This is a genomic window from uncultured Polaribacter sp., from assembly GCF_947495205.1.
In the GTDB taxonomy this organism is placed as follows: domain Bacteria; phylum Bacteroidota; class Bacteroidia; order Flavobacteriales; family Flavobacteriaceae; genus Polaribacter.
This window is the reverse complement of sequence record NZ_CANLXV010000001.1, coordinates 346,029-403,699: the sequence shown is the minus strand read 5'-3', so window position 1 is coordinate 403,699 and position 57,671 is coordinate 346,029. Positions and strand designations below refer to the sequence as shown.

The 57,671-nt window shown below is 30.0% G+C and carries 56 protein-coding genes (2 of these 56 cut by a window edge); 24 read left to right on the top strand and 32 right to left on the bottom strand.

Annotation, left to right across the window (positions count from 1 at the left end):
• From Q0762_RS01895 to Q0762_RS01870, 6 genes are all read left to right on the top strand, one after another.
• Positions 1-1,597: the 3' portion of an NADP-dependent malic enzyme gene (locus Q0762_RS01895; protein ID WP_298763079.1), read on the top strand. The gene continues 686 nt to the left of window position 1, outside the view; 1,597 of the gene's 2,283 nt are visible here — the last part of the coding sequence; its start codon lies off the left edge, out of view; the stop codon is at positions 1,595-1,597.
• Between the two features lie 102 nt (positions 1,598-1,699).
• The gene (gene ruvA, locus Q0762_RS01890; protein WP_298763077.1) at positions 1,700-2,281 is read left to right on the top strand and encodes a Holliday junction branch migration protein RuvA; all 582 of its coding nucleotides are present in this window, start codon (positions 1,700-1,702) and stop codon (positions 2,279-2,281) included.
• A gap of 4 nt (positions 2,282-2,285) precedes the next feature.
• A complete protein-coding gene (sprA, locus tag Q0762_RS01885) occupies positions 2,286-9,404 on the top strand; it encodes a cell surface protein SprA (protein ID WP_298763076.1) in 7,119 nt (2,372 codons plus the stop codon).
• A 27-nt stretch (positions 9,405-9,431) separates the two neighbouring features.
• Positions 9,432-9,812 carry a glycine cleavage system protein GcvH gene (gcvH, locus tag Q0762_RS01880; RefSeq protein ID WP_298763075.1) on the top strand — a complete coding sequence of 127 codons (381 nt, stop codon included), beginning with the start codon at positions 9,432-9,434 and terminating at the stop codon, positions 9,810-9,812.
• Entirely contained in the window at positions 9,778-10,161 is a 384-nt protein-coding gene (locus Q0762_RS01875) for a VanZ family protein (RefSeq protein WP_298763073.1), read from the top strand. The genes gcvH and Q0762_RS01875 overlap by 35 nt, the downstream gene beginning before the upstream one ends.
• Before the next feature lie 63 nt (positions 10,162-10,224).
• Positions 10,225-10,944, top strand: coding sequence for an energy transducer TonB (locus tag Q0762_RS01870; protein WP_298763072.1), 720 nt, complete (start codon positions 10,225-10,227; stop codon positions 10,942-10,944).
• 420 nt (positions 10,945-11,364) lie between these two features.
• Here the strand turns inward: Q0762_RS01870 and Q0762_RS01865 are convergent, their stop codons facing one another.
• Positions 11,365-11,715, bottom strand: coding sequence for a nicotinic acid mononucleotide adenyltransferase (locus Q0762_RS01865; protein ID WP_298763070.1), 351 nt, complete (start codon positions 11,713-11,715; stop codon positions 11,365-11,367).
• A gap of 162 nt (positions 11,716-11,877) precedes the next feature.
• On the opposite strand from Q0762_RS01865, the gene Q0762_RS01860 reads away from it, so the two are divergent.
• From Q0762_RS01860 to Q0762_RS01850, 3 genes are all read left to right on the top strand, one after another.
• Positions 11,878-12,078 (top strand): dodecin family protein, encoded by a 201-nt coding sequence (locus Q0762_RS01860; protein ID WP_298763068.1) that lies wholly within the window; start codon positions 11,878-11,880, stop codon positions 12,076-12,078.
• A 189-nt stretch (positions 12,079-12,267) separates the two neighbouring features.
• On the top strand, positions 12,268-13,068 hold the full coding sequence (locus tag Q0762_RS01855; protein WP_298763066.1) for a mechanosensitive ion channel domain-containing protein: 801 nt from the start codon (positions 12,268-12,270) through the stop codon (positions 13,066-13,068).
• 123 nt (positions 13,069-13,191) lie between these two features.
• The gene (locus Q0762_RS01850) at positions 13,192-13,875 is read left to right on the top strand and encodes a hypothetical protein (RefSeq protein WP_298763064.1); all 684 of its coding nucleotides are present in this window, start codon (positions 13,192-13,194) and stop codon (positions 13,873-13,875) included.
• On the opposite strand, the gene tsaB is transcribed toward Q0762_RS01850, so the two are convergent.
• The 17 genes from tsaB to Q0762_RS01765 all read right to left on the bottom strand — a co-directional run bounded on the left by tsaB (position 13,872) and on the right by Q0762_RS01765 (position 29,954).
• A complete protein-coding gene (gene tsaB, locus Q0762_RS01845; RefSeq protein ID WP_298763062.1) occupies positions 13,872-14,558 on the bottom strand; it encodes a tRNA (adenosine(37)-N6)-threonylcarbamoyltransferase complex dimerization subunit type 1 TsaB in 687 nt (228 codons plus the stop codon). The genes Q0762_RS01850 and tsaB overlap by 4 nt on opposite strands.
• 106 nt (positions 14,559-14,664) lie before the next feature.
• On the bottom strand, positions 14,665-15,996 hold the full coding sequence (locus Q0762_RS01840; RefSeq protein WP_298763061.1) for a TolC family protein: 1,332 nt from the start codon (positions 15,994-15,996) through the stop codon (positions 14,665-14,667).
• A 117-nt stretch (positions 15,997-16,113) separates the two neighbouring features.
• Complete coding sequence (locus Q0762_RS01835) at positions 16,114-16,335, bottom strand: hypothetical protein (RefSeq protein ID WP_298763059.1); 222 nt, start codon at positions 16,333-16,335, stop codon at positions 16,114-16,116.
• Positions 16,328-16,870, bottom strand: coding sequence for a DUF420 domain-containing protein (locus tag Q0762_RS01830; protein WP_298763058.1), 543 nt, complete (start codon positions 16,868-16,870; stop codon positions 16,328-16,330). Before Q0762_RS01830 ends, Q0762_RS01835 begins: the two co-directional genes overlap by 8 nt.
• A complete protein-coding gene (locus Q0762_RS01825; protein WP_298763056.1) occupies positions 16,863-17,513 on the bottom strand; it encodes an SCO family protein in 651 nt (216 codons plus the stop codon). The genes Q0762_RS01830 and Q0762_RS01825 overlap by 8 nt, the downstream gene beginning before the upstream one ends.
• Positions 17,514-17,536: 23 nt before the next feature.
• On the bottom strand, positions 17,537-18,190 hold the full coding sequence (locus Q0762_RS01820; RefSeq protein ID WP_298763054.1) for a hypothetical protein: 654 nt from the start codon (positions 18,188-18,190) through the stop codon (positions 17,537-17,539).
• A gap of 85 nt (positions 18,191-18,275) precedes the next feature.
• Positions 18,276-18,614, bottom strand: a complete 339-nt coding sequence (locus tag Q0762_RS01815; RefSeq protein ID WP_298763053.1) for a cytochrome C oxidase subunit IV family protein — start codon at positions 18,612-18,614, stop codon at positions 18,276-18,278.
• A gap of 41 nt (positions 18,615-18,655) precedes the next feature.
• The gene (locus Q0762_RS01810) at positions 18,656-19,639 is read right to left on the bottom strand and encodes a cytochrome c oxidase subunit 3 (RefSeq protein WP_298763052.1); all 984 of its coding nucleotides are present in this window, start codon (positions 19,637-19,639) and stop codon (positions 18,656-18,658) included.
• A 58-nt stretch (positions 19,640-19,697) separates the two neighbouring features.
• Positions 19,698-20,282 carry a cytochrome c oxidase subunit 3 gene (locus Q0762_RS01805; RefSeq protein WP_298763051.1) on the bottom strand — a complete coding sequence of 195 codons (585 nt, stop codon included), beginning with the start codon at positions 20,280-20,282 and terminating at the stop codon, positions 19,698-19,700.
• A gap of 11 nt (positions 20,283-20,293) precedes the next feature.
• Entirely contained in the window at positions 20,294-21,196 is a 903-nt protein-coding gene (cyoE, locus tag Q0762_RS01800) for a heme o synthase (RefSeq protein WP_298763050.1), read from the bottom strand.
• 241 nt (positions 21,197-21,437) lie between these two features.
• The gene (locus tag Q0762_RS01795) at positions 21,438-23,516 is read right to left on the bottom strand and encodes a gliding motility protein RemB (RefSeq protein ID WP_298763048.1); all 2,079 of its coding nucleotides are present in this window, start codon (positions 23,514-23,516) and stop codon (positions 21,438-21,440) included.
• Position 23,517: 1 nt separating this feature from the next.
• Positions 23,518-24,090 carry an acyltransferase gene (locus Q0762_RS01790; RefSeq protein WP_298763047.1) on the bottom strand — a complete coding sequence of 191 codons (573 nt, stop codon included), beginning with the start codon at positions 24,088-24,090 and terminating at the stop codon, positions 23,518-23,520.
• A 2-nt stretch (positions 24,091-24,092) separates the two neighbouring features.
• Positions 24,093-24,839: a deoxyribose-phosphate aldolase gene (gene deoC, locus Q0762_RS01785; protein ID WP_298763046.1), complete on the bottom strand. Its 747-nt coding sequence runs from the start codon at positions 24,837-24,839 to the stop codon at positions 24,093-24,095.
• Positions 24,840-24,919: 80 nt separating this feature from the next.
• Positions 24,920-25,666: an energy transducer TonB gene (locus Q0762_RS01780; RefSeq protein ID WP_298763045.1), complete on the bottom strand. Its 747-nt coding sequence runs from the start codon at positions 25,664-25,666 to the stop codon at positions 24,920-24,922.
• 154 nt (positions 25,667-25,820) lie between these two features.
• Positions 25,821-26,546 (bottom strand): hypothetical protein, encoded by a 726-nt coding sequence (locus tag Q0762_RS01775; RefSeq protein ID WP_298763044.1) that lies wholly within the window; start codon positions 26,544-26,546, stop codon positions 25,821-25,823.
• A gap of 116 nt (positions 26,547-26,662) precedes the next feature.
• Positions 26,663-29,122 carry a leucine-rich repeat domain-containing protein gene (locus Q0762_RS01770; protein WP_298763042.1) on the bottom strand — a complete coding sequence of 820 codons (2,460 nt, stop codon included), beginning with the start codon at positions 29,120-29,122 and terminating at the stop codon, positions 26,663-26,665.
• Positions 29,123-29,132: 10 nt separating this feature from the next.
• The gene (locus Q0762_RS01765) at positions 29,133-29,954 is read right to left on the bottom strand and encodes a DUF4412 domain-containing protein (protein ID WP_298763040.1); all 822 of its coding nucleotides are present in this window, start codon (positions 29,952-29,954) and stop codon (positions 29,133-29,135) included.
• A gap of 228 nt (positions 29,955-30,182) precedes the next feature.
• Between Q0762_RS01765 and Q0762_RS01760 the strand changes: the two genes are divergently transcribed.
• Both Q0762_RS01760 and Q0762_RS01755 read left to right on the top strand, forming a co-directional pair.
• Complete coding sequence (locus tag Q0762_RS01760; RefSeq protein ID WP_298763038.1) at positions 30,183-30,917, top strand: LytTR family DNA-binding domain-containing protein; 735 nt, start codon at positions 30,183-30,185, stop codon at positions 30,915-30,917.
• Positions 30,918-30,927: 10 nt separating this feature from the next.
• The gene (locus Q0762_RS01755) at positions 30,928-32,844 is read left to right on the top strand and encodes a tetratricopeptide repeat protein (protein WP_298763037.1); all 1,917 of its coding nucleotides are present in this window, start codon (positions 30,928-30,930) and stop codon (positions 32,842-32,844) included.
• Between the two features lie 138 nt (positions 32,845-32,982).
• Here Q0762_RS01755 and Q0762_RS01750 read toward each other — a convergent pair whose 3' ends face one another.
• Positions 32,983-33,552, bottom strand: a complete 570-nt coding sequence (locus tag Q0762_RS01750) for a DUF3109 family protein (RefSeq protein WP_298763036.1) — start codon at positions 33,550-33,552, stop codon at positions 32,983-32,985.
• A gap of 86 nt (positions 33,553-33,638) precedes the next feature.
• Between Q0762_RS01750 and Q0762_RS01745 the strand changes: the two genes are divergently transcribed.
• The 3 genes from Q0762_RS01745 (at position 33,639) to Q0762_RS01735 (ending at position 35,686) form a co-directional block, all read left to right on the top strand.
• The gene (locus Q0762_RS01745; protein WP_298763166.1) at positions 33,639-34,223 is read left to right on the top strand and encodes a MarC family protein; all 585 of its coding nucleotides are present in this window, start codon (positions 33,639-33,641) and stop codon (positions 34,221-34,223) included.
• Positions 34,223-34,828, top strand: a complete 606-nt coding sequence (locus Q0762_RS01740; protein WP_298763034.1) for an FAD-dependent oxidoreductase — start codon at positions 34,223-34,225, stop codon at positions 34,826-34,828. Before Q0762_RS01745 ends, Q0762_RS01740 begins: the two co-directional genes overlap by 1 nt.
• Positions 34,829-34,954: 126 nt before the next feature.
• Positions 34,955-35,686 (top strand): energy transducer TonB, encoded by a 732-nt coding sequence (locus tag Q0762_RS01735; protein ID WP_298763033.1) that lies wholly within the window; start codon positions 34,955-34,957, stop codon positions 35,684-35,686.
• A 79-nt stretch (positions 35,687-35,765) separates the two neighbouring features.
• Here Q0762_RS01735 and glmS read toward each other — a convergent pair whose 3' ends face one another.
• The 3 genes from glmS to Q0762_RS01720 are packed head-to-tail and all read right to left on the bottom strand — an operon-like array spanning position 35,766 to position 40,077.
• Complete coding sequence (gene glmS / locus Q0762_RS01730; protein WP_298763030.1) at positions 35,766-37,622, bottom strand: glutamine--fructose-6-phosphate transaminase (isomerizing); 1,857 nt, start codon at positions 37,620-37,622, stop codon at positions 35,766-35,768.
• Positions 37,623-37,648: 26 nt separating this feature from the next.
• A complete protein-coding gene (locus Q0762_RS01725) occupies positions 37,649-39,256 on the bottom strand; it encodes a DUF4270 family protein (RefSeq protein ID WP_298763029.1) in 1,608 nt (535 codons plus the stop codon).
• Between the two features lie 11 nt (positions 39,257-39,267).
• Entirely contained in the window at positions 39,268-40,077 is an 810-nt protein-coding gene (locus Q0762_RS01720) for a glycogen/starch synthase (protein ID WP_298763028.1), read from the bottom strand.
• A 98-nt stretch (positions 40,078-40,175) separates the two neighbouring features.
• Here Q0762_RS01720 and panC point away from each other — a divergent pair, with 98 nt between their 5' ends.
• The 4 genes from panC (at position 40,176) to radA (ending at position 44,001) form a co-directional block, all read left to right on the top strand.
• Complete coding sequence (gene panC / locus Q0762_RS01715) at positions 40,176-41,021, top strand: pantoate--beta-alanine ligase (RefSeq protein ID WP_298763026.1); 846 nt, start codon at positions 40,176-40,178, stop codon at positions 41,019-41,021.
• Between the two features lie 102 nt (positions 41,022-41,123).
• Positions 41,124-41,474, top strand: a complete 351-nt coding sequence (gene panD / locus Q0762_RS01710) for an aspartate 1-decarboxylase (protein WP_298763024.1) — start codon at positions 41,124-41,126, stop codon at positions 41,472-41,474.
• Positions 41,475-41,476: 2 nt separating this feature from the next.
• Positions 41,477-42,421, top strand: a complete 945-nt coding sequence (locus Q0762_RS01705; RefSeq protein ID WP_298763022.1) for a lysylphosphatidylglycerol synthase transmembrane domain-containing protein — start codon at positions 41,477-41,479, stop codon at positions 42,419-42,421.
• Between the two features lie 218 nt (positions 42,422-42,639).
• Complete coding sequence (gene radA / locus Q0762_RS01700; RefSeq protein ID WP_298763020.1) at positions 42,640-44,001, top strand: DNA repair protein RadA; 1,362 nt, start codon at positions 42,640-42,642, stop codon at positions 43,999-44,001.
• A 6-nt stretch (positions 44,002-44,007) separates the two neighbouring features.
• On the opposite strand, the gene Q0762_RS01695 is transcribed toward radA, so the two are convergent.
• From Q0762_RS01695 to Q0762_RS01685, 3 genes are all read right to left on the bottom strand, one after another.
• Positions 44,008-44,607 carry a DUF6624 domain-containing protein gene (locus Q0762_RS01695; RefSeq protein WP_298763018.1) on the bottom strand — a complete coding sequence of 200 codons (600 nt, stop codon included), beginning with the start codon at positions 44,605-44,607 and terminating at the stop codon, positions 44,008-44,010.
• Between the two features lie 117 nt (positions 44,608-44,724).
• Positions 44,725-45,471: a uroporphyrinogen-III synthase gene (locus Q0762_RS01690; protein ID WP_298763016.1), complete on the bottom strand. Its 747-nt coding sequence runs from the start codon at positions 45,469-45,471 to the stop codon at positions 44,725-44,727.
• Between the two features lie 18 nt (positions 45,472-45,489).
• Positions 45,490-46,131, bottom strand: a complete 642-nt coding sequence (locus Q0762_RS01685; protein WP_298763014.1) for a DUF4271 domain-containing protein — start codon at positions 46,129-46,131, stop codon at positions 45,490-45,492.
• 80 nt (positions 46,132-46,211) lie between these two features.
• Here Q0762_RS01685 and Q0762_RS01680 point away from each other — a divergent pair, with 80 nt between their 5' ends.
• The 3 genes from Q0762_RS01680 (at position 46,212) to Q0762_RS01670 (ending at position 48,880) form a co-directional block, all read left to right on the top strand.
• Entirely contained in the window at positions 46,212-46,937 is a 726-nt protein-coding gene (locus Q0762_RS01680) for a polyprenol monophosphomannose synthase (RefSeq protein ID WP_298763012.1), read from the top strand.
• Positions 46,938-47,070: 133 nt separating this feature from the next.
• Complete coding sequence (locus Q0762_RS01675) at positions 47,071-48,411, top strand: dihydroorotase (protein ID WP_298763011.1); 1,341 nt, start codon at positions 47,071-47,073, stop codon at positions 48,409-48,411.
• Positions 48,371-48,880, top strand: coding sequence for a DUF4296 domain-containing protein (locus tag Q0762_RS01670; protein ID WP_298763010.1), 510 nt, complete (start codon positions 48,371-48,373; stop codon positions 48,878-48,880). The genes Q0762_RS01675 and Q0762_RS01670 overlap by 41 nt, the downstream gene beginning before the upstream one ends.
• Before the next feature lie 2 nt (positions 48,881-48,882).
• Here Q0762_RS01670 and Q0762_RS01665 read toward each other — a convergent pair whose 3' ends face one another.
• Positions 48,883-49,881 carry an NAD-dependent epimerase/dehydratase family protein gene (locus tag Q0762_RS01665; protein WP_298763009.1) on the bottom strand — a complete coding sequence of 333 codons (999 nt, stop codon included), beginning with the start codon at positions 49,879-49,881 and terminating at the stop codon, positions 48,883-48,885.
• Positions 49,882-50,061: 180 nt separating this feature from the next.
• Between Q0762_RS01665 and tyrS the strand changes: the two genes are divergently transcribed.
• Positions 50,062-51,354 (top strand): tyrosine--tRNA ligase, encoded by a 1,293-nt coding sequence (gene tyrS / locus Q0762_RS01660; RefSeq protein ID WP_298763008.1) that lies wholly within the window; start codon positions 50,062-50,064, stop codon positions 51,352-51,354.
• Positions 51,355-51,429: 75 nt separating this feature from the next.
• Here the strand turns inward: tyrS and Q0762_RS01655 are convergent, their stop codons facing one another.
• Together Q0762_RS01655 and Q0762_RS01650 are read right to left on the bottom strand one after the other, a co-directional pair.
• On the bottom strand, positions 51,430-51,873 hold the full coding sequence (locus tag Q0762_RS01655) for a YHS domain-containing (seleno)protein (protein ID WP_298763006.1): 444 nt from the start codon (positions 51,871-51,873) through the stop codon (positions 51,430-51,432).
• A gap of 99 nt (positions 51,874-51,972) precedes the next feature.
• Positions 51,973-52,947 (bottom strand): acyl transferase, encoded by a 975-nt coding sequence (locus Q0762_RS01650; protein WP_298763005.1) that lies wholly within the window; start codon positions 52,945-52,947, stop codon positions 51,973-51,975.
• Between the two features lie 148 nt (positions 52,948-53,095).
• On the opposite strand from Q0762_RS01650, the gene Q0762_RS01645 reads away from it, so the two are divergent.
• Entirely contained in the window at positions 53,096-53,440 is a 345-nt protein-coding gene (locus tag Q0762_RS01645; RefSeq protein WP_298763004.1) for a hypothetical protein, read from the top strand.
• Here the strand turns inward: Q0762_RS01645 and Q0762_RS01640 are convergent.
• Positions 53,428-54,489, bottom strand: a complete 1,062-nt coding sequence (locus Q0762_RS01640) for an isoaspartyl peptidase/L-asparaginase family protein (protein WP_298763003.1) — start codon at positions 54,487-54,489, stop codon at positions 53,428-53,430. The two genes, Q0762_RS01645 and Q0762_RS01640, sit on opposite strands and share 13 nt — an antisense overlap.
• A 69-nt stretch (positions 54,490-54,558) precedes the next feature.
• Between Q0762_RS01640 and Q0762_RS01635 the strand changes: the two genes are divergently transcribed.
• Positions 54,559-56,100 (top strand): aldehyde dehydrogenase family protein, encoded by a 1,542-nt coding sequence (locus Q0762_RS01635; protein WP_298763002.1) that lies wholly within the window; start codon positions 54,559-54,561, stop codon positions 56,098-56,100.
• Positions 56,101-56,267: 167 nt separating this feature from the next.
• Here Q0762_RS01635 and Q0762_RS01630 read toward each other — a convergent pair whose 3' ends face one another.
• The 3 genes from Q0762_RS01630 to atpG form a co-directional block, all read right to left on the bottom strand.
• Positions 56,268-56,411, bottom strand: a complete 144-nt coding sequence (locus tag Q0762_RS01630) for a hypothetical protein (protein ID WP_298763000.1) — start codon at positions 56,409-56,411, stop codon at positions 56,268-56,270.
• 162 nt (positions 56,412-56,573) lie between these two features.
• Entirely contained in the window at positions 56,574-56,795 is a 222-nt protein-coding gene (locus tag Q0762_RS01625) for an RNA polymerase sigma factor (RefSeq protein WP_298762999.1), read from the bottom strand.
• 280 nt (positions 56,796-57,075) lie between these two features.
• On the bottom strand, positions 57,076-57,671 hold the 3' portion of the coding sequence (gene atpG, locus Q0762_RS01620) for an ATP synthase F1 subunit gamma (RefSeq protein ID WP_298762997.1). 271 nt of this gene lie beyond the right edge of the window; only the last 596 of its 867 coding nucleotides appear in the window; its start codon lies off the right edge, out of view; it ends in the stop codon at positions 57,076-57,078.

Below are 57,671 nucleotides of genomic sequence, written 5' to 3'. Positions count from 1 at the left end.
TAGAGGTAATTTATCTTCGCAAAAAGCAGAGTTTGCAACAGACAGAGATTTAGACACCTTAGAAAGCGCAATGAAAAATGCCGATGTTTTTATTGGTTTATCTATGCCTGGTTTAGTAACTCCAGCAATGTTGTTATCTATGGCAAAAAACCCAATTGTTTTTGCTATGGCAAACCCAGTACCAGAAATAGATTACGATTTAGCAATTGCAACAAGAGAAGATATTATTATGGCCACAGGAAGGTCAGACAACCCAAACCAAGTAAATAATGTACTTGGTTTCCCGTTTATTTTTAGAGGCGCTTTAGATGTAAGAGCCACTAAAATTAACGAAGAAATGAAAATGGCTGCCGTACACGCCTTGGCAGATTTGGCAAAAAAATCTGTACCAGAGCAGGTAAATATTGTGTATGATGAAGTAAGTTTAACTTATGGCAAAGAATACATTATACCAAAACCATTTGACCCAAGATTAATCTATGAAATACCGCCAGCAATTGCAAAAGCAGCAATGGATTCTGGTGTAGCTTTAGAACCCATAGAAGATTGGAACCAGTATAGAGAAGAATTAATGGAGCGTTCTGGCTCTGGCAGTAAAGAAGTAAGATTATTGCACAACAGAGCAAAAAGCAATCCTAAAAAAATAGTATTTGCAGAAGCAGATCAATTAGATGTTTTAAAAGCAGCACAAAGGGTTTACGAAGAAAAAATTGGTTTGCCAATATTGTTGGGTAGAAAAGAACTTATTTTAGATTTAAAAGAAGAAATTGGTTTTACTGGTGATGTACCTATTCTAGATCCAAAAACAGACGAAGAAAATGAAAGAAGAGAGCGTTTTGGTGAAGTTTACTGGCAAAAAAGGCAACGAAAAGGACGTACTTTTTCTGAAGCAAAAAAATTAATGCGAGAACGCAATTATTTTGCAGCAATGATGGTAAATGAAGGTGAAGCAGATGCCTTAATTACTGGGTATTCTAGACCTTATCGTTCTGTAATAAAACCTATTTTAGAGTTGGTAGAAAAAGACAAAGGCGTTTCTAAAATTGCAGCTTGTAACTTAATGTTAACAAAACAAGGACCTTTATTTTTAGCAGATACTACCATTAATGAAAATCCGTCTGCAAAAGAATTGGCCAAAATTGCACAAATGACAGGTAATTTTGCAAGCATGTTTGGTATGAAACCAAATATTGCCATGTTATCTTTTTCTAACTTTGGTTCTTCTAAATCAGAAACCTCTAAAAAAATTAGAGAAGCCGTTTCTTTTATCCATCGTCATTTTCCTGATGTAGTAATTGATGGGGAAATTCAAGCAGATTTTGCTTTAAATCCAGAATTATTGGCAAAAGAATTTCCGTTTTCTAAATTAAATGGTAAAAAAGTTAACGTTTTAATTTTCCCGAATTTAGAATCGGCAAACATTACTTATAAATTATTAAAACAAGTTAACCAAGCAGAATCTATAGGACCTGTAATTTTAGGATTAGACAAACCTGTGCATATTTTACAATTGGGCGCAAGTGTAGATGAAATGGTAAACATGGCAGCTTTAGCTGTAGTAGACGCACAACAAAAAGAAAAAAGAGGTAATAATTAAGAAGTTGAAAAACTTTTATATTTTTAACTCTTTTAAAGACAAAAGTTGAACAAATTTTATTAAAAAATAAAAAGCGTTACTTTAGTCGCATTAAAAAAAGTTATGATTACACAAGTTAGAGGAAGATTGGTTGAAAAAAACCCAACAGAAGTTGTAGTAGATTGCAATGGTGTTGGTTATTTATTACACATTTCTTTAAATACATTTTCTGCCTTACCTACAGATGAAAACGTAGTTTTATACACCCATTTGTCTATTAGAGAAGATGCGCACACACTTTTTGGTTTTATCAACAAAACAGAAAGAGAAGTTTTTAAGTTATTAATTTCTGTTTCTGGTGTTGGGCCTAGCATTGCAAGAACCATGTGTTCTTCTATGACATCAGAAGAAATACAAAATGCAATAGCATCAGAAAACGTAAGTTTAATACAATCTGTAAAAGGTATTGGTGCCAAAACTGCACAAAGAGTAATTGTAGATTTAAAAGATAAAATACTAAAAACGTTTAATGTAGATGAAGTTTCTGCCATTACAAACAATACAAACAAAGATGAAGCGTTATCTGCTTTAGAAGTTTTAGGTTTTAATAGAAAACAGTCTGACAAGATAATCTCAGGCATCTTAAAAGAAAACGCAGAAGCTTCTGTAGAACAAATTATAAAATTAGCTTTAAAAAGCCTTTAATACTTTGAATACCTTTTTTAAAAAAACTTTCCTTTTTTTACTAGTTACTTTCTCGGTAAAATTAGCTACTTACGCTCAAAAGAATACAGCCCAAGATTCTACAAGAGTACGTAAAGACTCTGTAAATTTGCGTTATAATTTTAAAAACACGCAAAAAGGTGGTTTATTTTTAAATGATTTGGCCAAAAAAGAAATCATTTTTGATAAAACCTTAAACCGTTATGTAATTCTAGAAAAAATAGGAAATTATTGGACCAGAACACCAATTTTCTTAACACCTAGAGAATATAAAGAATACAGATTAAAAAGAGATATGTTGCAATACTTTAAAGATAAAGTTAGTGCAGCAGACGGAAAGAAAAAAGGAGCCAAAGACGCTCAAAAAGATTTATTGCCCACATATTACGTAGATTCTAAATTTTTTGAAACCATTTTTGGCGGTACAGCAATTAAAGTAACACCAACAGGTAACTTAAATTTAAAATTAGGTTTTATTTATCAAAACACAGAAAACCCACAAATTTCTGAAGAAAATAGAAGTAACCTAAATTTTGATTTCGATCAACAAATTAATGCCAGTATAAGAGCAAAAGTAGGAGAACGTTTAGAGTTTACTGCAAACTATGATACACAGGCCTCTTTCGATTTTCAAAATTTGGTAAAAATTGGTTTTACACCAACAGAAGATGATATAATACAAGGTTTAGAAGCGGGTAATGTTGCTATGCCTATTAAAAACTCTTTAATTAATGGTGCACAAAGTCTTTTTGGTGTAAAAGCAGATTTAAAGTTTGGTAACACCAATATTACCACAGTTTTTTCTCAACAAAATTCAGAAAGTAAAACCGTGGTTGCAGAAGGTGGTGCCTCTATACAACCGTTTGAATTGAGAACTACAGATTATGATAATGACAGACACTTTTTTTTATCGCAATATTTTGTAGACAATTATGCAAATGCATTAAAAAATTATCCGCTAATTAGCAGTCCAATAAATATTACTAGGGTAGAAGTTTGGATTACCAATAGAAATTCAAGTACAGAAGATTTTAGAAGTATTGTTGCCTTAGCAGATATTGGAGAAACCAATTTGCCAGTAATGGTAAACCAAACAGGTAATGTAAATGCTACAAACCCACCAATGCTGTCTGGTGTTAATTTACCAACCAATGAATCTAATAATTTAGCCACATTATTAACAGAAAATAGTGGTATTAGAGATGTTTCTACAATAGACGGCACATTATCATCATTTATGATGCAAAATGGTACAGATTATTCCATTTTAGAAAATGCTAGAAAATTACAAGAAAACGAATATCGATTAAACCCACAACTTGGTTTTATTTCTTTAAATAGAAGGTTAAATGATGGAGACGTTTTAGCAGTTGCTTATGAATATACTGTAGCTGGAAACGTAACAGGTAGCAGTAAAAATTCTTTTAAAGTTGGTGAATTTTCTAATGATGGTATACAAGCACCAAGTAATTTGGCTGTAAAATTACTGCGTAGTGAAGTTTTACAAACCTTTAGACCAAACCCAACTACAGGAGAAAGTGAATCTTTTCCTACATGGCGTTTAATGATGAAAAATGTATATGCATTGGGTGCATTTCCATTATCTCAAGACGGTTTTAGATTCGAAATACAATATAGAGATGACCAAACTGGTATACCATCTAACGTGCTACAAAATGCACAAACACCAGGTATTACCAATCAACCTTTATTACAAGTTTTAAATTTAGACCAATTAGACCAAAGTCAGGCAAGAGAACCCGATGGTTTTTTCGATTATGTAGAAGGCATTACCGTAAATTCACAAAACGGATTCATCTTTTTCCCTACTCCAGAACCGTTTGGTAACGATCTAGAAAATGAACTTACAAATCCTGCAGATGCTTCCTTTTTATTCAAAGAATTATATTTAAATACAAAAATAAACATCAAAAATAATTTTCAGAATAAAGATAAATATTTTCTAAAAGGATATTTTAAATCAGAAAGTTCTGGAGGTATACCTATTGGGGCGTTTAACGTACCAAGAGGTTCTGTTAGAGTTTCTGCTGGTGGAAGACAATTGGTAGAAGGTATAGATTATGTAGTAGATTATCAATTGGGTAGAGTACAAATTATAGATCCTGGTTTACAAGCTTCTGGAGTACCTATTAGCGTTTCTACAGAAAATAATGCCGTATTTAATCAACAAAGAAAAACCTTTATGGGTATAGATGTTGAGCATAAATTTTCTGATGATTTTATAATTGGAGGTACCATATTAAATGTTGAAGAAAGACCTTTAACGCCAAAGGTTAATTTTGGTTCAGACCCCATAAATAATACCATGTTAGGGTTTAATTTTAACTACGCTACAGAAGTTCCGTTTTTTACAAAATTAGCCAACAAGTTACCATTTGTAGATACAGATGCGCCCTCTAATTTATCCGTTAAAGGAGATATGGCATATCTTATACCAGGTACACCAAGTGGTATAGATGTTGCAGGAGCAGCAACTTCGTATATAGATGATTTTGAAGCTTCTCAAATACCTATAAGTTTACTATCTCCTTTAGATTGGTACGAAGCCAGTACACCAAGATTTTTCCCGAATTTAAATGGACAAAGTGAAGGATTGGAATACAATTACAAAAGAGCAAAATTAGCTTGGTATGCTATAGATCAAATTTTTTACGGAATTGGTGAAACACCAGCAAGTATAGATGCAGATGAACTTTCTAGAGCAGAAACTAGACAAATTAATTTTGGAGAATTGTTTCCAAATTTACAATTAGATATTACCCAAAATTCTTTGGTAAGAACGTTAGATTTAGCCTATTTCCCGCAAGAAAGAGGTTCTTATAATTATGATCCTTCTGCAAATATTATAGAAGGTAAAGTAAGCCTACCAAATCCAGAAACAAGGTGGGCAGGTATTACCAGACCTTTAAGTACCAATAACTTTGACCAAGCCAATGTAGAGTATATGCAGTTTTGGATTATGGATCCTTATGAAAATTATTCTTTAACAGAAGCAGAAGGATTACCAAGTGGCATTAATCCTGAAAACCCTGTAAATCAAGTAGGAGATTTATACATTAACTTGGGTAATATCTCTGAAGACATTCTAAAAGATAACCGTAAAATGTACGAAAACGGTTTACCAGAAGATGGTTTAAAAATAGCAGGTAATAATGTAAATAGGACCACTTGGGGAGATGTACCTAGAAACCCATCTATTATTTATGCTTTTAATGAAGACAATAGCGCAAGAACCAATCAAGATATTGGTTTTGATGGTTTAAATGATGAGGAAGAAAGAAACCTTCCAGGAATTGGCAGATTTGCTTCTTTAGAAGACCCAGCTGCAGATAATTTTCAATTTTTTAGAGGCAGTAATTTAGATGCAATAGACGCGTCTTTAATTACCAGATATAAAGACTTTAATAATACCCAAGGAAACTCGCCAACACTAAGTCAAGGTGGCGAAGCTTTTCCAACTTCCTCCACAACGTTTCCTGATGTAGAAGACATCAATAGAGACCAAACCATGAATACGGTAGAGAGTTATTATGAATATAAAATATCTTTAAACAAAGCGGCTTTAAGAAAAGGTGTTGGTTTTATTGTTGATGAAAAAACAACTACAGTTACTTTAGAAAATGGTACCACGCAAGAAAGTAAATGGTATCAATTTAGAGTACCCGTTAGAACAGGAACACCTGTAAACGGAATTTCAGACTTTAATAGCATTCGATTTATGCGTATGTTTTTAACTAACTTTAAAATGCCTGTAGTTATTCGTTTTGGCGAATTAGATTTAGTTCGTGGAGATTGGAGACGCTATGTAAGAACATTAGATCCAGCTCTTAACCCAGATAGAGAATTAACACAAGATGAACTTAATGATTTTGAAGTTGGTGTAGTTAGTATAGAACAAAATGAAGGTAGTTATATACAACCACCAGGTATAGAGCGCGAACGTTTACAAGGTAGTACAACCGTACAATTACAAAATGAACAATCTGTTACCTTAAAAGTTAACCAATTACAACCCGAAAAAGTAAGGGCTATTTACAAAAACATTAGTGTAGATTTAAGACGTTTTAAAAACTTACAAATGTTTATGCACTTGCAAAATAACACATCAGAAATTGGTTTAAATGATGGTGATTTTAGTGCTATTATAAGATTAGGTACAGATTTAAATGAAAATTTCTATCAGATAGAACTTCCTTTAACTGTCTCTAGACAAGGAACAACAGCGTTAGATATTTGGCCAGAAGCCAATAATCTAGATGCATTTTTAGAAGGTTTTGGCTTGGTTAAACTAGAAAGAGATGCTTTAGGACCAACCATAGCGCCAATAAATGAAATATATACATCTACAACACAAGCTATAGATTTACCATACAGCATTAGTGTAAAAGGTAACCCAACTTTGGCAGAATTAAGAACCATAATGTTGGGTATAAAAAACACTTCTTTAACCACAAAAAGCGGAGAAGTTTGGTTTAATGAATTGCGTTCTTCTGGTTTTGATAATGATGGTGGTTGGGCAGCAGTAGTAAATGCAGATGCAAATTTTGCAGATGTAGCCAATGTATCTCTTGCAGGTAGCATGTCTACTATTGGTTTTGGTAATGTAGAAGATAGAGTTAATCAACGTAGTTTAGACGAAACAAAACAATATGATATTGCAACAACCGTACAATTGGGTAAAGTATTAACACCAAAAAATTGGGGTATACAATTGCCTATGAGTTATAGTATTGGAGAAATTTTTATAGACCCTAAATTTGACCCACAATACCAAGATGTAACCTTAGCAGATGCTGTTGAACAAAATCCTAATAGTGAGTTCTCTAGAGATTATACAAAAAGAACAAGCATTAGTTTTATCAATGTAAAGAAAAATAGAAACCCTAATTCTACCAAAAAGCCTGCCTTTTATGATGTAGAAAATCTTAACTTTTCTTACGCACATAACAAAGAATTTCATAGAGATTATAACATTCAAAAATTTATAAATGAAAATGTAAATGCTGGCGCCACGTACAATTATAACTTTGAAGGGAAATCTATAGAACCTTTTAAAAATAGTGCGTTTTTTAAGCATAAATACTGGAAACTTATAAAGGACTTTAATTTTAATCCTGTACCCACAACATTTGCCTTAAATTCTAAAATTAATAGAAATTATACAGAACAACAGTCTAGAAATTTAGTTCCTGGCTTATCTCCACAACCTGAGTTAAAACAACGCAGATTTTTATTTGATTGGGATTATACGATTGCTTTCGACCTTACCAAATCAATACAATTAAACTTTAACGCAACAAACAGCCATATTTTTGATACGTTTGGAACCGGAGAAGACATACAAATATTTGATGATTTCTTTAATTTAGGTAGAGCCAACCAATACCACCAAAAATTAAACGGAACCTACCAATTGCCTATAGATAAAGTGCCTTTTTTAAGCTGGATAAAAGCAGATTATGCATACACTGCAGATTTTGATTGGCAAGCTGCAGCACAAAGTACCATTGATGTTAACGGTGTAGATGTACCTTATGTAGATTTAGTGGGTAATGTAATTCAGAATGCAAATACGCACAATTTAAATACCACTTTTAATTTTTCTAAATTTTACAAAGGTTTAGGTTTCGAAAAATTATTACTTACTAAAAACCAAAGAAAAAACGCTAAAGGAAAAAAAGGTGTTGGCTTACCTCCAGCTCCAAGAAGAGGCAAGCAAAAGAAAAAACTTCCTTTAGGAAAAAAAGTTTTAAAAGTTACTTATGATTTAATTACCTCTGTAAAGCAAGCAAAAATAAGTTATTCAGAAAATAACGGACAATTTTTACCAGGTTATGACCAAAATATTGGCTTTTTAGGTGGCTCACCTACTAGCTTTGCTTTTGGTAGCCAAGTAGATATTAGAAGTAAAGCGCTAGAAAATGGTTGGTTAGTAGCACCAAGAGATCCAGAGAATAGCGAATATTATAATAAAACCTATAGCAGAACTAGCTTTAATAAAGTAGACTATACTTTTACGTTAAAACCTTTTAAAGATTTAAACATAGATGTTAGAGGAAACAACATTAAAACAAGAGATTTATCTCAACAAATAGATGTTGTGCTAAATGGTACAGAAAATGGTGCCTTAGATTTTAGTGCACCTGCATTTGAAACTGGTAATTTTAGTTCTAGCTTTTACATGTTAGGTACCGCTTTTACAGATGGCGATGCATTGTTTCAACAAATGAGAGATTCTAGAGCCATTATTGCCAACAGATTAGCAAATGAATCTGGTGCGCCAGTAGAAGGTTATGGAGAAAATAGTCAACAAGTATTGTTACCTGCATTTATGGCAGCATATTCTGGTAGAGATCCCAATAAAGTAAACAAAAGTCTGTTTAGAAATATACCATTACCCAATTGGACTTTGCGTTATAATGGCCTAATGAAGTTAGATTTCTTTAAAAAGAATTTTAGCACATTTGTTCTTTCACATGGTTATAAATCATCATACACTGTATCTAGCTTTACTAATAATTTACAATACAATGCTGCAGATCCATTTGCGATAACAAACTCTTCTGGAAATTATGAACCCGAATTATTAATTGCTGCAGCAACTTTGGTAGACGAATTTTCTCCTTTAGTTAAAGTAGATATGAAAATGAAAAATTCTTTTTCTTTTAGAGGTGAAGTAAAAAGAGATCGCACGCTTACTATGAATTTTAACAATAGCACACTAACAGACATTAAAGGAACAGAATATATCTTTGGTTTAGGTTATGTCTTTAAAGATGTAAAAGTTAAAACGCGTTTTACGGGTAAAAAAACAAACCTAAAAGGAGATATTAATTTAAGAGGAGATATTTCTTTAAGAGACAACTTAACACAAATTAGAGCAATAGATGAAGATAACGACCAAATTAGTGGTGGACAAAGATTATTTTCTATTAAATTTACAGCAGATTACAGGTTAAGTAGTAACTTAACGGCATCTTTTTATTACAACCATCAAACCTCTAGATATGCAATTTCTACAACATTTCCTAGACAAGCTATAAATGGTGGTTTTAATATAATTTATAATTTAGGAGGCAATTAAAATTAATCATATAAAAAACAAATAAAAATGAATATACCATCAGAATTAAAATACACAAAAGATCACGAATGGATTAAAATTGAAGGTAACGTTGCAACAGTAGGAATTACAGATTTTGCGCAAGGAGAATTGGGTGATATTGTATATGTAGATGTAGATACTTTAGATGATACTGTGCAAGAAGGTGATGTTTTTGGTTCTGTAGAAGCAGTAAAAACAGTATCAGACCTGTTTATGCCATTAACTGGTGAAGTTATAGAATTTAATGAAACCTTAGAAGATGAGCCAGAATTGGTAAACACAGACCCATATGATAAAGGATGGATGATTAAATTAGAAATTTCTGATACCTCTCAAATAGAAAATTTATTAGATGCAGCAGGTTATAAATCAGTTATTGAAGGGTAAATTAACCCTTGTTTTATCGTTAATTATTACCATTGGTATTGTATATTTAAGCTTAAATAAGCCTAATCAACATAGTAGTATAAACATAAAGCATTTAGATAAAATACAGCATTGTTTTGCTTACTTTATTTTTGCTATCACTTGGTTAATTACTGCGCATAACAAAAATATTAAAAACTATGTTATTATAATTTTTTGTATATCTTTTGGTATTTTATTAGAATTTCTGCAAGAAATTTTAACAGATTATAGAACAGGAGATTTATTGGATGTTTTAGCAAATTCAACCGGTGTTTTACTCGGATTGCTGTTTTTTGATAAAATTTTCAAAAAAAAATGGCTTAATTAACACAAACGCTTGTATTAAAAACAATAATTTATTTAAATTAGCACTCTATTAAAATTTTTATTCATGGAAATTAAGAAAAACCCAAAATCAAATTTAGAAAATTACAGCAAGATTTTTATGCAAATCGGGCTAGTATTGGCCTTGTTTGTTACATATGCAGCAATAGAACAAAAAACATATGACAAAACCGTTGAAGATTTAGGGGTTGTAAGTATGAATGCTATAGTTGAAGAAGAAATACCAATTACAGAAAGAGTGGAACCTGTAAAACCAAAAACTCCACCACCACCAGCACCAGAAAAAATTGAAATTGTAGAAGATAAAGAAGATGTTGAGGAAACTGTAATTGAATCTACAGAAACTGATGAAACTGAAGAGGTTGTTGTAGAAGAAATTGTAGAGGTAGAAGAGGTAGAAGAAGTTGTAGAAGATGTAAACTTTATGATTATTGAAGACTCTCCTGTTTTTCCTGGTTGTAAAGGTAATAAAGCAAAATTAAAAGCTTGCTTTAATAAACAGGTGCAAAAACATTTTAGTAGAAAATTTGATACAGATTTACCAAATGAATTGGGTTTAACCGCTGGTAAAAAGAGAGTTTTTATTGGTTTTAAAATTGATAAAAAAGGGAACATTGTTAATGTTCAGGCAAGAGGACCACACCCTAAAATAGAACAAGAAGTTATTAAAGTAATGAAATTATTGCCTAAAATGAAACCAGGTAGACAAAGAGGTAAACCTGTTGGCGTTAGTTATAACATTCCTTTTTCTTTATTAGTAGAGTAAAAATTAAAAACATTTATTAAAAAACACTTATAGCTTACTTAGCTTTAAGTGTTTTTTTTTTGACTAAAATAGAACCAAGTAATACCATCATTTTTAAATAATAAATAGCTACAAGCATCATTTTATACTTTTTACCTTTAACTTATTTGCAAGAATTAGCAGACAATATAATGGTCAAAGTAAATCAATTACAGAAAAATTACTTAGTTTAAGAAATCGATTTAAATGTGTTTTAAATTCAATATTCACCTAACTGTATGTTGCACTTAAAAGATCTCCAAAGTTTTCTAAACAACCAAGATTAATTCTTTACACATTTGATCCTTCAATATTTTGAAACACGATTGATTAGGCAACAAAAAAAAGCTTTAAACTATTACAAGTTTAAAGCTCTTTCCAATTTATTTGTTAACTATTGATTTATTTATTTGCCGCTATTTTAGATTCTGCTTTCCATAAACTAACATCTTGAACTGCGTTATTGCTATAAGTAATTTCTTTTAATGAATCTGCACCCCAAATAAACCATTTTCCTGTTTTTTTGCCATCTTTATAGAATGCTAATTGGGTTTTATTTCCTTTTTTATCAAAACGAACCCATTTACCCGTTAATTTTTTATCCTTAAAGAAACCTTGAGTACTTATAGAGCCATCTTCATGGTAATATGTTGCCTTTACTAAATCTCCCTCTGCTTCAAAAGTTGGCTTTTGATTTTGAGAGAAACCAATTGTTGCGATGCTTAAAAGTGCTATTGTGAATAATTTTTTCATGATATATGTCTTTATAGGGTTAACTTTACTTTTACAAATATAACATTTAAATAACATAAAACAAACATTTACATAACATTAACTTAACATTGGGATTTTTAAATTGCAAAACTCATTGATTTTCATATATTTACAGAATTAACAATCTTAAATTTTAACAATATGGCAGTAATGAAAGTTATTGAAGTTTTAGCAAACTCAGAAAAAAGTTGGGAAGACGCAACAAAAAAAGCGGTAAAACATGCCGCAAAATCGGTGAAAAATATAAAATCTGTATTTGTACAATCACAAAGTGCAGTGGTTAACAACGATGAAGTTACAGAGTTTAGAGTAAATCTAAAGATTACATTTGAAGTAAATTAATTTTACCTTATTAAAGTTTAAGCGATTTAATGAATTTATTAAATCGCTTTTTTATTGTACTACATAAACATCAACTTATAGATAAAACGAAGTTCAAAACAGAAAAAATTATAATTTAATTATCTAAATATAATATTTCTATAATCAATACTTTATTAAATTTGTACTTAAAATTTTAAATTATTTATCATGTTAGAATACCTAGACCAAGCTAAAGAATTAGTAATTAAGTATGCACCAGACGTTTTTATGGCATTGGCCATTTTAATAATAGGTTTATTTGCCATAAAGGTTTTGGTTAAAACCAGTAAAAAAATAATGAATAAACAGGGCTTAGAAATCTCTTTACAAAAATTTTTAGGCAACCTTTTAGGGTGGATTCTTAAAGTATTATTGTTTATAACAGTAATTGCAAAACTAGGTGTAGAAACAGCATCTTTTGCTGCCATAATTGCTGCTGCTGGTTTAGCTATTGGTTTAGCATTGCAAGGTTCTCTTGCAAACTTTGCAGGTGGTGTATTAATTATGATTTTTAAACCCTTTAAAATTGGTGACTTGGTAGAAGCTCAAGGCGAAATAGGTGTTATAAAAGAAATTGAAATTTTTACTACCAAACTAACAGGCTTATCCAATAAAGAAATTATTATACCTAATGCATCCTTATCTAATGGTACAATAGTTAATTATACTACAGAAGGCACAAGACGTGTAGATTTAGTTATTGGTGTATCTTATGATGCAGATATTAAACAAACTAAAGATGTTTTAATGGCTGTTTTAACAGCACATAAAAATGTTTTAAAAGATCCGCTACCGAGCGTTTCTGTCTTAGAATTAGCAGATAGCTCTGTAAACTTTGCAGTAAGACCTTGGTGTAAAACAGAAGATTATTGGACAGTTTATTTTGATGTTATGGAGAATACCAAAATAGCCTTAGACAAAGCTGGTATAGAAATACCTTATCCACATCAAGTAGAAATTAAAAAGTAATTTAAGTTTATTACAGTTAAACCAACATCAAAATTGTTGCTTTAACTTTTGCATAAATACTTTCAAAATTTAAACCTTTTATTGGCATAATTTTTGAGCCTATAATCACCTAAAATAATAGATATGAAATTCAAATTTACCCTTGTATTACCGTTCGCATTTTTACTTTTTATTGAAACCAATGCACAAGCTACCTCAATGAGCAGTACTTCTGGCGGAAGACCTATAACCGTCTTTATGCCAAGAGATCTATCAAACAATTCTAAAGAATTTGAAAAAATAGCTCATAAGATGTACTTAACTCCCAATTATATGCCTTGTAAAGTAGATGGCTTAAACGAAATTATGTCTTTGAAATTTAATATTTACAGAAATGAAATGGAGCTTATTAAGAATGATAAAATAGCCATTTTAAAAAAGCAAAAAGGCAAGAAAGTTAAAATGTTAGGTATTGAAAAAACATACCAAGTGTTTGAGCATAATGGTAAATTAAAATACTTTGTTTTACATAATCTTTCTGGAGAAGCAAAATTGCTATCCGAAGAAATTGTTAAATATTACAAAGCAACTGAGCCAAAATCTAACTACGATTCTGCTAAACCAGAAAATTTTAAAAGACAAAATGATGAAATTTTTATAAAATTTAAGGATAACTCCTTTATTGAAGTGCCGAAAAGCAAAAAGAAATTTCCTTTAATTTTTGGTGAAAAAGCATCTGAAATTAAAAGTTTTATGAAAAAAGGTAAATTAAAAAGTAATAATATTAAAGATTTAACCAAAATAATTAATTATTACAACACGCTTTAAAAAGTAGGTTTTTTCTTCTTTTCTGGAATTACAATAAAATCTTTTAAATAAAAAGGTTCAAAATAAGCGACATCTTCCATGTCGTTTTTTTTGTACTTGTAATAAGACAAAGGTGCCATTTGTACTGCTGATGGATGTTTATCTTCTACAAAAATTGCATTTTTATCTGTAATAACATCTTTGCACTTGGCTGCTCCATCGCCTAAAAAATAAACCAGACCGTTTTCTAAATATTCTTTAAAAGAATTTTCATCTATAACATCTGCTTGAATAGCTCTAATTTGTTCATTTTTATGATTGTAAACTGCAGTATATACTTCCATTCTTCTTGCATCTAACATAGGTGCAACTAATCCACTCTTTAATTTAATTGTGCTTGCCAAAGATTTTAATGTATCCACAGCAATTAAAGGGACATCTAAAGCAAAACAAAGCCCTTTTGCAGCAGAAACACCAATTCTTAATCCTGTGTAAGATCCTGGTCCTTTACTTACAGCAACAGCATCTATTTTAGCTTTGGAGATATTTGCCATATTCAAAACTTCTTCAATAAAAACATGTAAAACTTCCGCATGAGAATAATTACCATTATTTAACGCTTTGCTTGCTAAAACCAAACCGTTTTCTGCAATACTTACAGCACAGTTTTTAGTTGAAGTTTCTATATTTAGTATAATTGCCACTTCTTTTTTTAACAAAGATAAGTCATCGAATTAAAAAAACACGCACAAAAAAACCGCATTCAATTTTAAAAAATTAAATGCGGTATTTTTATTATATGCTATACTGTTATTCTAAAACTAATTCGCCACAATAAAATTGTAATACTTTGGTTTTAAAAACATAATCATATTTAGACAAAACCATTGCCCCTTCTGCATTTACTAAACGAGTTCTAACCAAATCAAAATCAAACAAAGTTATAGCCCCAAAATTGTAACTTTCTTGTGCATTTTTAAATGCTTCCTTTTGGGCATCTAAAGAAATTTTTGCAGATTCATAGGTTCTTAGTGCTGTTTTTACATCCAAAAAAGCTTGTTCTATAGTTTGCTTTAAATTTAGTTTTTCATTTTCTAAACGAGTTTCAGAAATATCTCTGTTAATTACAGATTGTGCTACTCTATTTTTAGTTTGAAATCTATTAAAAATTGGTACATTAATGCTAAAACCTACACCATAACCTAAATTATCTTCTAACTGGCTGCCAAAACTTGGATTGCTAAAACCATCAGGCAAATTTAAATTGTAACCATAATTTGTAGATAAAGAAGCAGATGCAGTTATGGTTGGGTAAAAGGCACTTTTTGCAATTTCAATATTAAAACCTGCATTATCAATAGCCAATTTTGCTCTTGTTATTTCTGGCATTACTTCTAAAGCTTTGTTATAAACTGAATTAGAATTTTTATAAAATAAATTTGCAGAAGGTGTATCTATATTTACAGGAGCAACATCAAAATTCTCTGACGGTTCTTGTAATAATTGGGCTAGCGTAAGTAATGCAATTTCTAATGCATTTTCTCTTACTACTAAAGTTTGCAAATCATTTGCAGCAGTAGATTTAATATTAAACAAATCTCCCTTTGCTATTACGCCTGCCTTAAAACGCTGCTCCGCCGCCTCTATTTGCTTGGTACTAATCGCAGCCTGAACTTTAGCTATTTCTAAATTTTCTTTAGCAAATAATACGTTTAAATATGAGTTAACCACTCTTAAAGAAATAGCATTTTCTATTTGTTCTAAATCGTAAATACTAGTTTCTACACCCAATTGGGCTTGTTTATACGTATTGGTGTTTCTAAAACCGTTAAAAATAGTATAACCTGCTCCTGCTCCAAAAGAACCACCAAAAAAACTTGTATTTACACGATCTTGAGAAACGGGGTCAAAACCTGTACCAAAATTTACATTACCACGCGTATTAGCATTTAGGTTTGGTAAAAAATTACCTTTAGCAATAGCTACATCTTTCTTAGCAATTTCTAAATTTAATTTATTTTGCTGAACGGAAATATTTCTTTTTAAAGCCTGTTCTACTGCCTCTTTTAAGGTCCATTGTTTTTGAGAAAACGTAGCAAAAGAGGTAAAAATTACTACTAAAAATAAAAATTTAGTTTTCAAGAGTATTAAATTTTGGTTGTTAATTGTAATCTACTAATAAGCAATTCTCATTAGAACGTGCAATCGTAAGACGACCAAAAATAAAATTTGTTACAAAAATTGGCTCTTATTTAAATGTTAATTTTTAGCTTTTTTATTATACCTATAAATGGTAAACAAAAGTATACCTACTAAAATGTATGGAAAAACCATTAAATAGGTAATCCCATTATTAATACCTTCTGCAAGAGATGCATCTCCATTTTCTACAACAGCTTTACACATTGCACATTGAGAAAATACAGATTTTATTGAAAAAATAAAAGCTAAAAAGACGAAAAGAAATTGTTTTTTAAGCATAGTATGGAGATATCATTAAATAAACTATTACACCTGTAACTGCAACATACAGCCATAAAGGAAATGTTTTTTTCGCAATTTTTTTATGCTCTGGAAACTTTCCTAATTTTGCTCTCATATAAGTTACTAGTACAAAAGGAATTACAATTACAGACAATATAATGTGCGTTATTAAAATAAAATAATACACATATTTAATAAATCCCTCTCCTCCAAAACTGGTAGAGTCTGAAGTCATATGATACGCAATGTACATTACCAAAAATAACAGAGAACAAGCTATTGCTGCCGTATTTAGTTGCTCGTGTAATTTTTTGTTATTATTTTTTATAGCAACCACTGCAGCCATTAATAAAACAGCGGTTAAACCATTAATAGTTGCATAAATTGGTGGCAAAAAGGATAGTGGTTCTACATTAAAACCCAATTTTCTAAGATTAATACCAAATAAAGCAGCCACTGCAATAGGAATTACAATAGATAATGCTGTTATAATTTTCTTATATTTTGCTTCTTGTGCTTCTATATTATTCATCTAACAAAATTTTAATATCTTCTTTTAATTCTTTTATTTGGTCTGAAAAACCTTGTTCTTCTAAAGCTCTATAATACAGTATTGGGTTACCAAATTCGTCTTTTCTAGATCTTATATAACCGTTTTTATCTACCAAGGCAAACAAACCAGAATGCTCAAAACCTCTATGATCATCGTCTCCTTTACCTGCATATAATTTAAACCCTTGATTAGATAGCGCATAAACTACAGCATCACTTTTACCCGTAAGCAAGTGCCAATTTTTATTGATAATACCATTATTTTTAGCGTATGCTTTTAAAATCTCTGGCGTATCTATTTCGGGTGTAATAGAAATAGAAGCAATACCAAAATTAGGATTACCAAAAAACTCATCTTGAATGGTTACCATTTTTTGATTCATAATTGGGCAAATGGTTGGGCACGTAGAAAAGAAAAATTCTACTACATAAACTTTGCCTTTATATGTAGTATTATCTATGGTTTTTCCTTCTTGATTTATAAATTCAAAATCTGGTACTTTATTAAATTTTACCAATTCTGAAGTGTGCGAAGTAAAACGATTAACAACTTTTGGGATTGTATAAATTCCAAATAATAAAACGATAAATGCAATACCTATATAAGAATTTTTTTTCTTCATTTAAACCTTGTTCTTTATAACCACTAAATTTGTCTGTCTGCGTCGTTCTTTTTTAAGGCTAATCTGTATTCTGCCAATAAAACCTTAACATCATCTTTCATTTTATCTTTTAAGATGGCTACAGAATTCATATCATAACCATAAAGTTTACCATCTTTATAATCTTTATCGTCTGTTCTACCTCTTAAATTTACTTCTTTATCTACAATAAACGCTTTTGATGTTTGCAGGTTTTCTAAAGGTTCATTTGTTTTAAAAGTTTGATAAAACGCATTAATTTCAGCATTGGTACTTGGTACAAATTTCCATTTCACCATATCTGTAAATGCGCCCACTTTTTCTCTTAATTCCTTAACCTCTTTTTCTTTGGAAGCAGGATAAACGGCTATTACTTGAAAATTTTTAAAGCCGTAAAAAGGTTTATATATCTTTTGATTTAAATTGAAAATAGCGCCTTTTATTCGCTCAATATCCTCTCCTAAAAAACAAACTACAGAAATATTATTCTGAAATTTTACTTTGTTAGCGGCATCTATTAAAGCTACATCTGAAATGTTTTTAGTTACCACTGGTAATTTAGCAAAATTGTTAATTCCTGATGATAAAATCAGGTAAAAAAACAATGGAAAAATAAATAATAAAAACAGTACAATTCTTTTCTTAGTGAAGATTTTCATTTTAATGATAAATTTACTTTAACCTATTTTTAACAAATTTTGTGCAAAAAAAAAGGTGGTTAAAACCACCTTTTTAAATTATATCTTACCAATTTACTAATGGTGATAATGTTTCGTATAAATAATCTCCTTCAATTAACAACAACGTAACCAAATAGATGATTAGGAAAACGGCCGACCAAACTATAGAACGTCTAAACCATTTTTTTTCTCCTTCTAAATGCATAAATACCCAGGCAATACCGTAAGCTTTTGCTAAAGTTAAAATAATAAATATCCAATTTAACCAACTTGTACCAGGACCTGCTAGGTGTAAAGAATCTGGTTTAATAATACCTAAATAAACCTCTACTAATGTAATTACGGAAAGAATACCAAAAACGATCCATATTCTTTTTGTGTTAGATTCGTGTGCGTGTGCCATTTTTAATGCTATATTTTAAATGTAATCTAAAAATCTTTATGTTATACTAAGTAGAAGAATGTAAATACAAATACCCAAACTAAATCTACAAAGTGCCAGTACAAACCAACCTTTTCTACCATTTCATAATGTCCTCTTTTCTCATAAGTTCCTAAGATTACATTAAAAAAGACAATTATATTAAGTATAATTCCAGAAATTACGTGAAAACCGTGAAAACCTGTAATAAAGAAAAAGAAGTCTGCAAAAATGGTGTTTCCATATTCATTTGCTCTTAAGTTTGCTCCTTCAACCACCATTTTAGTTTTAGCCAGTTGCAAAGCGCCTTCTTCTCTAGATAAGATTGTTTTCTTTTTCAAGTCCATATCCATCAGTTCTGTTCTTACTTGAATATCTGGATTAGCTTCATAAGCTGCTATTACTTGTGCTACAGAATAATTTGAAATTGTTTTTTCACTCTCAAACCAAAGACCGTTTTTAGCTGTGTGCTGCTCTCTGTCATCTGTTCTTGTATTTGTTACAAAATCTGCCAAAGCAATTTGTTTGCCGTCTTTTACAAATTGTAATACTTTACCTTCTTTTGTTTTTACAGCGCCATAAGTACCGTTAATAAAAGTATTCCATTCCCAAGCCTGTGAACCCACAAATATAACACCTCCAATAATGGTTGCAAACATGTACCAAGCCACTTTGTTTTTTTTCATTTGATGACCTGCATCTACGGCTAGTACCATTGTTACAGAAGAAAAGATTAAGATAAACGTCATTATAGCAACATAAATCATTGGAAATTCTCCATGTACAAAAGGTACGTGTGTAAAAACCTCATCTGCTATTGGCCAAGAATCTATAAATTTATATCTTGTTAAACCGTAAGCTGCTAAAAAGCCAGAAAAAGTTAGTGCATCTGAAAGGATAAAAAACCACATCATCATTTTACCATAGCTTGCGCCAAATGGTTTTACATTACCTCCGCCCCAGGTTTCTTTGTTGTTATCGTTTGGTACAGCAATATTTGCTTCCATAAATAGTTCTATTAGTTATAAATTATAATATAGTTTTTGCAAAATTAATCATTTTATATCATCTAATAAAATAGAAAAACAAAAATAGATAAATCCATAGTATATCTACAAAATGCCAAAAGATTGCACCGAGTTCAAAACCTAGTAAATCGGTTGGTTTATACTTGTATTTAAAATGATTATAAATAACAACTAAAAGTACTACAACCCCAGCAATAAGGTGTAAAACGTGCATTAGTGTTATGCCTATAATGAAAGATGTAGATACTGTACTTGTTGGTCCTGTAAAATACAAACCAGCATTTTTTAAATCGTTAAAACCAACATATTGTTGCCATATAAAACCAATTCCCAATAAAAAGGTTACCACTAACAATACTAAAGAAAGCTGTCTTTTATCTTTCTTTAAAAAAGATTGCGATAAAAATAAGGTTATACTGCTAAAAACTATTAAAAAGGTACTTATGTAAAAAGAGTTTGGCAATTCAAAAGTTACCCAATCTTCTCTTTTCATGCTAATTACGTACGCACTAGTTAAGCCTGCAAAAAACATAACCATACTAATCATAGATACCCATAACATTGGTTTTGCTGCTTTTCTTTTGGCAACGGTTAATTCTTGTTGTAATGTTTGTTCGCTCATTTAAAATTCTTTTAATGTAAAAATTTATCAACTACATATAAAATTGGCACAATAGTAATGTACAAAATACTAGATAGCATTAATTTTCTTGCATCTAAATTTTGTTCACTTTTATATAATTTTAGGCCATAAAACAACATCAATATACCTAATAATGCAACTAAAATGGCAGTTATTGGGTAAATATAAAAATCTCCAGAAACTTTTAATACTGGTGCAATAGAAACTAAAAGCATTATTACCGTGTAAAAAATAATTTGTTTTACTGCACCTTTATCTTTTTTGCCCATAGGCAACATGTTATATCCTACTTTTTTATACTCTTCATGTTGTAACCAGCCAATTGCCCAAAAGTGAGGAAACTGCCAAAAAAACTGAATCATAAATAAAAAACCTGCTTCTATACCAAAATTATTTGTTGCTGCAACCCAACCCAACATAAAAGGAATTGCACCAGGTATAGCTCCTACAAAAACAGTTAAAGGTGTTACCGCTTTTAAAGGTGTGTAAACACTGGTATATATAAATATTGAAATTGCACCAAATAAAGCTGACTTTGGATTAATTGAATATAAAATTGAAATACCTAATAAAGTAAATAAAATTGCAATAACTAAAGCTGTATTCACAGACATTCTACCTGTGGGTAAAGGTCTGTTTTGTGTGCGTTTCATTAATCCATCCACATCTTTTTCTATAATCTGATTGAATGCGTTTGAAGCACCTACCATGAAAAAACCACCTACTGCTAATAAAAAAAGTGTAAAATAATTAACAGTTTCTGCCGCAATTAAGTAACCAGCAACTGAAGAAAACACTACACTTAAAGACAAACCCACTTTTGTAAGTTGCTTAAAGTCTGTTAATATTGTTTGCATAGTTACTTTATTCTCTGAAATAACTGTTGTATTCATATTACCACAATTGGCTTGCAAAGATAAATGCTAAATGTGAATAAACCATACATTTTAAAGCTATTATTGGTTAAAAAAAGTTAATTTTTTATATAATTAAGAAAAATAACAACATAAAAAAACCCACTCTAAATTGAGTGGGAAAATTGCTATGAAAAAGAAAAAGTGTAACACTTAAAAAGTGCTACACTACAAATATACTACATAATTAGCATATGTTTTACAAAAAATTTAAAAAAAATTAAAAATCTAAATACCAATTGAACAAATCTGCTCTAATACCTGCAGAAAACCAAACTGTATTTCCATTAGGCAGCGCGTTTGTAGGGTTTTTAATTGAAAAACTACGATAAGTTAACCCTGCAAATAAACTTAAATTATTTGCTGGATTTATTAAATAATTACCGTTAAAGTCTGCAATAAATATATCTGCAGTATTTCCTTGGCCTATTTCATTACCTGTATCTCCAAATCTATCATCATAAGATTGATAAATGTTACCACCAAAACTAATGGCTTCATCTTCAAAATCGAAACCTTTTTTACCTAAGGTAAGTTTACCGTTAAAAGACCATCTGTCTTTTTTATAGCGTGCAATTGCAACTGCTTCATAAAAATTTGCGCCCCATAAATGTGCCATTGGTTGGCTGTAGTTACCGTAATTTAAAATTGGCGATCTGTGGGCAAAAGTGTATGGTCTTGCATAATTATACTCTACTTGTAAAAATAAATCTTCAACATTAAAAGCATTAAAATATTTTGCTCCTAATTGGTAAGCAAACTTATTTCTCCAATCTCCTAAATCGTTTAAATTACCAACAGAAAACTCATCAACTATTAATTGAGAATATAAAGATATATTATTCGTTAACTTGTATTTTCCTGTTAACCCAATAATTGCATTTCCAGAATCTTCTCCTCTATTAAATTCTACTGCTCTATAAAACATTACTGGATTTAAAAAGCCAGCATCAAAACCATTTTCTCCCGATGAAATAGCAGTTTCAAAGAAACCAATGTTTAATTTATTATTAATATTTAAACTTAAATAGTGGGCTGCAACATACTTTCTTGCATGTTCGTTTGGGTTAGATGCAGATGATGCTGAAGGTTCTGTATTCCACATCCAAACATTGGTGTATTGAAACTTCCAAAAATCTACCTTCATTTTAAGATAGGTTGTAGGTGCAGAAACATCAGATAATATAAAAGAACGGTAACCATCACCTATAAAATTACGACCATTACCAAATTGAAATTGCATAAATTTGTTAGGCTGAAATGCTAAATAACCTTCAGCCACAGGATAATCAAAACTATCTTCTTTAAAACCTTTGGCTTTACCTCTACCAGGTACCAAACCTTCAGAATTTTTTGGTCTTGTTAATAAACTTCTATTAGAAATATAACTATTTACATAGTCTGCAAACCTAGCTTGACTTTCATAAACTGTAGCCGAATAAGAAAACTTATTTCCTAAACCACCATTTGCCGTTAAAATTCTGGTATTGTTAAAAGTATATGCTACGTTAGAATTGTCTTTACCACCTTGCACATCTACCAAAAAGTCTAAGGTAAACCAAAAATCTTTCTTTTTAACTTGCAATAAGTGTTCGTTCCACAATTTTTTACCCAACCAAGATTTTTTATCTGGTTTTATAAACTGTTTTTTTTGAGCTGCTAAATCAAAATATTTATTAATTTCACTGTAAACATATGGTTTAGAAGCGGTATGTGTGCCTTTTGCTTTGTGTAAAGCAAATTCATAATCTACATATCTTTGGTGTGTGAAAGGAATGTTTAACTGACTATCGTGTTCTAAAAAAGTAGAATCTGCTATTTTATTTTGCGCCACAACATCAAACAAACTTACCTTCGTTTTTTCTTGTTTATCAGAAAAATTGGTGTTTGTTTTTTGTTGAATTTCATCTGAACCAATAGGAAACTTTATAGGTAACTCAAACTGCATTTCTATATTTCTATTATTGTATTTTGCAGGAGAAATCTTTGGGAATTTCTTAAAAACCTCTAAAACTTCAGTTTTAATCTCTTGATAAGGTGTGTTTACATAAATTACCTTAAAATTGCCTTCTTTAGTAACAATAAATAAAACTTTTCCTGTGCCTGTATAATTTTCTTTATTTACTATTTCTGGCGTTTTAAAAGCCTTATAAAAATGTTTTTTTGTGGTTGTATAAAAACAATCTTCTGTAGTAATATTTTCTTGATTTTCACAATCTTTAAAAACAGGATATTTTTCTGATTGTGCATGTCCTAATGCAGATAGAAACAAGAAAAGTAGGGTGTATTTTTTAATCATTTTATAACTCTATAATTGTATTATTTTTTAATTGATATTGTTGTTTACTCTCTTTACAAATAGCAAAACCTTGCTCATTAAACACTAATCTATGGCCATATTGGCTAACCCAACCAATTTGCTTAGAAGGATTACCAACCACCAAAGCATAGGGTAAAACTTCTTTTGTAACTACAGCTCCTGCGCCTACAAAAGCGTATTTGCCAATAGTATTGCCACAAACAATAGTAGCATTGGCACCAATACTTGCCCCTTCTTCTACAACAGTTTCTAAATATTGATCTTGCCTTTTTATTGCACTTCTTGGGTTTATTACATTGGTAAAAACCATAGATGGACCTAAAAAAACATTGTCTTTACAAATAACACCTGTATAAATAGAAACGTTATTTTGCACTTTTACATTTTTACCCAAAACTACTTTTGGAGAAATTACCACATTTTGCCCAATATTACAGCTTTCGCCAATAGTACTATTTGACATAATATGACTAAAATGCCAAATTTTAGTATTTTTACCAATTATACAATCAGCATCTATAACGGCGGTTTCGTGTACAAAAAAATCTTTCAAAATTAATACCCTTGTTTTGTGTTTTGTTTTTTATTAACAATTGCTAAAGCTGCAGATGTACCAATTCTATCTACACCTAAAGCAATCATTTTTAGTGCTGTTTCATAATCTTTAACACCACCTGCTGCCTTAACTTTTAATGGTTTTGCATTTTCAGAAATTAGTTTCATAATTTCTAAGGTTGCGCCGTTTGGCTTGTTATTTTCTGTTATATAAAAACCTGTAGCAGATTTTACAAATACATTTTTTGCATTTTCTTCACCAAAATTATTTATTACTACGTTTTTAATCAATTGTGAAATTACAATTATTTCTTGGTTTGAAAGCGCTGCAACTTCTATTATAAATTTAGCTACTTTAGTATTAATAAGACATAATTTTACGCAGTTAGTCACTTCTTTTTTAATTAATTCTAAATTTCCTGCTTTAAATGCAGTGTAATTTATTACAAAGTCTAACTCATTTGCCCCTAGATTTATTGCTTCTTGTGCTTCTTGTAATTTTTTTTCTAAGGTTGAATTTCCTTTAGGAAAATCTACAACTGTGCCAATTGATACCCTAACTTGTGCTTGCTCTAAAAATTGTTTTACGGTTTTTACATATTCCGCACGAATCATAATTAACTTGTAATTATACAATATAGCTTCTTGCACCAAATGAATTACACGCTGTAAATTTTCTTCTTTAGAAATATTTGCTTGTTTTGGTGTTTTTAAATAAGTAGCGTCTAAAAATTGGCTAATTTCCATGGTACAAAAGTAACAAAATCTAAACGATGGTATTTTAAGTTTATGACAAAAAAAACCCAACAATATGTTGGGTTTGTAATTTATTGTACACTAAAAGCTATTGGTAAAGTATACCTAACGCTCACAGGCCTGTTTCTTTGTTTACCAGGAGTAAATTTTGGTAATTTATTTATTAATTTATTGGTTTCTTTTTCTAATCTTTTATGTGGAGCTCTAATTTTTATATCTACCACGTTGCCTTTATCATCAATTAAAAACTGTGTGTATATTTTATATTTTCCACTTCTTAAACCTATTTGGTTGGCTAAATCTACGTCAAAATTTCTTTTAATAAATTTTTTCATTTGCTTATCAAAACAAATTTTATTTTCTGTTTTAGTTAATCCTTCGCAACCTTTAAAAATGGGTGCATCTTCTATTAAAATAAAAGGTACATCTTCTACAGGCTCATTTCCTTCTGGGTTTTCTACTGTAATTACAGTATTTAAATCTAAAGGAACAAAATCTTCTTCTTCTTGCAAATCTATTGGTGTATCTTCTACATTATTTGCTGCTTTTTTTATGGGAGCATCTGGAATAAAAGCTTGTGCTTTTAATATTTTTACTTTGGGTACAACTTTTATTTCTTTTTGAAAAATTACTTGCTGCGTGGGTTCAATGTGCAAAAACTGGCGTTCTGTAGGTTTAAAAAACGCTGCAGTTTTATCTTCGGTTTTGTGCTCTAATGTTACATAAACTATAAAGAGGACTAATACAAGGCCTAATTGGGTGAAAATATTAGAGAACTTTTCTAATTGTTTGGTTGGTGCTTTTTTTAGGTTTTTCATAATTAGTAAAGTTTTAAATGTTAAGTTCTTGTTAAACCAAAGTTCGTGCCAAGAAAAAAAGCATCAAAAAAAAATATTTTGATGCTTTTGGTTTAATTATAAAAATTAAAACAACGTTTACCTTTATAATTAAAAAATTTACTTTCTCTCTTCTTTACCATGTAAAAGTTTCGTTACTTACAAGATCTGTATAAAAACCAGATCCGTCTGCTTCCCAACTATAAAGTGCTATGTAAAGCGCATCTTCGTACACTTGAATGGTACCAGAATTATCTGTACTATTTGATTCTAAAACAAGTCTAAATCCATCTGCATCTAATTCTATTTTAGTTGTAGTAGCGTTTACCCACCATTTAATGGTAGAGCTTTCTTGGTTGTCATCAAATAGATTTACTTCTGCATAAGTTTCATCTTTTAATTGAAAACCTTCCATCACTTTTCCGTTAAAATCACTAGAAACAATAGTATAGTTAAAGGTGTATCTATCTGATTCTTCTGAAATTGTATAAGTTACACTTTCGCCACCAGCAGACCAAGTGTAAGTTTGTGTATTTAAAACTGCAGATTTTGCCAATTGCTTTTCATTAGACTTTAAAAAGACGGCGTCTGAAGGAATTGTAAAAAATGAGGTAAAAGAAACGCCTATAATTTTTAAAAGCTCAAATTGCGTATTTGCTTGTTGCGCATAAGGACTTGTTGAATTTGATAAGCCTTCTGGTACATTTGTGTTTTCAAATTTTTGTACAAAATCTTTCATGACCACTTCAGATAATTGTTCTCTTTCAAAAATGGCATCTTCCTGATTATTACTAGAGCAAGAAGTGCATGTTATAGCAATTGTAAATGCTATTAAGGTTAAAATTTTAAATGTGTTTTTCATAGTTTTTAGCTTTAATTATTACTTATTTATAGTTTTACTTTATTCGTTTTTATAAAATCAAATACGCAAAAAAAATTAAATTTTGCATATTTGATAAGTTTGGGAGATTCTTATAATTATCTAACTATTAATTTTTTTGAAATAACTGTGTCTTCAGTTTTAATTTTAACCACATACATTCCTTTAGAAAAAAGGTTTGTATCTATGGTTTCTTTTAAAAGAGTTCCATTTTTTTTACTGAAAACTTTTTCTCCTAAAATAGTATAAATTGTTATATTTTTAATTGCATTTTTTTCTGAAGCAATTGTAATATGTGATGTTGCTGGGTTTGGGTAAATTAAAAAATCACTTTCCAAAACTGTGAATTTATCTGCAGAAAGCACACTTGTTTCTTGTGCTATAATTATAAAAGTTCCGTTTTCTATAAACTTAGAACTTTTGCTAGAAGATGCAGACTCTAACCAAACTTTTACATACAATTTAGAACCAATAGTTAGGTTATCTAAAGAGATATCTGTACCACAAGTTAATGGTGTTGTACTGTTACAAGTTTCATAAACAGCCAATTTTAATTGCCCTCCAAAACCTGAACCTTGTATATTAAATTGGCCTGTTTGTGGTACAATTATAGAAAACCAAACATCTGCAATTACGTTATTTGTGACACAAGGTGCGTTGTTATTTGTATTGCCACTATTTACATCTCCTGGAGTTGGTTGCCCTAAAATTAATGGTATTGCGTTTGAACATTTATCATTATAAGGTGCACAATTTTCAGAAAACGAAGTTTGGCTATCTTTATTAAGCCAGTTATTTGTACTAAAACTTACATCATCTACCTCTACACAAGTTAAATTAGGATTGTTTCTTAAATCGATATTAAAAAGAATCCAATTTTTGGTGTTTTTTAAATTTAATCCAATTAACTCATTAAAAGAGGTGTTTAATTCTACTAAATTTGTATTGTTTTGTATATCTAAGTATTTTAGTTTATTGAAGCCTACTATTAATCTGCTAAGTGCAATGTTACCATAAAGATTTATATTTTCTAATTGATTGCTGCTTAAATCTGCATAATTTAGTTTTTTATTTTTACTAATATTTATAGAAGACACATTGCTATTAAAACAATCTAATCTCTCTAAATTAATTAAACTAGAAAGGTCTAAGTTTACTAAATTATTAGACCCTAAATTTACTTCTTTTAAGGCTTTGTTGTTATTAAAATCTATAGCTGTTAACAGATTTAACTTTGTATCTAAAACTGTTAAAGCTGTATTTTTCGAAAGGTCTAAAGTTGTTAGTTTGTTTCCAGAAACATTCAAATCTGTAATCTTAATATTTTTGCTAAAATCTACATTTGTTAATTTATTTTGAGCAAGATTTACAGTTTCTAATTCTATGTTTTTAGACAAATCTAAACTTGTAATTACATTAGCGCTTGCGTTTAAATTTGTTAAACTTACAAAAGCTTCTATACCAGTTAAATCTGTAATGTTTTCATCACTAATATCTAAAACTTTTAATGCAGATATTTTTGCAGTATCTACAGAGTTGTCATTGTTTTCTCCATTTCCTAAACCTTTAAATTCTAAATAATTTTCGAAATTAGTATCTGCAATATAAGTTTGCGGATTACACTCTTCTGAAAACCTACTGGTTGCATCTTTACCCCAATTTGCACTATTATCACTAAAAGACTTATCATCTACCTTTATACATGCCAGAGTTGGGTTGTTTGTACTCCTAAAAACACTTATAATAGTATTATTTCCATTATTTATGTTTACAAAAGTTAACTTATTATCCTGTAATCTAACAAATCTTAAAGCAGTGTTTGCTGTTAAATCTATAGAAGCCAAATTATTATCCTGTACATTTAAATCAGTCAATTTTGTATTATTAGAAAGGTTTAATTCTATAACGTTATTCTTATAAATATCTAATTGTTCTAACTTAGTTAAGTTTGTTGTGTTTAAACTAGAAAGCATATTTACATTACAATTAAGTTCTACTAGATTCACATTATTAGTAACATCTAAAGTAGTTAATCTATTTTCTGACAGATCTACTTCTATTAGTTTGGGGTTTTGTGAAAGGTCTATGTTTGTAATTTTAGAACGCGTAACATATAAGGTTTCTAAATTTATATTATTTGTTAAATTTAAAGTTGCATTGTCATCTAAACTACCATACAAACCAAGTTCTTTTAGCTTGGTATTATTTGATATACTTAGTTTTACAGTTTCTGTACCAGTTAAAGACAAACTTTCTAAATTGGTATTAGAGTTTAAGTCAATGTTTGGCAAGTAATTATCTTGAATATTTAAACTTTCTAATGCAGAAAAACTGCTAATACCTGTTAAATCTCTTATATTTTCAACAATACTAATAGATAGTCTTGTTACATTCTTTATATCTGCTGTAAATACTTTTCCGTTTACAATACCATCTGTATCTATACCTCTATTAATCAAAAACTTTTCGAAATTTTTGTCTGGTATAGAAGTTGTGCTTTGAGCAGAAATTAAGTTTACACTAGCTAAAAGTATTATACTTAGTAATTTTCTTTTCATAATTTATATTTTAAAAGCCCAATGAATTATATTCATTAGTGTTGATTGTAATATTTTTCTTTTCATTAAATTTTACAGCTCTCATATTGGTTGTGTCCTTACCAGATTTTAAAGTAACTTCTAATACAAAACCACCTAAACCATTATTTTTACCCATACCTAACATGCCAATATATGTTTCTTTAACAGGAAAATCTTGTGTTACCCAAATACTAGAAGAATCGGTTTGGTTTATGTACTTATATTCATAACATGTATAACCTAAAATAGATTTAGACGCTCCTGTTTTTTTAAAATCGTTTGCGTTTGTAGGCACTTTGTCAGAAAAATCTGTTTTTGAGAATTGTTTTTGCGATGCAGATTTTTTAATTTTCATGCCGTTAACTTCCATAAACATGGTAATGGTTTCTGGCGTAAAAACGTTGTAAACTTTATTGCCATCTCCCATATCTTTAGAAGCAATAGACAAACCATAAATATCTGGATATTGTCCTATTAAAAACTCCATATCTGCCTCTGTTTCGCCATTATTAGATATTTTCACTTCTAAACTAGCGGTAAAAGAAAACGTTTTAGGAATTTTAATTTTGGCATTAAACTGTAAAGAATCATTTAAAGTGTTTTTCTTTTTACGGGTTGATGTTTCTTTTTTTTCTTTGCCATTTAAAGTATCATCTATTATTTTATCTGTTTCCTTATCTATTTTTTCTTCAACTTTACGTTCTAACTTTTTTTCTAATTTCTTTTGAATTTTTTTCCAAATTTGTGCGTTTGTAATTGTACTTATTGTAAGAAACAGCAAACAGAACAATAATGTTTTACTTTTTTTCATAACTTTTCATTTTATTTTTCTTTACACAAAAATGTGCCAATATGTTGTAAAAGCAATTTAAAACTGTACAGATGGTTGTAAAAAATGTATAAATGGTGTTTTTTTTGTGAAATTATATTTTATACCATTTATCATTAAAAAAACACTGTTTTTCTTTAATTATTAACCATTAACACAACTGTATATAGTGTTCAAAAAAAATAATTTAACTTTACTAAAATTGATAAAATGATAAAGGCTGTTATTATAGATGATGAACCAAAAGCAATACAAAGTTTGGTTTGGGAACTTGCAAATTTTGAAGATGAAATAAAAGTTATAGCTACTTTTACAGAACCAGAAAAAGCACTTACACATTTAAAAAATGCTACTATTGATGCTCTTTTTTTAGATATTGAGATGCCAACAATGGATGGTTTTCAATTTTTAGAAAAACTAGAGCACAAAGATTTTGCGGTAGTAATTACAACTGCTTATAACGAATATGCCATTACTGCTTTAAAAAAAGAAGCTATAGATTATTTGCTAAAACCTATTGATACAGATGATTTAGCAGAAACCTTGTTAAAAATTAAAAAATACAATAGTAAAAACTTTAATGCAGATAAGTTTGAGGATATTTTATTACAATTCAACAACAAACTAAACAACAAAAAAATAACCATTAATACAGACGGTAAATTGGTTTTTATAGAGCCTAAAGACATTTTTTATGCAGCGTCAGATGGTAATTATTCTACACTTTTTCTTTCCAATAACAAAAAGATTGTAATCACTAAAAAATTAAAAGAAATAGATGATTTGTTGCCCAAAGATTGCTTTTTTAGAATACACAATTCCTATATTATTAACCTTAATAAAATAAAAGAATTTCTAAAAACAGATGGTTATGTAATTTTAGAAAATAATGCTAAAATACCTGTTTCTCGTCAAAAAAAATCTGCCTTTCTTAAAAAAATATAACAATTTTACAATGCTTACAAAACAACTGTTCTCTTATATATTATTCGTATTTTCTATTAGTTTATTTTCTCAAAATAAAGTAAAAACACTTGCCCAAAGTTTAGATAGTATATTAATAACCAAACCAAAAACATATAAAGAGATAGATAAAATTTTAAAACCTTATCAGCGCGATTCTGTAAAAGTAAAAACAATTATTCAAAAATTTAATAGCGAAAACTATAAAGAAGGTTTGGCTTATGAATATATAAAATTAGGAAATATTTACCGCAAATATTCTATGTACAACAAGGCGGAAGCAACCCATAAAAAAGCCTTAGAAGTTTCTAATAATAAAGAATTTCAAATTTTTAGCTTAAATATGTTGGGTGTAGATTATCGTAGAAAAAACATTTATACCTCTGCAATAGATTATAACAAAAAAGCACTAGAAATTGCTGAAAAAATTAAAAAACCAAATTCTGGAATTTTAAGAAGTATGGAGGTTTCTTACAACAGCATTGGCAATATTTATATACTCTTAGAACAATACAATTTAGCTGAAAACAGCTTTAAGAAAGCCATAAAAATTGCTGAGAAATCTGGTAACAAATGGTCTATTTCTATTAATAATGAAAATATTGCAAAAGTAAAAGAAGCACAAGATAGTTTAGATTTGGCTATTTTTTACACACAAAAAGCCCTAACAATAGATAAAAGTATTAACAACCATTATGGCCGAATGATTTGCTACAATAGGTTGGGAAAATTATATATTAAAAAAGGGGAATTTAGCAAAGCTAAAAACTTTTTAAAAGACGCAATTCCCATTGCTAAAAGTGTTAAAAACCCGTATTATATTGCTTTAATACACAATAATTTAGGTTGGGCTTACACCAAAACAAAAAACTATACTACTGCAAAAACCTATTTTAATAAAAGTTTAGAGATTGCCGAGAAAAGAAACTATAAAACAGCCTTAGCTGAAATTTACATCAATTATGCAGAATACAATCAACTTATAGGAAACTATAAAGATGCGTTTACATATCATAAAAAATATACCAATATTTCTAAAGAATTACTAAATGATAAAACCAGTAAATATGTAAATGATATCATTATAAAATACGATAGTGAACGCAAAACAAATCAACTTAAAGATTTAGCAAAACAAAGCGAAATTACCCAATTGGAATTGGTTAAAAATAGAAATTTTTGGATTATTGCTTTTGTTTCTTTGTTGCTTTTTTTAGCAATTTTATACTTTTTATACAGACAACGTTTATTTGCAAAAGAAAAACGAATTTTAACTTTAGAGCAAGATGTTTTGCGCTCTCAAATGAACCCTCATTTTATTTTTAACGCACTAAATTCTATTAAACATTACATTATAAATAACGAACAAAAAAATGCAGTTCACTATTTAAATAAATTCTCTAAATTAATACGTAAAATACTAGAAACTTCTGCTTTAAAAGAAGTGTCTCTAAAAGAAGAATTAGAAACTATGGATTTGTATATGAATATTGAAAATATTCGTTTTTCCAACGAAATTAATTATCACATGCACGTAGATAAAACTTTAAATTTAGCTCAAATAAAAGTACCCCCTTTAGTTTTGCAACCCTTTTTAGAAAATGCTTTATGGCATGGTTTATCTTCTAAAAAAGGAGACAAAAAAGTTGTTTTATCTGTACAAAAACACTCCAATAATTTTATTGAAATTAATATTGAAGATAATGGTGTTGGTAGAAAAGCATCTGCAAAAATAAAATCGAATAAAATAATTAAACGCAAATCTGTTGGTATTAAACTAACCATTGAACGTTTAAATAATTTTATAAAAGAATTCAGCAACCCTTTTAGTATTAGTTTTAAAGATTTGGTAGATAAAGATGAAAATTCTATCGGAACAAAAGTAATTTTGAAAATTCCAACTCAATAATTTTCAAATCCTTTTTATATTTTTTCTAACGTAAATAAGCGTTTGGTTTAAATCGAAAGATTTTGCAATAACCAACTATTCTTTGAGTTTTAACCAATTAACTAATACCTAAAAAACACAATTTAAAGTAACAACATGTTATCGGTTATAGTTTGCAGCTACTTTTTCTAACTCGTCATACCAATTTTGCCCAAACTTTCTAATTAAAGCTTGTTTTACAAACTTATAAACAGGTACTTGCAATTCTTTTCCTAAAGTACAGGCGTCATCACAAATTTCCCACTTGTGGTAATTTACCGCAGAAAACTCACTATAATCTTTTACTCTTACTGGGTATAAATGACAAGAAATTGGTTTTTTCCAATCAATTGCACCAGAATTGTAAGCCTCTTCTATACCACAAAGTGCTGTTTTTTTATCATCAAAAATAACATAAGCACAATCTGCTCCATCAATTAAAGGCGTTTCTAATTCGCCCCATTCACTTTTTACCCAAGTACCTTCTGCTTCAATAACAGCAATACCTTCTTTGCGCAAAAATGGTTTTACTTTTGGGTAAATTTCTTCTAAGATTTTGGTTTCTGCAATATCTAGAGGAGCACCAGCTTCCCCATCTACACAACAGGCACCTTTACAAGCTGATATATTACAGACAAAATCTTTTTCAAAAACGTCTTCTGATACTATGGTTTTTCCTAATTGAAACATATCGCAAAAATAATATAAATTTTATCTTATATTTTATAGAATCATTAATTTAGTTGTCTAATTTTGCAAAAAAAACAAAAATGTCTATCAATTTTAATTTTAAAGAAATATTTACTGCTTTTATGGTTTTATTCGCAGTAATTGATATTATTGGAAACATACCCATTATAATAGATTTACGTAAAAAAGCGGGTCATATACAATCTGGTAAAGCCTCTTTAATTGCAGGTTTTATTATGATTCTTTTTCTTTTTTTAGGAAAAAGTTTGTTAAGTTTAATAGGTATAGATGTAAATTCTTTTGCAGTTGCAGGTTCTTTTATATTATTTTTTATTGCTCTAGAAATGATTCTTGGTATTACCTTATATAAAGATAATGGAGATATTAATGCAATTACAGCCTCTGTTTTTCCATTAGCATTTCCACTAATTGCAGGACCTGGTAGCTTAACTACATTACTTTCTTTACGTGCAGAGTTTCATATAGAAAATATTATTGTGGCCGTTTTATTAAACATCACTTTTTTATACCTTGTTTTAAAAACTTCATCTAAAATAGAACGTATTTTAGGGCCAAACGGCATACAAATTATAAGAAAGGTATTTGGTGTTATTTTATTGGCTATTTCCGTAAAATTATTTGCTGCTAATATTAAAATACTCTTTGTATAATGAATTTTGATGTATTAATAATTGGTGGTGGTGTTTCTGGCTTACAATGCGCCTTAGTTTTAGGTTCTGCATTACAAAAACCTTTTGCAATGCATAAAAAAACAGGCATTATTACACATCAAAAAGCGTCTCACCTACAAAATGCTTTGTTTAATAATGTGTTAGGTATATCGCCTAAAACTTTAGGTAAAAATATTTTAATTAGTGGTAAAGACCAACTGGCACAATTGTATCCTGAAGTACTTCAAATAGAAAAAGAGAAAGTTCTTTCTATAGAAGAATTTGAAAATAATTTTAAAATTGTAACAAATAAAAGTGAGTATATTTCTAAAACAGTTGTTCTAGCTTTAAATTACGCAAAACCTCTTACTATTAAAGGTTTAGAAAAATACTTAGAACCCCATCAAAGAGCAAATCCTTCAAAAGATAGAATTCAGCTTAAAAATAAAGATTTTTTAATTAAAAAAGACTTGTATTGTTGTGGTACTATAGCTGGTTTAAGAAGTCAGTTTGCCATAGCTGCTGGTTCTGGTGCCAGTGTTGCTACAGATATTTTAACTTTATGGAATAATAATATACCCACCAAAGTACACGACAAGGCATGACGAAAGTCATGTTTTAATACCTTTTATAACTGTAATTTTATAGTGTCTTAAAGAGCTTGATTTAACTAAATAAGTTAAAATTGAGATGGTTAGACAAAAATTAATAGAAACTATAATTATAAGGTTATGCAAATTAAAAAAAACCCAAAGTTACAAATAGAGAAATTTAGTAAAATATTTTTTGAACTAGGTTTAGTACTTACGCTATTTATTATTCATAGTTTGTTAGAATACAAAACCTATGAAATTAATGAAGTAAGTGATTTAGCAGTTGTTCATATGACTGCTCCTTTACAAGAAGATATACCTATTGTAAAAATTAAAGTAAAAAGTGCGCCACAAAAAACACCACCTCCTTTAGTAGAGCAAATTAAGGTAGTAGAAGATGATGTAAAAGTAGAAGAAACTGTTATGGAAACTACAGAAACAGATGAAAATGATGCTGTTGTGCTTGATATTGATGATATTGAAGAAGTACAAGAAGGTGAAGTTATAGAAGAAGATATTCCTTTTATTTTAATAGAAAGTGTACCAGTTTATCCTGGTTGTAGAGGAAATAACAAAAAACTTAGAAAATGCTTTACAGAAAAAATTACTAGGTTTTTTGGTAAAAAATTTGATGCGAATTTAGCAACAGATTTAGGTTTGTCTGAAGGTAAAAAACGATTGTTTGTAGTTTTTAAAATTAACAAAAAAGGTAACATTGTAGATGTACAAGCCAGAGCACCACATCCTGTATTAGAACAAGAAGTTAAAAAAATAATGAATGCTTTACCACAAATGACACCCGGTAAACAAAGAAATAAACCGGTTACTGTAAGTTATAGTTTACCCATTACTTTCTTAGTAAAACAATAAATTATACACCAAAGTGAATGAGAAAAAGCAAAAAACCAGCTAAAAAATAGCTGGTTTTTTATAGTATAAATTTTAATAATTATTCTACAGTTACAGATTTTGCCAAATTTCTTGGCTGATCTACATTTTTACCTAACATTACTGCAATATGGTAAGATAAAAGTTGAAATGGAATCGTGGTTAATAAAGGCGTTAAAGCCTCTTCTGTTTCTGGTATTTCTATTACATGATCTGCAATTTCTTTTACCTGTGTATCGCCTTCTGTTACAATTGCAATAATTTTACCTGCTCTAGATTTTATTTCTTGAATGTTACTTACAACTTTTTCGTAGTGCCCTTTATTGGTTGCAATTACAAAAATTGGCATATTCTCATCAATCAAAGCAATGGGTCCATGTTTCATTTCTGCAGCAGGATAGCCTTCTGCATGAATATACGAAATCTCTTTTAATTTTAATGCACCTTCTAAAGCTACTGGAAAATTAAAACCTCTACCTAAATACAAACAATTTTTTGCATCTTTATAAACGTCGGCAATCTCTTTAACCTTTTCATCAATTTTTAAAAGATCTGCAACCTTATTGGGTATTAATTGCATTTTATGTAAAAAGGTTCTAAGTTCAGATTTAGAATATTCGCCTTTTTTAGAAGCTAATTTTAACGCAATTAAGGTTAAAACAGTAATTTGGGTTGTAAATGCTTTTGTAGAAGCTACACCTATTTCTGGTCCTGCATGTGTATAAGCACCTGCATCTGTTTCTCTAGCAATAGAAGAGCCTACTACATTACAAATTCCAAAAACAAATGCGCCTTTAGATTTTGCTAATTTAATAGCTGCTAAAGTATCTGCAGTTTCTCCAGATTGTGAAATTGCAATAACAACATCATCTGAAGTAATTATAGGATTTCTGTATCTAAATTCTGATGCATATTCTACTTCTACAGGAATACGAGCCATATCTTCTATTAAATACTCTCCTACCAAACCTGCATGCCATGATGTACCACAAGCCACAATAATAATTCTTTTTGCGTTTAAGAATTTATTCATATGGTTATCTATACCAGACATTTTAATAATGCCTTCATCAGCCAACATTCTACCTCTATAGGTATCTATAATGGCTTTTGGTTGCTCGTGTATTTCTTTAAGCATAAAATGGTCATAACCGCCTTTTTCTATTTGATCTAGACTCATTTGTAACTCTTGAATATTGGCATCTACTTGAGCATCGTCTTGTATTCTTCTTACTTTAATACCTTTACCCAACTTAATAATTGCCATTTCTTCATCTTCTAGATAAATAGCGTCTTTGGTGTATTCTATAAAAGGTGAAGCGTCTGAAGCTACAAAAAATTCTGAATTATCTTTTCCCACTCCAATAGCAATAGGGCTTCCTAAACGCGCTACAATAATTTCATTTGGCTTGGTTTTATCAAAAACGGCAATTGCATATGCACCTATAACATTAGTTAAAGCAATTTGTACAGCTTTACCTAATTTACAACCTTCCTTCTTTTTTACTTCTTCTATTAAATTTACAAGAACCTCTGTATCTGTATCACTTTTAAAAGCGTATCCTCTAGAAATTAATTCTTTTCTAAGTGTATCGTAGTTTTCTATAATTCCGTTATGTACAATAACTAAATCTCCAGATTGTGAGTAATGTGGATGTGAGTTTACATGATTAGGAACTCCGTGAGTTGCCCATCTTGTATGCCCCATTCCAATATTTCCTTTTTTTCTTTCAGTTTCTTTATCTGTAATAAGTTCTAAATCAGAAACTTTACCTTTTGTTTTAGATAAATGTATAGCAGCGCCATCAAACATCATTATACCTGCACTGTCATAACCTCTATATTCCAGTCTTTTTAAACCATTTATAACAATAGGATAAGCTTCTCTAAAACCTATGTACCCAGTAATTCCGCACATTTTTTTTAATTTTGGTTGATATATAATTAATTTTCTTTTTCTGTATATGAAATTTTCAATTGAGCTCTTCTTGTTCCGTTAGCTGTTGCATCTCCATTTAAAATGGTAACAGCCTTCGGGTTCCAACTATACCCTGTAAAACTAGCATTTGTAGCAGATGTTGGAATATCTGATGTATTAAAAACCTTTAACCTTAATGGTGGATTATCTGAAGTTTCTCCACTTAAAAAGTCCGACAAATAATCTGTTATTTTAAAAGTATAACTATCTTTTTTATTGTTAGCGTCATATCTTAAGACACCACTAAAAGTAAATTCTCCTTCTGTATTAACATCTTTAATCTGGCTTAATTCTGTGTTACCTAATTCATCTACTCCATTTTTGTATAAATACAGTCTAAACGGAACATTAGTAGTATCTGAATCTTGGTTTATGTAAAAGGTTAAAGCAGCATCATTAACCAACCAGTTTTTAGATTTTAAGAAATCTAACTGTGCAGGTTCTAAAATTTTAACTTCTGCTTCAGATCCTGCTGCTCCTTGCAAAATTACTTCATTATTTACTGGATAAACCCTATTCGTAACATTGTATTTGTTATTAATAACTCCACCCAATTGAAAAGTATGGTTTTGTGTAAGCACTGTATCTATTTGATTGTTAGCACCAAAAAAAGTATTGGTGTAATAAACTTCTATTAAAGATTTACCAGCGTCTGATGCTGCGTCTCTTAAATTAAAAGAAATTAATGAACCACTTCTTTGTCCTGTACCTTGGTTTTTTTCTTTCGCTTCAATAATAATTCCTCTAAAAAAATCATTAAAAGCTGTTTGAGATGCAAAGTTTGGCGTTTCATAGTTATTTAAAAATGTTTCTTCTGCAAAACTCTTTTTTAATCCTATAATTGCCATAGGTAAAGCTAAATCTGGGCTTTGTGTAGTTGCATAGCGTATAGAATCTAGTTTATGTACTTCTCCTAAACTGTTTCTTCGTTTTACAATAAGCAATGTATCATTTGGCGTTGGTCTAAATACTCTAGATGCTGGCACATTTAAGGTATCTGTTGTTCGTTGGCGATAATCTGTATCAGAAAAATATCGGTTTCTTTTTGATGGATCTGCAGGATTTAAAGTGTTTAAAAACGCAGAAATCTCAAAAATGTTTAAATCAAAAGCATCGTTACCAATAACAGAATCTAAAGAATAAACAGGTCTGGTTGTGTTAGATTGTAAAGTTGCTTGATATGGTATTCTTAAAAAGACGGTATCTATGGTAGTTTCTACTCTTAAATTACCAGGATTACTAAAACTTACTCTTTGTAAACCTGTATTTATAAGTACTTGTGAAACTATAGAAGCTTCAAAACTCTCGTAATTCTCGTTAACATAAGCACCTAACAAATACTGCCCTTGAAAACCAAAAAATGGAGCTCCTAACAAATCTAAACCATCTGTTCTAATTCTATCTACTGGTACATTAGAAACTAAAACATCTATTATAGTATCATTTGTAGAAAACTTTGTGTTGCTAACAACACCAGAATTTATGTTTGTAAAATCTTCTTCACAAGAAATTATTATTCCAAAACATAAAACTAAAGCACTAAGATAAGCACTCTTTTTAAAAATATTTTTCACCTTAAAAACTATTAATTTTCTGAAACTAAATCAGTATAAAAATTTAAATAACTTTCCTTAAAGTTTTCTTCTTGAAAACCTAAAACCGGAATTTCCTTTTCTTCAATAAAAGAAGTAATTTCATCAGAAATATCTTCACTACCATGTATTACTGCATCTGAGTTTTCTATGGCACTTTTTAAAATATTGGTGTGGTTAGGTGTGTTAATTGTTGCTATTTTCTGGTTTTCTTTTAAATCGAACTTTACTTTGTCTGCCAACTTTTCATTTAACGTTCCTTCAAAAGGATTGTTGTATATAGAAGTAACTATTTTACTTTCTGTAAAAAGAGGTTCCTCATTATAAAACTCTCTTAAATATAATGGTAATAAAGAGGCCATCCAACCATGAACATGAATAATATCTGGCGCCCAATTTAATTTTTTAACCGTTTCTATAACTCCTTTTGCAAAGAAAATGGCACGTTCATCATTATCTGGAAATAAAGTTTCATCTTCATCAGAAAAAACAGCTTTTCTTTTAAAATATTCTTCATTATCTATAAAATAAACCTGCATACGCTCTTTAGGTATAGAGGCTACTTTTATAATTAGCGGCATATCCATATCGTTTACTACCAAATTCATCCCAGAAAGACGAATTACTTCGTGCAATTGGTGTCTTCTTTCATTAATAACACCAAACCTTGGCATAAAAATACGGGTTTGTACGCCTTTAGAATGTGCGTTTTTTGCTGCATTAAATGCAGTTGATGATAACTCTGTTTCTGGCAAATAAGGAACTACCTCAGATGATACAAATAATATTCTTTTGTCCTTCATTAAATCAAACTCTTTTTGTAAGATTTGCGAAAATACAAATTTTTATGCAAATATCGTGTTAAAATGGTAAGTTTGCAGACATTTACAAGCAATAAACTATGCATATTTTTAATAAAAAACAGGCGCTTACACAATTTTTAAAGCAGGTTAAGCAAAAGCAAAAAACCATTGGTTTTGTGCCAACTATGGGCGCTTTGCATAAAGGGCACCTTTCTTTAATAAAAAAAGCAAAAGCAAAAAATAATATTGTAGTAGTAAGTATTTTTGTAAACCCAACCCAGTTTGATAATGTAGAAGACTTAAACCAATACCCCAAAACATTGGTAAAAGATTTAGATTTATTAAAATCTGTGGCTTGTGATGTGGTGTTTACACCTTCCGTATCAGAAATTTACAACACAAACATTAGCGCTAAAAAATTTAATTTTGATGGTTTAGAACATCAAATGGAAGGCAAATTTAGAGATGGCCATTTTAACGGTGTTGGCACTATTGTAAAAGCGCTTTTCGAAATTGTAAAACCAAACAAAGCTTATTTTGGCGAAAAAGATTTTCAGCAATTACAAATCATCAAAAAAATGGTGAAAAAAAATAATTTGCCTGTAAAAATTAAAGGTTGTGCCATTTTTAGAGAACCAGACGGTTTAGCCATGAGCTCTAGAAACACAAGACTTACAGAAGCATACAGAAATGCAGCTCCTTTTATTTACAAAACTTTAAAAAAAGCCAAAAAAAAATTTGGCACAGAAAATGCTACAAAGATTACAGCTTGGGTAACTAAAAAATTTAAAAAGCACCCTTTACTAGAATTAGAATATTTTACCATTGCAGAAGAAAAAACATTAGAAACTGCCATTACAAAAGAAAAAAACAAAAAATACAGAGCATTTATAGCTGTTTTTGCAGGTAAAATTAGATTGATAGATAATATTCGTTTAAAATAAACTCAAGCGCAATGGAAATTTTAAAAAAACACCATTTATTTTCAATTTCTACCACCAAAAAAATTAAAAAACAGTCTCACTAAAAAAACCTATTTTTGTCATATGTTAGTACAAGTAGTAAAATCTAAAATCCACCGTGTAAAAGTTACAGGTGCAGATTTAAATTATATAGGAAGCATTACCATAGACCAAGATTTAATGGATGCAGCCAACATTATAGAAGGTGAACGCGTTCAAATAGTAAACAACAATAATGGCGAACGTTTAGAAACTTATGCAATTCCTGGACCTCGTAAAAGTGGAGAAATTACCCTAAATGGTGCTGCTGCAAGAAGAGTTGCTGTTGGTGATGTTTTAATACTAATTGTTTACGGTTTTATGGATTTTGAAGAAGCAAAAAACTTTAAACCATCATTAGTTTTCCCTAATGAAAAAGACAATACACTTACTTAATTTTGGATATTAAAAAAGTTTTAAAAACCATATTACCTCTCGTTTTGGGAGGTTTTTTAGTTTGGTATTCCCTCTCTAAAATCTCTTTAGAAATATTAATTGGTTATTTTAAAGAAGCCAATTATAGCTGGATTTTTCTAGGACTTTTCTTTGGTATTTTAAGCCACTTATCTAGAGCATACCGTTGGAAGTTTATGCTAGAACCAATAGGTTTTAAACCCAAATTCACCAACAGTGTCTTAGCTGTTTTAGTAGGTTATTTGGTAAATTTAGCCTTACCCAGAGCAGGAGAAATTTCTAGAGCTACAGTAATGGCAAATTACGAGAAAATTCCGTTCGAAAAAGGTTTTGGAACCATTGTAGCAGAACGTTTAGCAGATTTAGTAATGATGCTTTTAATTATAGCCATTACACTTTTTGTACAATTCGATTTTATTTACCAATTATTAACCAAAAACTTCGATCCAATCAAAATTTTAATAGGCATTACCATTTTAGCCACTTTAATATTTGTTTTCATTCGGTTTGTAAAAAAAGCAAAAACCGGTTTTTTACTTAAAATTAAAACCTTTGTTAGTGGTTTGGTAGAAGGCTTAACCAGTATATTTAAAATGAAAAATAAATGGGCATTTATTTTTCATACCGTATTTATTTGGGCAATGTATGTTGCCATGTTTTGGGCAACAATACCAGCAATAAATGGTTTAAACGTTCCTTTTGGCGGTATTTTAATTGGTTTTATAGCTGGCGGTTTTGCCATAGCAGCCACAAATGGCGGCATAGGTTTATATCCCGTTGCAGTTGCAGGTGCATTGGCTTTATTTAATATACCCACAGAACCAGCCACCGCTTTTGGTTGGATTATGTGGACCGCACAAACTGCCATGATTATCATTTTTGGTGGTTTAGCCTTTTTAATTTTACCACTTTACAATAAGAGCAAATAACTTAGCGTTTTTTTTTTAATTTTCTCCATAATTTGGGCGTTCCCTAAAGGTCGCGCTTTCATTACTCGCTTTTTTATAAAAAATAAAAAGAGCTCAAACACGCCATTCAATCGCTAACGCAAGTATTTGCCAACTATTGGTAAACTTTAAAATCAAAATAGTTTTAAGATAATTAAGTTCGTAAATTTGTAGCACTAAAACTTTGCAACTAAAACAAAATGGCCAAAACCAAAACAACTTTTTTCTGTCAGAATTGTGGTACCCAACATGCAAAATGGATTGGACAATGTGGCGCCTGTAAAGAATGGAATACTATTGTAGAAGAAGTTATTCAAAAAGAAGAAAAACGCGTTTGGAAACAAAATACAACCGCAAAACAAAGCATAAATAAACCGCTTAAAATTGCAGATATTCAACTAAACCCAGAAGAAAGAGTAATTACCAACAATAAAGAGCTAGATACTGTTTTAGGTGGTGGCTTGGTAAAAGGTTCTGTTACCCTTTTAGGTGGTGAACCTGGAATTGGTAAATCTACATTATTATTGCAAGTAGCCTTAAACATCAATCAAAAAGTATTGTATGTTTCTGGAGAAGAAAGTCAATCTCAAATAAAAATGAGAGCAGAACGTTTAAATGCCAACAACTCCAACTGTTTAATTTTAACAGAAACCAATACACAACAAATTTTTAAAAATATAGAAACCACAGAACCAGAAGTTTTGGTAATAGATTCTATACAAACCTTACACACAAATACAATTGAAGCCTCTCCTGGTAGCATTTCTCAAATTAGAGAAACCAGTGCAGAACTTATAAAATTTGCAAAAGAAACAGCAACACCAGTTTTATTAATTGGACACATTAATAAAGAAGGAAACATTGCAGGACCAAAAATTTTAGAACACATGGTAGATGTGGTTTTGCAGTTTGAAGGCGATAGAAACCACACTTATAGAATTTTACGCAGCCAAAAAAACCGATTTGGATCAACTTCAGAATTAGGAATTTATGAAATGTTATCTAGCGGATTAAGAGAGATTTCCAATCCGTCTGAAATTTTAATTTCTAAAAAAGATGCCGATTTAAGTGGCACTGCAATTGCCAGTACTTTAGAGGGTATTAGACCCTTAATGATAGAAATACAAGCGTTGGTTTCTACTGCAGTTTATGGTACACCACAACGCTCTACAACCGGTTACAATTTAAAACGATTAAACATGTTGTTAGCCGTTTTAGAAAAACGTGCAGGTTTTAAACTAGGTGCAAAAGATGTGTTTTTAAACATAACTGGCGGCATTAATGTAGACGATCCTGCTATAGATTTAGCAGTTGTTGCCGCTATTTTATCTTCTAACCAAGATATTGCAATAAACCCAAATGTGTGTTTTGCTGCAGAAGTTGGTTTGGCAGGAGAAATAAGACCGGTTTCTAAAATAGACCAACGTATTACAGAAGCAGAAAAATTAGGTTACAAAACCTTTGTCGCATCCAAATACAATAAAATTTCTTCTAAAAATCACGGAATTAGATTGGTTTTAGTAGGTAAGATAGAAGAAGCTTTTGCTACTTTGTTTGCTTAAGATTATTTAAAAAATCCAACCTGTTTTAAGCTTCCAAATTTCAAAATCTTTTTGATATTGCACAAAATCTTTTGGAGCAATTTGATTTTCTAATTTTGCACGTTCTCTCATAATCTCAATCTGTTTTTCCAAAGAATTTAGTCCGAGAGCACACCTTCTTTGGTTTACTTTTTCTAAATTATCAAAAATATTTGGACTTAATTTTCCTTGATTATCCCAATTAAACTGAGTGCCATATTTTTGAGGTTTGTTTTCAAAAAAGGCAATTCTATCTGATAAATAAGCAAAATTTTTAGCATCTGCCTCTTTATTTTTAACAGCTATCTCTAAAAGTTGCAAACATTTACGCATAAAATTTGGTTTAGAAATTGCGTGTTGAATAATTAACCAAGCTGCATCACTTGCTTCTTCACCAACTTTAGCAATGGTTGGGTACCCTATTTCTGTTATAATTTTATCTAATACTTCTGCATTTTTAAGATGAAGTCTTTCCATTTCTTTATGGTAGCCTTCATTAAATTTTTGCTGCTTTATTAAAACGTCTCGCAATTTTAAATCTTTATGCTTTAACGCAATAATTGTATCAGAAATTTCTTTAAATTCCATATTAATATTTAAAAGCACTGTAAAGTAACATAAATTATTAAGCTGTTTACATTATTCTGTAAAAACAAAAACCCAAGCAAAAGCTTGGGTTTCTAATATCAATATAAAAAGTAAAAATTACTTTTTATTTACGGTTTTAATATATTTTTCTAAAGCCATTGTCATAGAAGGTGTTTCTGGCGCAGGTGCCTGTATATCACACTTAAAACCAGCTTCTGTAACTGCTTTTACAGTTGTATTACCAAAAGCGGCAATTCTAGTTTCGTTTTGTTTAAAATTCGGGAAATTTTGTAATAAAGATTCAATTCCAGAAGGACTAAAAAATACCAAAACATCATAAAAAACATTTTCTAAATCAGACAAATCACTAACAACAGTTCTGTACAAATCTAAACGTTGCCATGTTATACCCAATTTATCTAACTCTTGTGGTACCAAAGGTTTTAACTTATCTGAACTTGGCAGTAAAAACTTTTCTGCTTTATGCTTTTTAATTAGCTTAACCAAATCTGGAAAAGTTCTATTACCTACATAAATTTTACGCTTTCTGTACACCACATATTTTTGTAAATAATAGGCAACAGCTTCAGACTGACAGAAATACTTCATATCATCTGGCACTTTAAAACGCATTTCTTCTGCAATTTTAAAAAAGTAATCTACTGCATTTCTACTGGTTAAGATAATTGCAGTAAAATCTTTAAAATCAATTTTTTGGTTTCTAACCTCTTTTACAGGTATGCCCTCTACATGAATAAAAGATCTAAAATCAATTTTCACTTTTTGCTTGTCAGACAAGTCAAAATAAGGAGATGTTTCTGTTTTTGGAGCAGGTTGGGATACTAAAATAGTTTTCACTTTCATACGCTTTGGATTATTGGGTTAAAGCATCATTTTAAAAAGTATTAATAACGGGGCTATTTCGAGAGCGCAAATGTACAAAATAAAATAAAACAACTTGCTAAAAATCAGCTTTTTGTTAATTATCACATGAAAAACGAACTTCAATAAAAACAAAAAAACCACCAAATAGCCAAAACCCATTGGTTTTACGGGACTAAAATTAAAAATACTAAAGAGTATAAAAAGTACAAAAGCTAAGGCATAAAAGTAACTATATTTAGAAATTATGTAAAAACGCAACTGTTTTTTCATTAAAAAAAGTCCCATAAAGACAGATTCTAACAAACTGCGCGCTAAAAAATATGCCAAAGTAAAAAGAAACAAATACAAAAAATTATAAAAATTTAATGTAAAATTGGTTGTCATTTCATTTAAAACCAAACTTAAACACAAAGTAACACTGGTTACAGAAATCATAAAAATTAACCAAGTAAAACCGTTTAAAAAAGAAGTGTTTTCTTCTGCTTCGTCTTCTACAAATGGTTTATTAAAAAAAGCCAAAGCATAGCCTTTTAACCTTTCAGAATCAATTATCTTTAAAACAGCAATTAACGCAATAATAATAACCCAAACTATGGGAATCCAATTGGTATTTACCGTTATTTTTTCTATTGCTTGCACGTGTTTTGTTTGCTAAGATTAACACAAAATTAGTAATTAAAAAATGTATATTTGTATTCTTACCACAGGAAATTTATTTTATGTCCGACAGCTTAGTTATAATCCCCACTTTTAACGAAAAAGAAAATATAGAAGCTATAATTAGAGCTGTTTTTAATCAAAAAAAAGCGTTTCATATTTTAGTAGTAGATGACAACTCTCCTGATGGAACTGCAAAAATCGTAGAACGCTTAAAAACAGAATTTTCTAGCCAACTTTTTCTAGAAAAAAGAATACATAAAAATGGTTTAGGTACTGCTTATATTCATGGTTTTAAATGGGCGCTAACCAAAAAAAAATATGATTATATTATTGAGATGGATGCAGATTTTTCTCATAATCCGGCAGATTTAATTAGGTTATATAATGCCTGCGCCAATGGCGATGGAGATGTTGCAGTTGGCTCTAGATACGTTAACAACCAAGTAAATGTTGTTAATTGGGATATGAAACGGCTACTGCTCTCTTATTTTGCCTCTAAATATGTACGTTTAATTACTAGAATACCTATTTTTGATACTACTGCAGGTTTTGTTTGCTGGAGCAAAAAAGTTTTAGAAACCATGAATTTAGATAAAATTAAATTTGTAGGTTATGCATTTCAAATAGAAATGAAATTTAAAGCATGGAAACATAAATTTAAAATTAAAGAAGTTTCCGTTATTTTTACCGATAGAAAATTAGGCACCTCTAAATTAAGCGATGGTATTATTTCTGAAGCACTTTTTGGTGTCATAAAAATGAAATTTAAAGGCTTGCCAAAATAAATTTAAGTGTACAAATTGTAATTCTTAAATGGTTTTAAAATAAAACAATACGGTTTAAAGCCTTTGAACTTTGCTTAATAAAAACGCTAAAAAGAACTGGTTAAAACCATTACGATATTAAAAAGAATAAAAAATGAAAAATGCTTACCTAATTAAAAATGCTACAATTGTTAACGAAAATAAAACCTTTGTAGGTGATGTTTTAGTTGAAAACGAAATTATAAAACAAATTTCTTCAGAAATTAATGTAACAGAAAATATAGAAATTATAAATGCAGAAGGCAAGCTTTTAATTCCTGGTTTTATAGACGACCAAGTACATTTTAGAGAACCCGGTTTAACACACAAAGCAAATATTGCTACAGAAAGTAAAGCCGCTATTGCTGGTGGTATTACTACTTTTATAGAACAACCCAATACAATACCACAAGCTACTACACAAGAATTATTAGAAAATAAATTTACAATTGCCGCTAAAACTTCTTATGCCAATTACTCTTTTATGTTTGGTGGCACTAATAATAATTTAGAAGAATTACTAAAAACAGATCCTAAAAAAGTAGCAGGAATTAAATTGTTTCTAGGTTCTTCTACAGGAAACATGTTAGTAGACGATGTAGAGGTGTTAGAAAAAATATTTTCATCAACAAAAATGATTATTTCTTTACATTGTGAAGATGAAGCAACCATTAGAAAAAATACAGCAACATTTAAAGAAAAATATGGTGAAGATATTCCTATTGAAGCACACCCAATTATTAGAAGTGAAGATGCTTGTTACATTTCTTCTTCTAAAGCTGTAGAATTGGCTAAAAAAACAGGTGCTAGAATTCATATTTTTCACATTTCTACAGAAAAAGAAACCCATTTATTTAGAAACGATATTCCTTTAGAAGAAAAGAAAATTACAGCAGAAGTGTGTGTACATCACTTATGGTTTAATGATGCAGATTATGAAACCAAAGGCACACATATTAAGTGGAATCCTGCTGTTAAAACAGAAAAAGACAGGCAAGGTTTATGGAAAGCCTTGTTAGATGACAGAATAGATGTTTTGGCTACAGACCACGCACCACATACTATAGAAGAAAAAAACAATAAATATTTAAATGCACCAAGTGGCGGACCTTTAGTACAACATGCAGTACTTGCTTTATTAGAAAAAGTAAAAGAAGGCGTAATTCCTATTGAAAAATTGGTGGAAAAAATGAGTCATAATCCTGCTAAATTATTTCAAATAGAAAAAAGAGGTTTTATAAAAGAAGGCTATTATGCAGATTTAGTTTTGGTAGACAACAACCAAGAACAAACAGTAACTAAAGATAATATTTTATACAAATGTGGTTGGTCTCCTTTTGAAGGTACCACGTTTTCATCTACCATTACACACACCTTTGTAAACGGTGTTTTAATGTACAACAAAGGTACTTTTAATGAAGATGTTAAAGGAAAAAGAATTACTTTTAATAGATAAGATGAAATTAAAAACCGCTTTTTTACTGTCTTTTATTTTCTTAGTTTCTTGTACAAGTAACACCATTTTTGAGAAACCTAAAAACTTAATTCCTAAAGACACAATGAGTCTTTTATTACAAGAAATGATGATTGCTTCTAGTGCAAAATTTGTAAAAAACATTCATAAAGAAAAAAACGTTAACTATATGCCTTTTGTGTACAATAAGTTTTTAATAGATAGCATACGTTTTGAAACTAGTAATTTTTATTACATGTCTAAAATAGACGAATATCAAAAAATATTAGTAGATGCTAAAAAAGCATTAGAAGAAAAAAATAAGGTTTTTAAAGACAGAAAAAGCAGGTTAGATTCTATTAAAAAAGATTCTTTAGATAAAGCTAAAAAGATTACAATGCGTTTAGATAGTCTTAAAATTGTAGCTAAAAAAAGAAAAAACGATTCGCTAAAAAAATTGAAATTAAAATAAAGCTACTTCAGGTAGTTTTTACAAGTATCGGCTATTGATTTTTCTATTTTTTCAAATTGAAAATCAATAGCTTTTTCTATTTTCTTAGCAGAATATTCAGAAACTGTATGAGCACTTCTTGCAGAATATTTACTTAATAAAGGCTGTACACCTGTAATTTTACTTACAAAAGCAGAAAAACGCCATAAAATAGCAGTTTGCCAAGATTTTATTTTTTTTGATGGTCTTTTTTTACCAAAAGCATCTGCAATAGCAAACAAAACTTCTTTGTAGGTTTTATTTGCTGCAACCAAAATAAAGCGCTCGTTTTTTATGGTAGTATTGGTTAGTAAAATCATAGCTTTTACCACATCTTTTACACTCACAAAACCAGTTTTACCTTCTGTATAATATTTAAAACCGTTATAAACTTGGCTAAACAATTTACCAGAACCTGTTTGCCAAAAACCGCCACCTAAAATAATACCAGGATTTACAATAACAACAGCTACTCCTTCTTGGCTTGCGCGCCAAACTTCCATTTCGCCACCAAACTTGGTAATGGAATAACCACTATTGTCTGCCTCTTTATTCCACTCGTTTTCTTCTGTAATCAAAGCGCCATTTAAAGAATCGCCAACAGAAGCAATAGAACCTACATAACATAGTTTTTTTACTTTAGCGTCTATTGCTAAATTTACAATAATTGCAGTACCATGTATATTTACTTTACGCATTTCTCTATAATCTTTTGGACTAAAAGAAATAAATGCAGCACAATGGTAAACTTTTTCTACACCTTTAAATGCAGGTATCATAGCAGGTACTTCTGTAATATCTGCTTTAAACCATTCAATTTTATCAATTAAAGTAATATCATCTGTATAATAAGTAAACACCTTTTTAACAGCTTCTATTTTAGTTTCAGAACGATAAATGGCACGCACTTTTTCATCATTTTTAACCAAATGATACAATAAATGTGCGCCTACTAAACCTGTTGCTCCTGTAACTAAAATCATACAGCTAAGTTATGGTTTTTTGGTTGATAAGTTTATCTTTGCGCCCAGAAAAAAGACGTACTTGTATTGGTGCAAGATTGTCTTAACAAACTCAAAAGAGCTAAAATTGTATTAAAAACAGTGCTTAACTGCGCTGTTAATTGCAAAACTCTTTTAAAATTGAAAAAATAAAGCATTACAATGACAAATTTTGTTGAAGAATTACGCTGGAGAGGACTGTTGCATGATATTATGCCAGATACAGAAGACTATTTACTAAAAAATAAAACTGCTGGTTATATTGGTTTTGACCCAACTGCAGACTCTTTACATATTGGTAGTTTGGTACAGATTTTTATTTTAAAACATTTTCAAAATGCTGGTCATAACCCAATTGCATTAATTGGTGGTGCCACTGGTATGGTTGGTGATCCTTCTGGAAAATCTGCAGAAAGGAATCTTTTAGATGAAGCTACTTTGGCAAAAAATATTGCTGGAGTTAGAGAAAACTTAGAACGTTTTTTAAGTTTTGATGACAATGCAGCAAATAAAGCAGAATTGGTAAACAATTACGATTGGATGAAAGATATTTCATTAATTGACTTTGTAAGAGATACAGGAAAACATATTACTGTAAATTACATGATGGCAAAAGATTCTGTAAAAAAGCGTTTGAGTTCAGAATCTTCTGTGGGAATGAGTTTTACAGAATTTACCTACCAGTTATTTCAAGGTTACGATTTTTATCATTTATACAAAGAAAAAAATTGCATGCTACAAATGGGTGGCTCAGACCAATGGGGAAATATTACCACAGGAACTGAATTAATACGGAGAAAAGCACAAGGAAAAGCCTACGCAATTACAGTACCTTTGGTTACAAAAGCAGATGGTACTAAGTTTGGTAAAACAGAAGGTGGTAATGTTTGGTTAAATGCAGATAGAACATCACCTTACAAATTTTACCAATATTGGTTAAACTCTTCTGATGAAGATGCAGAAAACTTTATTAAAAAATTTACGTTTTTAGATAAAGAAACTATAGAAAATTTAATTGCAGAACACAAAGAGCATCCACATTTGCGTTTACTACAAAAGAAATTAGGAGAAGAAGTTACCATGCTTACTCATGGAGAAGAAGCGTATGAAAATGCATTAAAAGCGTCTCAAATTTTATTTGGAAAAAGTACAGCAAATGATTTAAAATCTTTAGACGAACAAACTTTTTTAGATGTTTTTGATGGTGTACCACAAGCTACAGTTGCTAAAAGTGATGTTGCAGAAGGTTTAGATATGATTGGCGCTTTAGCTGCAAAAACCAACTTCTTAAAATCTAATGGAGATGCCAGAAGAGCTTTAAAAGAAAATGCAATTTCTGTAAATAAAGAAAAAGTTAAAGAAGATTTTACCATTACAGAAGCAGATTTAATTGCAAATAAGTATGTATTGTTACAACGTGGTAAAAAAACATATTATTTACTAGTTGTAGCGTAAATCTAAATTCATAAAAAGAGAAAAGCCACATTAGTATTTAAATACTAATGTGGCTTTTGCATATAGAGAATCAACTTATTTGTTGATGATGTTTAGCCAATTTTTATCTGCTTTTTCCTTTAATGCTGCTGCACCTTCTTTTTGCCACATATCTAAGGTATTTGTGCCCCAAGAATTGTAGAAAAGATACAATTTACCATCTCTTATTTCGAATGTTTTTGGGTTTATAGCAACCTTTTTTGCCTTTGCACCAATTGCATATGCACAATAACCACCATAAGCTGGCGCGTATTTTTTTGGATTCTTTTTAAATGTTTCTAAATTTTCTTCTGAAGAGAATTTAAATTTTACACCATCAAATTCTGCTGTATGTTTTTTATTTCCTTCTATTGCTTTGTTAGAAAAATAAGCTACAACATCATACCCTTCTGCAACGTAACCTTTATTTAAGTTGTAGTTTTCTTTTTGGGCAAATATGCCTGTAGTAACAAGTAGTAGTAAAATAGTTAGTATTTTCATTTTTAAATTCTATTTTAAGTTAGTGTATAAAAATAGAATATCCTTACAATAAAATATACAAATTATTAATTTCAATTTTTTATTGTTTGATATAAAAAACTATAAAACCATTAAATTACAGCCTCTAATATCAGAATTATCAAAACGACCAATAATTTCAAATGTACCGTCTTTATGTACTTTTCCTAAATCTTGCGTGGCAATAAAACTGCAAGAATTGTAGTTAGCCAAATCAATAACGTTAATTCCGCCATTTTTACCTTTTGGATTAATTGTTAAGGCGTCTTCTGTATCTCTGGTTAAAATTTGCATCCAAGGTGGCGTTTCAAAAATTCCGTTTCCTTTAGAATATCCTTGACTTAATAATTCTGTCATTCCATATTCTGAGTGAATTTTAGCAACTCCAAAACCGTTTTGTAAAATGTTGTGCAATTCTTCTCTAACCAATTCTTTTCTTCTTCCTTTCATACCACCAGTTTCCATAATTATGGTGTTTTTTAGGTTAAATTTTTGCATTTCCACCAAATCTAATAATGCAAAAGAAACTCCAATTAAGAGTACTTTTTGTCCTTTTTTGTTTAATTCTTCTAGTTTTTTGCTCAATTCTTGCAAATTATCAAGAAAAAAACCACTTTCTATATTTTTAGTTTTCCGAATTAAATCATCAACCATAAAAACCAAAGAAGAACCTTTGCGCTCTAAATAATTGGGTAGTAATGCCAATACTACATAATCTTCTATATTGCCATAAAAATGTGCAAATCCTTTTAAATAACTTTCTTTATATACATTAATATTGGTAACCAAATGTTTGCTAATTGTACTGCCTGTTGTGCCAGAACTTGTAAAGGTTTCTTGTATATTTTCTTTGGATGAAAGTACTTTTCTGCTTTTAAAAAACTGTATGGGTAAAAACGGAATTTCTTCAACTTTGGTAACATCAGAAACATGCACATTAATTAAATCACAAAAAGAGCGGTAAACCCTATTGTTTGTAAATTGATGTTTAAAAACTTCTAAAGCAACTTGGGTAAATTCTTGCTTGTTCTGTATGTTAAAAATTTTGTTTATCATAATCTAATTACAAAAATAACATTAATAGCAACAACCGTTTGTTACTTTTTACAATTTTACGTTTACCGAGAAAAATTATCCGTTAATCGAAAAAATGAAACACAAAATACACTTTGTAAATAACTTTGCTTTTGTAAATAAGTGAAGAATGAAATTTAAAATAAATACCTATAGAACATTAACTGGAATTAAAAAAGTTGTAGAAATTCCTACAAAAAAATACCACCAATGGCTTATTTATAGAGACAATAAACCTAGTTATTTTGTAGATTTTTACGATTTAGAAAAAGAATCTAATGCAATGATGAATTCTTTGGTTTGGGCTACAGACAACAGTATAGAGGAAGTTTTAGAAAAAATTAACAAGAAAAATAACGTAAACTTATCTATTCCAAAAATTATAAAAAATCCTTTTAAAAGAAAAATTAAGTCTACAGTTACACAATTAGATTTGCCCACTTTACCTAAAGAATGGTTAAGTTATTCTTTGTAAATTTTTACAACTAAATCACCTTTAGCATTCATAGAAGCTCTGTACATACCTGCAGTATTAAACTCAAAAGACATATTTCCGCTTTTATCTAAAGCAACTACACCACCTGTTCCACCAAGTTTGGTTAATTTATGCTGAATTACATCTTTTGTAGCCTCTTTTAAACTTTTTTGTTGATATTCCATCTGTGCAGAAATATCATAAGCTACTTGACTTCTTATAAAATACTCTCCCCAACCTGTAGAAGAAACACCACAAGTTTTATTATTTGCGTACGTTCCAGAACCAATAATTGGTGCATCTCCAATACGTCCCCAACGTTTGTTGGTCATACCTCCAGTAGATGTTCCTGCAGCAATATTTCCATTTTTATCTAAAGCAACACAACCTACAGTTCCAAATTTTGCATTTTTAATATCAGCATCATAAAAAGCGGCTTTTTTATCATTATGATCTAGCTGAGCTTTGTTTCTATTTTTAATTCTTTGTAAAGATTGAAAACGTTTTTCTGTATAAAAATAACTAGGATCTACCATTTCTAAACCTTTTTCTTTAGCAAAAATTGACGCTCCTTTGCCAGATAACATTACGTGGTCTGAATCTGTCATTACTTTTACAGCCAATTCAATAGGGCTTTTTACATTGGTTACTCCAGCCACAGCTCCTGCATTTAAAGTATTTCCATCCATAAAAGAGGCATCCAATTCATTGGTTTCTTCATGCGTAAAAACAGCCCCTTTACCAGCATTAAATAAGGGCGATTCTTCCATAACTTGTATGGTTTTAATTACTGCTTCTTGGCTTGTTCCACCGTTTTTTAAAATTGAGTGTCCTATTTTTATAGCTTCAGTTAATTTGTTTTGATAAGCTTTCTCTTTTTCATCAGACATGTTTTTCTTTAAAATGGTTCCTGCACCACCATGTATTACTATAGCAAAATCATTTATTTTTTCAGATTTTTCTTCACCTTTAACAACATTAGTTGGTGTTTCTTGTTTACAACCTATAAAAGTTACAAAAGCTAAAATTAAAAAGAAGGTATTTTTCATGGTACAAAACTTATCTAATTATTCGTAATTTAGAAGCTCTAATTTATACATTTAAAATAGCTTTACAAAATGAAAGATTTTGGAATAAAACAGGCGTTACAAACTTTAGGTTTGCAAGATATAAACAACGGCACAGCAACTGGTTTGCATAACTTTTCCAATGGCGAAATTATAGAAAGTTACTCGCCTGTTGATGGTAAATTAATAGGTAAAGTAAAAACAACAACAAAAGAAGATTACGAAAAAGTAGTAGTAGCTGCAACCGATGCTTTTTTAGTTTGGCGTAATAAACCAGCACCACAAAGAGGTGAAATTGTAAGACAATTTGGTAATAAATTACGAGATTTAAAAGAACCTTTAGGTAAATTGGTTTCTTATGAAATGGGAAAATCTTTGCAAGAAGGCTTGGGTGAAGTACAAGAAATGATAGATATCTGCGATTTTGCTGTAGGTTTATCTCGCCAATTAAATGGACAAACCATTCCGTCTGAAAGGCCAAGTCATGTAATGAGAGAACAATGGCACCCAATTGGTATTGTTGGTATTATTTCTGCATTTAATTTTCCTGTTGCTGTTTGGGCTTGGAACACAGCTTTAGCGTGGATTTGTGGAGATGTTTGTATATGGAAACCTTCTGAAAAAACACCTTTATGTTCCGTGGCTTGTCAAAACATTATGGCATCAATTTTAAAGGAAAACAACTTGCCTGAAGGAATTTCTTGCATTATAAATGGTGATTTTAAAGTAGGTGAAATGATAACTTCAGATACTAGAATTCCACTAGTTTCTGCAACAGGCTCAACAAGAATGGGAAGAATTGTGGGCGCAAAAGTTGCTGAACGTTTTGGAAAAACTTTATTAGAATTGGGTGGTAATAATGCCATTATAATTACACCAACTGCAGATTTAAAAGTAGTAGTTCCTGGTGCTGTTTTTGGCGCTGTTGGTACTTGTGGGCAACGTTGTACATCTACGAGAAGATTAATAATTCACGAATCTGTTTATAACAAAGTACGCGATGCAATAGTTGGCGCATACAAACAAATAAAAATAGGAAACCCTTTAGATGAAAACAATCATGTTGGGCCTTTAATTGATAAAGCTGCTGTACATAAGTATTTAGCTGCCATTGAAAAAGCAAAAGCAGAAGGTGGCACTGTTTTAGTTGAAGGTGATGTTTTAGTTGGAAAAGATTACAATTCTGGTTGTTACGTAAAACCTGCAATTATTGAAGCAGAAAATCATTTTGAAATTGTACAACATGAAACGTTTGCACCAATTTTATATCTCATGAAATATGCTGGTGAAGTCGAAAATGCTATCGAAAAACAAAACGGCGTTGCACAAGGTTTGTCATCAGCAATTATGACGAATGAATTAAAAGAAGCTGAAAAATTCTTGTCTTATGCAGGATCTGATTGTGGAATTGCAAACGTAAATATTGGTACTTCTGGCGCAGAAATTGGTGGTGCTTTTGGTGGCGAAAAAGAAACTGGTGGTGGCAGAGAATCTGGTTCTGATGCTTGGAAAGTATACATGAGAAGACAAACCAATACCATAAATTATTCTAATGAATTACCGCTTGCTCAAGGTATTAAGTTTGATCTTTAAGAGCATTTAGATCGTATTTAATTTATAAAATTCAACTTTTAAAAGTTGGGTTTTTAGTTTTAATGAACTTGACATTCTCAAAAAAATAGTTAACTTAGTTTAAGTTCTGATTAAATGAATTAAAACTCACTTTATCCTTAACGATAGTTTTTCAAAGAGTTATTTTTTTATTCTTCCAAATCTAATATCCCGTTAGTTAATCCTATGGCAATATTACCTTCGCTAATTGTCCCTTCTTTTATTTTTTTATCTAAAATATTATATCTTTTTTTATTTTTAGAAACACCAAAAGTTGTTTTTAAATGATTCATTTGTAAAGCCTTCTTAAAACTGGAAAACTCATAGAAAAACCTTCTTTTTTATGTTGTAAAAAACAATTTAGTATAATCTGTTTTTAAATTAAACTGATTAAAAGTATTACTTAAATTATAGGTAAATATTTTACTGTTACAATCGTTTATAATTTTATTATTCTAATCTTCCATAATTTCTAAAGGGTAATTTTCTAAGGAAACTGTTTCTAAATGTTTCTTTTTTAATTGATCTATACACGTATGAATTACAATCCTTTTTAGCCAAGAACCAAAGCTTGTATCATCTTTGTAAGAATCTATACTTAAAAATGCCTTTAAAAAAGCATCTTGCATAGCGTCTTTTGCCTCTTCTTCATTTTTTAAGTATATATATATAGGCAATAAAAAACATAGCTTCGCAAAACAGCTCATAAAGCTTTAACTGAGCTTTCTGGTTTCCTTTTTTACTCTTAAGAATTAAAAAATGTAGTTCTTTAGACATTTATTTGTTTGGTTCTACTCTTAAAAACGATTTAAAAATTAAAAGGTTTCGTTTTTTATAAAATTAAGACAAAAAAAGAGCTTATCATTTCTGATAAGCTCTTTATAAAATTTTATAAAAGTATTGCTAGTTATTTAAAACTGTCGCTTTTTTTATAATTTAACTTCGCTTACACTACGTTTAATTATTCAATGCCTCTGCACCACCAACAATTTCTAAAATTTCATTAGTAATTGCTGCTTGTCTTGCTTTATTATAGGTTAACAATAAAGAATCTCTTAGTTCTGTTGCGTTGTCTGTTGCTTTATGCATTGCAGTCATACGTGCTCCGTGTTCAGAGGCAAAACTATCTCTAATTCCTTTGTATAATTGTGTTTTTAGAGATTTTGGTATAAGAGCTTCTACAATTTCTAATTTTGACGGTTCAAAAATGTAATCAGAATTTACTGCATCTGCATTTCCACCTTCAATTGGTTTAATTGGTAAAAATTGTTCTACTTGTGGTATTTGTGTTGCTGCATTTTTAAATTGATTGTACACCAATTCAATTTTATCATAAGTACCATCTGCATATAAGCCCATTAACTTTTCTGCTATTAAAGCCACATTATCAAAAGTTAAATCATCAAATATGTCATTTCTTGTATCGCTAACGTTATATTGCTTAGACAAAACATCTGCACCTTTTTTACCAATACCAAACAAAGCTACCTGAGCATTGCTATATTTTGCGTTTACTGTTTTTATTACTTCTTTAATTATAGAAGAATTAAAAC

Excerpts from the sequence above, each read along its gene's own strand:
- ruvA (WP_298763077.1), top strand. The coding sequence starts at position 1,700 with ATGATTACACAAGTTAGAGGAAGATTGGTTGAAAAAAACCCAACAGAA.
- gcvH (WP_298763075.1), top strand. The coding sequence starts at position 9,432 with ATGAATATACCATCAGAATTAAAATACACAAAAGATCACGAATGGATT.
- Q0762_RS01875 (WP_298763073.1), top strand. The coding sequence starts at position 9,778 with ATGCAGCAGGTTATAAATCAGTTATTGAAGGGTAAATTAACCCTTGTT.
- Q0762_RS01870 (WP_298763072.1), top strand. The coding sequence starts at position 10,225 with ATGGAAATTAAGAAAAACCCAAAATCAAATTTAGAAAATTACAGCAAG.
- Q0762_RS01865 (WP_298763070.1), bottom strand. The coding sequence starts at position 11,715 with ATGAAAAAATTATTCACAATAGCACTTTTAAGCATCGCAACAATTGGT.
- Q0762_RS01860 (WP_298763068.1), top strand. The coding sequence starts at position 11,878 with ATGGCAGTAATGAAAGTTATTGAAGTTTTAGCAAACTCAGAAAAAAGT.
- Q0762_RS01855 (WP_298763066.1), top strand. The coding sequence starts at position 12,268 with ATGTTAGAATACCTAGACCAAGCTAAAGAATTAGTAATTAAGTATGCA.
- Q0762_RS01850 (WP_298763064.1), top strand. The coding sequence starts at position 13,192 with ATGAAATTCAAATTTACCCTTGTATTACCGTTCGCATTTTTACTTTTT.
- Q0762_RS01835 (WP_298763059.1), bottom strand. The coding sequence starts at position 16,335 with ATGCTTAAAAAACAATTTCTTTTCGTCTTTTTAGCTTTTATTTTTTCA.
- Q0762_RS01830 (WP_298763058.1), bottom strand. The coding sequence starts at position 16,870 with ATGAATAATATAGAAGCACAAGAAGCAAAATATAAGAAAATTATAACA.
- Q0762_RS01825 (WP_298763056.1), bottom strand. The coding sequence starts at position 17,513 with ATGAAGAAAAAAAATTCTTATATAGGTATTGCATTTATCGTTTTATTA.
- Q0762_RS01820 (WP_298763054.1), bottom strand. The coding sequence starts at position 18,190 with ATGAAAATCTTCACTAAGAAAAGAATTGTACTGTTTTTATTATTTATT.
- Q0762_RS01815 (WP_298763053.1), bottom strand. The coding sequence starts at position 18,614 with ATGGCACACGCACACGAATCTAACACAAAAAGAATATGGATCGTTTTT.
- Q0762_RS01810 (WP_298763052.1), bottom strand. The coding sequence starts at position 19,639 with ATGGAAGCAAATATTGCTGTACCAAACGATAACAACAAAGAAACCTGG.
- Q0762_RS01805 (WP_298763051.1), bottom strand. The coding sequence starts at position 20,282 with ATGAGCGAACAAACATTACAACAAGAATTAACCGTTGCCAAAAGAAAA.
- cyoE (WP_298763050.1), bottom strand. The coding sequence starts at position 21,196 with ATGAATACAACAGTTATTTCAGAGAATAAAGTAACTATGCAAACAATA.
- Q0762_RS01795 (WP_298763048.1), bottom strand. The coding sequence starts at position 23,516 with ATGATTAAAAAATACACCCTACTTTTCTTGTTTCTATCTGCATTAGGA.
- deoC (WP_298763046.1), bottom strand. The coding sequence starts at position 24,839 with ATGGAAATTAGCCAATTTTTAGACGCTACTTATTTAAAAACACCAAAA.
- Q0762_RS01780 (WP_298763045.1), bottom strand. The coding sequence starts at position 25,666 with ATGAAAAACCTAAAAAAAGCACCAACCAAACAATTAGAAAAGTTCTCT.
- Q0762_RS01775 (WP_298763044.1), bottom strand. The coding sequence starts at position 26,546 with ATGAAAAACACATTTAAAATTTTAACCTTAATAGCATTTACAATTGCT.
- Q0762_RS01770 (WP_298763042.1), bottom strand. The coding sequence starts at position 29,122 with ATGAAAAGAAAATTACTAAGTATAATACTTTTAGCTAGTGTAAACTTA.
- Q0762_RS01765 (WP_298763040.1), bottom strand. The coding sequence starts at position 29,954 with ATGAAAAAAAGTAAAACATTATTGTTCTGTTTGCTGTTTCTTACAATA.
- Q0762_RS01760 (WP_298763038.1), top strand. The coding sequence starts at position 30,183 with ATGATAAAGGCTGTTATTATAGATGATGAACCAAAAGCAATACAAAGT.
- Q0762_RS01755 (WP_298763037.1), top strand. The coding sequence starts at position 30,928 with ATGCTTACAAAACAACTGTTCTCTTATATATTATTCGTATTTTCTATT.
- Q0762_RS01750 (WP_298763036.1), bottom strand. The coding sequence starts at position 33,552 with ATGTTTCAATTAGGAAAAACCATAGTATCAGAAGACGTTTTTGAAAAA.
- Q0762_RS01740 (WP_298763034.1), top strand. The coding sequence starts at position 34,223 with ATGAATTTTGATGTATTAATAATTGGTGGTGGTGTTTCTGGCTTACAA.
- Q0762_RS01735 (WP_298763033.1), top strand. The coding sequence starts at position 34,955 with ATGCAAATTAAAAAAAACCCAAAGTTACAAATAGAGAAATTTAGTAAA.
- glmS (WP_298763030.1), bottom strand. The coding sequence starts at position 37,622 with ATGTGCGGAATTACTGGGTACATAGGTTTTAGAGAAGCTTATCCTATT.
- Q0762_RS01720 (WP_298763028.1), bottom strand. The coding sequence starts at position 40,077 with ATGAAGGACAAAAGAATATTATTTGTATCATCTGAGGTAGTTCCTTAT.
- panC (WP_298763026.1), top strand. The coding sequence starts at position 40,176 with ATGCATATTTTTAATAAAAAACAGGCGCTTACACAATTTTTAAAGCAG.
- panD (WP_298763024.1), top strand. The coding sequence starts at position 41,124 with ATGTTAGTACAAGTAGTAAAATCTAAAATCCACCGTGTAAAAGTTACA.
- radA (WP_298763020.1), top strand. The coding sequence starts at position 42,640 with ATGGCCAAAACCAAAACAACTTTTTTCTGTCAGAATTGTGGTACCCAA.
- Q0762_RS01695 (WP_298763018.1), bottom strand. The coding sequence starts at position 44,607 with ATGGAATTTAAAGAAATTTCTGATACAATTATTGCGTTAAAGCATAAA.
- Q0762_RS01690 (WP_298763016.1), bottom strand. The coding sequence starts at position 45,471 with ATGAAAGTGAAAACTATTTTAGTATCCCAACCTGCTCCAAAAACAGAA.
- Q0762_RS01680 (WP_298763012.1), top strand. The coding sequence starts at position 46,212 with ATGTCCGACAGCTTAGTTATAATCCCCACTTTTAACGAAAAAGAAAAT.
- Q0762_RS01675 (WP_298763011.1), top strand. The coding sequence starts at position 47,071 with ATGAAAAATGCTTACCTAATTAAAAATGCTACAATTGTTAACGAAAAT.
- Q0762_RS01670 (WP_298763010.1), top strand. The coding sequence starts at position 48,371 with ATGAAGATGTTAAAGGAAAAAGAATTACTTTTAATAGATAAGATGAAA.
- Q0762_RS01665 (WP_298763009.1), bottom strand. The coding sequence starts at position 49,881 with ATGATTTTAGTTACAGGAGCAACAGGTTTAGTAGGCGCACATTTATTG.
- tyrS (WP_298763008.1), top strand. The coding sequence starts at position 50,062 with ATGACAAATTTTGTTGAAGAATTACGCTGGAGAGGACTGTTGCATGAT.
- Q0762_RS01655 (WP_298763006.1), bottom strand. The coding sequence starts at position 51,873 with ATGAAAATACTAACTATTTTACTACTACTTGTTACTACAGGCATATTT.
- Q0762_RS01650 (WP_298763005.1), bottom strand. The coding sequence starts at position 52,947 with ATGATAAACAAAATTTTTAACATACAGAACAAGCAAGAATTTACCCAA.
- Q0762_RS01645 (WP_298763004.1), top strand. The coding sequence starts at position 53,096 with ATGAAATTTAAAATAAATACCTATAGAACATTAACTGGAATTAAAAAA.
- Q0762_RS01640 (WP_298763003.1), bottom strand. The coding sequence starts at position 54,489 with ATGAAAAATACCTTCTTTTTAATTTTAGCTTTTGTAACTTTTATAGGT.
- Q0762_RS01635 (WP_298763002.1), top strand. The coding sequence starts at position 54,559 with ATGAAAGATTTTGGAATAAAACAGGCGTTACAAACTTTAGGTTTGCAA.
- Q0762_RS01630 (WP_298763000.1), bottom strand. The coding sequence starts at position 56,411 with ATGAATCATTTAAAAACAACTTTTGGTGTTTCTAAAAATAAAAAAAGA.